The following is a 54457-nucleotide window of genomic DNA, read 5'->3' on the forward strand; positions in this document are numbered from 1 at the left end:
TGTCTCGGTCCCAACATTGCTCAATTCTCCCGCTGGTCAGAAGAAGTGAATCAGCAACTTACGCTTCGATCAAGCACGAGTTTTTCAACAAAATAGGCCAAGAACGGCCACTCGCCACGGTACCGGGCACCTCGTGTCGGGTACCGGACACTAGGGTGCAAATCCGATCCGGTGCAGGTGGATTTCATGCGCCGGATGCTTCTCGGCGTTGAGAACCCGCCCATTGTGATGGTTGAAGAGCGCCCGCCAATAGGGCTGGATGATCACGCCTTCCTCGCGCAGGATGGTCTGAAGCCGCGCCATGACCGCGCGCCGCGCGACCGTGTCCACAAGCCCCGTGGCCTGATCCAGAAGCGCGTCGAATTCCGCATCGCTGAAGCCGGTCTCGTTCCACGCAGCCCCCGTGCGATAGGCAAGGCCAAGCGCCTGAACGTCCAGCGGTCGGTGGTTCCATTGCGTGCCCGAGAACGGGTAGGCGCGCCAGTTGGCCCAGAAACTGGCCCCCGGCACGATGCGCCGCTGCACCCGCAGCCCCGCGTCGCGCAACTGCGCTGCCACCGCGTCGCCGGTGTTGCGCTGCCATTCGTCATCGACGGTGACAAGCTCGTGGCGAAAGCCCAGAAGCCCGGCCTCCGTGACAAGGCGGCGCGCCTCGGCGGGGTCATGGGGCGCGGGGCCAAGATCGGCATGGGCAGGGTGCAGGGGGCTGACATGGTCGTTTTCGGCCACCGTGCCGCGCCCGTCATGGCCCAGTTCCAGACAGATGGCATTGTCGACGGCCAGCGCCAGCGCGCGGCGCACGCCACGGCGGGCATAGGGGTTGGTGCCCACCATCCGGTCCCCCTGCATGCCGCGAAACACGATGGTGGCCGCACTCGGCGTCTCGGTCGCCTGCCAGCCGATCGCGTCCATCGCCGGGACAAAGGCACCGACGCTCTCGTAGAGGAGGTCGATCTCACCCGCCTCGGCGGCGGCAAGCCATGTCGCGGGGTTGGTGCCCAGGTCGATGAATTCCACCCGGTCGAGCCATGGCCCGCCAAGCACCGCGCTGCCCCACCAGTCATGGGTGGTATCGCGCTCGAGGATGCAGCGATGCCCGACCTCGAGGCTCACGGGCCGGAACGGCCCGGTGCCGATGCCATGCTCAAACGGGTCGCCCTCCTCATAGCTCGGGTGGGTGACGGCTGCGGGATAGTCCGAGAAATTGGCGATGAGCGCGATATCCGGTTTGGCAAGGACCAGATCGACGGTGAGCGGATCGCGCACCGTGATGGCACCGTCGCGCGCGCGGCCCGTCGCCGGGTCGATCAGCCCGGCGCAGCGCGTGGCCATGGAATTGCCCGGCGCGGTGCTGTCGCACCAGCGGGTAACATTATGGGCGACATCGGCGGCGGTGAAGGCATCGCCGTTGTTCCAGCGCACGCCCGGGCGCAGGCGAAGCCGGTAGCGGGTGGCGTTGTCGCTCACCTCCCACCCCTCCAGCAACATGCCGTGAAAGCTACCGTCGCGGCGGTATTCCACGAGATATTCGAGAAATCCGCGCGTCTGGTTGGCCATTTCGCTCCAGTCATAGGCGCGTGGATCGCGGAGCGCCTTGACGCTTTGCTGGATGCGCAGGGTGCCGCCCCGCACGGGCGTTGCGGCATATGCGGCGCGTGGCAAACCGCCAAGCGTATAGGCCGCCGCCGCCCCAAGCCCGAGCGCCGTGGCCCGGCTGAGAAATTCGCGCCGCCCGAGACGTCCGCTGCGCAGGTCGCGCAAGAGGCCGTCGGTGGCAGGATGGCGGGACGGGGCACGGCGCGGCATGGCGGTGGCTTTCGCTTGGCGGTGGGGCCATTAGACATGGGCCGCACTGCGGGCGCAACCCGTGAGCGGGGTCAGAGAGCCGGTTTCGTGCGCAGACGGGCGCGCGCGGCGCTGCGCAGTTGCGACGGCGTGTGCCCGGTATGATGCAGGATGAAGCGCGAGAAATAGGCGGCGCTGCCGAAGCCGAGACTGGCGGCGATGTCGGCCATCGGGCGCGCGGTGGTCTCGATGAGGTCGCGCGCGGCATGGAGGCTGCGTTGGGTCAGCAGGTCGGCCGCGCTCAGCCCCGAGAGCCTGCGACAGGTGCGCGTCAGATGGGTGGGTGTGACGCCAAGGTTGCGGGCGTGATCGGCCACGCTCAGCCCCTCGCCAAGATGGCGCTCGATCAGGGCCGCATAGGCGCGCACCAGCCGTTCGGCGGCAGGGGGGCGCGGCTCTTGGGGATGGGCGATGAGGGCACGGCGCAGCCAGACGCTCATCTGTGCGGCAAGCGCGTCGAGCACCTCGCTCGCGAACGGGCGCGCGTCGTTCTGTTCGCGGCTCATCGCCTCGAAGAGCAGGGTCAATTCGTTCTGGCCCGTCACATCGCGGATGCGCAGATGGTGCGGGCTGTCGGGCATGGGCGCGGCGCTGTGCCGGGGAATCTCGCAGACGAGACCGAAGCCGGTCTTGCCCGTCTCGAGCGAGAACATCGTGCCCGCAGGCAGCACCAGCGCGTTATGCACGCCAAGCCCGCGCCGCACCCCTTCCACGATCGCCAGACCCTGCCCGCGCGTGATCCAGACCAGCGCCGGATCGGGGCAGGCATGTTGCAGCGCAAGCCGCCAGTCGCTTCCCTGCGCCCATTGCACCAGGGTCATCACGCGGGCATGTGTCATGCGGCGACCCCATGAGTGAAAGGTTTATTCAGTGAAAGTAATGACCGAAATATTCCACGCTGTCAGCCCATAATAGCAGAAAATCCATATTTACCGTTGCCGTCGCGCCATGAAGGCCAGCCGCTCGAAGAGATGCACATCCTGTTCGTTCTTCAAAAGCGCGCCGTGGAGCCTTGGCAGGGCATCCGCCCCGTCGCGGCGCAGGTCCTCGGGCGCCAGATCTTCGGCCAGCAGCAGCTTGAGCCAGTCGAGCACCTCCGAGGTCGAGGGTTTCTTCTTCAACCCCGGCTGCTCGCGGATTTCGTAGAATTGCGTGAGCGCGGTGGTCAGAAGCGCCTCCTTGATGCCGGGATGGTGGACGGCGACGATGCGCTTCATCGTCTCGGGATCGGGGAAGCGGATGTAATGGAAAAAGCACCGCCGCAGAAACGCGTCGGGCAGTTCCTTTTCGTTGTTCGAGGTGATGATGATGACCGGGCGGTGGCGCGCGCGGATCGTCTCGCCGGTCTCGTAGACGTGGAATTCCATCCGGTCGAGTTCCTGCAACAGGTCGTTGGGAAACTCGATATCGGCCTTGTCGATCTCGTCGATGAGCAGCACGACGCGCGCCTCGGACGCGAACGCCTCCCAGAGCTTTCCGCGGCGGATGTAATTGGCCACGTCATGCACCCGCTCGTCGCCCAACTGACTGTCGCGCAGGCGCGAGACGGCATCGTATTCATAAAGGCCCTGCGCCGCGCGCGTGGTTGATTTCACATGCCACTCGATCAGCCGCATGCCGAGCGCCTGCGCCACCTGTCGCGCCAGTTCGGTCTTGCCGGTGCCCGGCTCGCCCTTGACCAGAAGGGGCCGCTCCAGCGTCACGGCGGCATTGACCGCAACGGTCAGGTCACGGGTCGCCACATAGGCTTCGGTTCCCTCGAATTTCATCGCTGTATCAATCCTTTCGCGCATCAGGGCGGAGCGTCTTGCGGGGAAACTAATGGGTTCGCGGCGTCACATCAATGGCGCGTGATTGGCTAGTGACAATCCCCGACCCTGCGTGTAATTGAGCGCTCGAAGACAGAAATTGTCTGGGGAGTGACGAATGCCGGACACGGGCCTTGATGAGGGGATCGAGATGAAAGCCGAAGTGTTCTTGCCTGAGGATTATCAGCCGGCGGAGGACGAGCCGTTCATGAACCAACGGCAGCTTGAATATTTCCGCCGCAAGCTGGTGAACTGGCGGCTCGAATTGCTGGAGGGCAGCCGCGAGACGATCGAAGCGCTGCAGGACGGCACGCGCGCGATACCGGATGTGGCCGACCGCGCCAGCGAAGAGACGGACCGCGCTCTGGAATTGCGCACCCGGGACCGCCAGCGCAAGCTGGTGATCAAGATCGATGCGGCGCTGCGACGGATCGAAGAGGGGGAATTCGGCTATTGCGAGAAAACGGGCGAGCCGATCAGCCTCAAGCGGCTCGATGCGCGCCCCATCGCCACGATGACGCTGGAAGCGCAGGAGCGTCACGAGCGGCGCGAAAAGGTGCACCGCGACGAGTGAGGCGCGCCGCCTCGGTTTGTGGCAGGGATCACGCGCGCCGGGGCCATGTCTCCGGCGCGTGTCGTTTCGGGAAAGGGGTCGATGCGGCTCGACGACACGAAAATCGCCGTGATCGGCGCAGGGATCGGCGGGCTTGCGGTGGCGCGCGCGCTGGCGTTGCGCGGTGCGGATGTGACGGTGATGGAGCAGGCCGCCGAAATCGCCGAGGTCGGTGCCGGGCTTCAGATCAGCCCGAACGGGTTTGCCGTGCTGGCCGCGCTTGGGTTGGGGGATGCCCTGCGCTCGATGCGCGGCGCGGCGGTGCAGCTCTGCGACTATCGCGGCGGCGAGGTGCTGCGGCTCGATCTCGGGCGGCTGGCGCGGGCCGACTATCATTTTGTGCACCGCGCCGACCTGATCGACCTCCTGGCCGAGGGCGCGCGGTCGGCGGGCGTGCGGTTCCGGTTGTTGCAGAAGGTGACGGGCGTGGCACCGGGGGCGCGCCCGCGTGTCGAGACGGCAAGCGGCGCCGCTTTCGAGGCGGATCTGGTGATCGGGGCCGACGGGCTGCATTCGGTGGCGCGCACCGCGCTCAATGGCATCACCGCGCCGTTCTTCACCCGGCAGGTGGCGTGGCGCGCGCTCATCCCCAACCACACGGGGCGCGGGCCGGAGGTGCGCGTGCATATGGGGCCGCTGCGGCATGTGGTCAGTTATCCGTTGCGCGAGGGCAGTCTTCTCAACCTTGTCGCGGTGCAGGAGCGCGCGGCCTGGACCTCGGAAAGCTGGAGCCAGACCGACGACCCGCAGGCGTTGCGCGCGGCCTTCGCCGATTTCGGCGGCGAGGTGCGCGAGATGCTGGCGGCGGTCGGGACGGTGCATCTGTGGGGTCTCTTCCGGCATCCGGTGGCGCGGGTCTGGCACCGGGGCGGGGTGGCGATCCTGGGTGATGCGGCCCATCCCACCTTGCCCTTCATGGCGCAGGGGGCCTGCATGGCGCTGGAGGATGCCTGGGTTCTGGCCGATGCGCTGACCCGGGCGGAGACAGTCGGGGACGGGCTGGCGCGCTATCAGGCACGGCGCGAGGGCCGCGCCCGCCGCGTGGTCGAGGCGGCAAGCCGCAATGCGTGGAAATATCACCTCAGTTTTCCGCCGCTCCGCTGGGCCGCGCATACCGCGCTGCGCGCAGGCGGTGCGCTGGCACCCGAACGCATGGTCCGGCAATTCGACTGGATTTACGCCCATGACGTAACGCGCGGGGCGGCCTGAGCGCTCAGGCGTCGCGCCACGCGCCAGGGGCAAGACCGTCAAGGGCCCACTCGCCAATCCGCCAGCGCACAAGGCGCAAGGTGGGGTGGCCCACATGCGCCGTCATGCGCCGCACCTGACGGTTGCGCCCTTCGGTGATCACCAGTTCCAGCCAGCAATCCGGCACGGATTTGCGATAGCGCACCGGGGGCGTGCGCTCCCAGAGGGCGGGTGGGTCGATGCGGCGGACGCGGGCCGGGCGCGTGGGGCCGTCGTTGAGCGTGACACCCGCGCGCAGGGCGGCAAGGGCCGCGTCATCCGGCACCCCCTCGACCTGCACAAGATAGGTTTTCGCAGTCTTGAACCGGGGTGAGGCGATGCGCGCCTGCAAGCGCCCGTCATCGGTCAGCAGCAATAGCCCCTCACTGTCACGATCAAGCCGTCCGGCGGGATAGACGCGCGCCAGGTCGATGAAATCCGAGAGCGTGGCGCGCGGGCTGTCCTCGGTGCCACGGTCGGTAAACTGCGAGAGCACGCCGTAAGGCTTGTTGAAGAGGATGAGGCGGGTCATGCCCGCCTCATGCCCGAGCGCGCGCGCAGCGGCAAGGCTCAGTTATGGCCGGGACGCAAGCCCTCGCGGATCGTGTAGGTCCAGGGCAGGCCCGCGTTGCGCCAGCCGTTCACATCGCGCGCGCCGCTCTCGCCCTTGTCGCCTTCGAACCCGTCGACGACGTTGTAAAGCGCCACGCTCACCCCTGTCTCGGCCAGCTTGGCGATGGCGGCGGCGCTGCGCCCGCCCGAGCGGCAGGTGATGAGCACGGTGTCAATTCCCTTGGCCGCGTCGCTGGCGAGCCAGGCGTTGAACTCGTCGGTGAAAGCGGGATTGTCCACCATCTTGTAACTGCCCTTGCTGAATGCAGGCTCGGCGTCGAGCAACTGCGCCGGGATATGCGCGGCGGTGGGGGTGGCGTAGCCGATCAGCGTGATTTCCGCCGGGGTGCGCACATCCACAAGGGCAACATTGGGATGGTCGGCAAGCACGCGCGCGGCGTCGGCGGCGGTGATGTAAAGCCCGGTGGCGGTTTGCTTGGATGCGGGCAGGGCATCGGCGGCCACCGGTTCGCTGAATGAGAGCGGTGCTGCGGCAAGGGCCACGGGGCCAAGCGCGAGGGCGAGGGCGAGTATCGCGGTTGCGGCGCGGCGGGGCAGGGGGGGCATGGCAGGTCTCCTGATATATTCTTACTTAAGAATATATCTTCGTGGAACAGGTGCCTTGACATGGATCAATTGCGCAACGGCGCGGTCGCAGCGAAATTCTTCGTTCGAAGAATTTCCGGCAAGAATTTCGGATGAAATTCTTGCGCACGTTCAGCCATTGCCGCCACCGTCGAAACGTGCCGCATCCGCCGCCGCGCGGCGGATGGCGTTGGATTTGTGGACCGTCTCCATGTATTCGGCCTCGGGGTCGCTGTCATAGACCACCCCGCCGCCCGCCTGAATGTAAAGCTTTTCGTCCTTCACCACCGCCGTGCGCAGCGCGATGCACACATCCATGTCGCCGCCCGCGCTGAAATAGCCGACGCCGCCGCCATAGACGCCGCGTTTTTCCGGCTCCAGCTCGTCGATGATCTGCATGGCGCGCACCTTGGGCGCGCCCGAGACGGTGCCCGCAGGCAGGCCGGCCAGAAGGGCCGAGAGCGCGTCATGCTCGTCTGACAACTCTCCCACCACGTTCGAGACGATATGCATGACATGGCTGTAGCGTTCGATGACGAATTGCTCGGTCGGGCGCACGGTGCCGGTGCGCGCCACGCGGCCCACGTCGTTGCGCCCCAGATCGAGCAGCATGAGATGTTCGGCCAGTTCCTTGCCATCGGCCAGCAGATCGGCCTCGAGCGCGCGATCCTCCTCGGGGGTGGCCCCGCGCGGACGGGTGCCCGCGATGGGGCGGATGGTCACCTCCTGCCCGAAGACGCGCACGAGAATCTCGGGGCTGGCCCCGATCACCTGGAAGCCGCCGAAGTTGAAATAGAACATGAAAGGTGACGGGTTCGTGCGCCGTAAGGAGCGATAGAGTGAAAATGGCGGGCGTTGAAAATCCTGCGTCCAGCGTTGCGACGGCACAACCTGAAAGATGTCGCCCGCCCGGATATAGTCGCGCGCCTTCTCCACCGCCGCCTTGTAGCCCTCGCGGGTGAAGTTCGACACCGGGGCCGCGTCCTCATGGGCCGCGCCAAGGCTGCGGCTGGCCTGCGGCAGGGCGCGCTCGAGGTCGCGCACCGCGTCCATCACCCGCTCGGCAGCCTGCGCATAGGCCGCGCGCGCCGATTGCCCCGCTCCGGCCCAGGCGGGGGCGACGACGATCACCTCGCCCTTGACGCCATCAAGCACCGCGACGACCGAGGGGCGCATCAGCACCGCATCGGGCAGGCCGAGCGTGTCGGGCGGCACGTCGGGCAGGTGTTCCACCAGCCGGATCATGTCATAGCCCAGATAGCCGAAGAGCCCGGCACTGGCGGCGGGCAGGTCCTCGGGCAGGGCGATCCGGCTCTCACTGATGAGCGCGCGCAGATTGGCGAGCGGGTCGCCGTCCTGCGGCTGATAGGCGTCCGGGTCAAAGCGCGCGGCGCGGTTGATGCGGCTGCTCTGGCCCTGGCACTGCCAGATCACGTCAGGCTTCATGCCGATGATCGAGTAGCGCCCGCGCACCTCGCCGCCCGTCACCGATTCGAGCAGGAACGCATCGCGCGCAGCCCCCGTCAGCTTGAGCATGAGCGACACGGGCGTGTCGAGATCGGCGGCAAGGCGCGTATAGACCACCTGGTTTTCCCCCGCCTCGAAGGCGCGGGCGAAGCTGTCGTAATCGGGGGTCAGATCCAAGGCGGGCAGTCCTCAGTTGAAGTTGGCGTGCACGGCGTTGAGCGCCGCCTGATCGAGTGTAACGCCCGCGCGGGCGCGGATATCGTCGGCCAGTAGCTGAAACAGGTCCTGGCCAAGATCGGCGGTGACCTGTTCGCCCAGTGCTTCGGCGATGCGGGCGATGTCGGGATCGTCCGCGTCGGCCGGGCGAATACTGTCGAGCCGCAGCACGAACAGCCGCGCCGTGCCCTCGATCACGCGCACCTCGCCGGCCGTCATGTCGAACACCGTGTCGATGAATTCGGGCGGCGCGTCGGCGCGATAGTCGCGGCGGGTGATGTCCGTGACCTCGGTGGCGGCGAGGCCGAGATCGGCAAAGCTCTCGCCGCGTCCGAGCGCCTCGGCCAGCGGTTCGGCCTGCGCGCGCAGCGCGGCCACGGTGGCCTCGGCGCGCCAGCCCGCGCGCACCGCGTCGCGCACCTCGTCAAGCGGCAGGATGCGGGGCTCGATGATCCCGTCGAGACGCAGCGCGAAGATGCCGCCATCCTCGAGTTGCTCGACCTTGGGATAGCTGCTTTCGCGCACCTCCCCGGCGGCGCGGCGGAACGAGGGATAGCCTGCGATCCCCTCTGAATTTCCGGCGTGCCAGTCGATCTGCCCCAGTTCCAGCTCGGTTTCGCGCGCCACATCCTCGAGCGTGGCCCCGCCGGCCAGAAGGTCGTCGGCGGATTGCCCGAGCGTGTCGATCACGCGCCGCGCGCGGTCGAGTGCGAGCGCGTCGCGCAATTCGGCGCGGGCCTCCTCGAAGGGTGTCTCCTGCGCAGAGAGCACGGCGTTGACGCGAAAAAGCGCCGGGCCGAGACTGGTTTCGACCGGTCCCACCACCTCGCCCACGGGGGCGGCAAAGACCGTGTCGGCGCCCGCGCCGAGATCGGCGGCGGTGACATCGCCCATGTCGATATCGGCCATGTCGAGGCCACGTTCGGAGACCAGCATTTCCAAGCGGATGCCTTGCGCCAGACGCTCCATCGCGCGGGTGGCGGCAGCCTCGTCGGCGAAGACGAGCCGCTCCACAAGGCGGCGTTCGGGCAGGTTGTATTCGCTCGCGCGCTCAGCGTAGGCGGCCAGCAGCGTGGCCTCGTCCACCTCGACCGTATCGAGCAGCATCTCCGGCGTCACCTGGACATAGGTCAGGCGGCGCGCCTCGGGCGTGGTGAAGTCGGGCAGGTGGCTCTGGTGGTAGGCGCGCAGATCCTCCTCGGACGGCTCGGGCAGGCCGGCTTCCAGATCGCTGCGGTCGAGCGTGGCGAAGGCAAGGCTGCGGCCCTCGCCCAGCCAGTCGATCATCGCGCCGGTATAGGTGGCCGGAGGGCGCAGACCCGCAAGCGCCGCCGCCTGCACCAGCGTGGCCGCAGTCTCGGCGCGGATGCTTTGTTCGAACTGGGTCTCGTTCAGCCCCGACTGTTGCAGCGCAAAGCGATAGGCCTGACGGTCGAAGCTGCCGTCGGCGGCGCGAAAGCCGGGAATGGCGAGGATTTCGCGGCGCAGCGTCTCGTCACCCACGGAGAGCCCGAGCGCGCCCGCCTCGTGTTCCAGCGCCGCGCGCGCGACAAGCTGGGCCAGCACCCGCTGATCAAGCCCCGCCTCGCGGGCCTGCGCGAAGCTGATCGGCGCACCGCGTTGTGCGGCGAGCGCGTTCATTTCATCGCGCAGCGCGCGGGCATAGGTGTTCACGTCGATCTCTGCGGTGCCGACCTGGCCCACGCTGCGCACGGCCCCGCCGAGATTGGTTACGCCGAAGCCGCCAAGCCCGATGATGAGAAGCCCCATCAGAACCCACATTGCGCCCCTGGAAATGCCCTTGCCTGCCATGGCTGACCTCGATCCCGTCCGTTGCATCCGCGTTTCTGTCTATGCGGTGCGGGGGGGCGGGGCAAGGGCGGGCGGGCTCAGCCGCGCGGCATTTCAAGCCGTTGCGCGCGGCCCCGGTCATTGAGGATCACCACGCCCTCGCCGATGGCCGCGACGGTGGCGGTGCCGATGCGCGCGCCGGTCTCGACGGTGCGGATTTCACCGCTCTCGCTCCGCAGGAGCGCGCGCGCGGTCTCTGGCCCATGCAGCGTGCCGATAAGGGCCGGACCGCGCCGGGGGAAGTCCGCGCTCGCGGTTGCGGCGGCGAGGGTCGCGGCCGGGGTCTCTGTCTGATCGCTCATGATATGCCTGACTGACGTTGCGGTGACGGGCGATCTAGTCAGAGTGGCAGGCAGGGGGAAGGGGGTATGCTGCGTTGCGGCGAAACCCCGCCGTTGGCGTGGCGCGCGTGCGCGCGATCCTGCCTATTCGGCGGCGGCCTTGAGGACAAACCCCTTTTCGATCATGTCCGAGGGGGCAACGGGATAGTCGCCCGAGAAACAGGCATCGCAGTATTGCGGGCAGGCGGCGTTGCGCCCGGTGGCCTGACCCACGGCGCGGTAAAGCCCGTCGAGCGTGATGAACCGCAGGCTGTCCACCTGCAAATGCGCGCGCATTTCGTCTTCGGACATGGTGGCGGCCAGAAGTTTCTCGCGCTGCGGCGTGTCCACACCGTAAAAACAGGGCCACGCCGTCGGCGGCGAGGCGATGCGGAAATGCACCTCGGCCGCGCCCGCGTCGAGCACCATTTCCTTGATCTTGCGGCTGGTGGTGCCGCGCACCACGCTGTCATCCACAAGGACCACGCGTTTGCCCTTGATCAGCGCGCGGTTGACGTTGAGCTTGAGGCGCACACCCATGTTGCGGATCTGCTCGGTCGGCTCGATGAAGGTGCGACCCATATACTGATTGCGGATGATCCCCATGGCAAAGGGAATGCCCGATTCCTGGCTGTAGCCGATGGCGGCCGGGGTGCCGCTGTCGGGCACGGGGCAGACGAGATCGGCCTCGACGGGGGCTTCGCGCGCCAGTTCCACGCCGATCTGGTGGCGCGTCTCATAGACCGAGCGCCCGCCGATGAGCGAATCGGGGCGTGAGAAATAGACATGCTCGAAGATGCAGAACTTGGACGGTTGGCGGCGAAACGGGAAATGGCTCTCGACGCCGGACTTGGCGGAAATCACCACCATTTCGCCCGGCTCGATCTCTCGCACGAGCTGCGCGCCGATGATGTCAAGCGCGCAGGTCTCGGAGCTGAGCACCCAGCCGTCGCCCAATTGCCCCAGCACCAACGGGCGCACGCCCAGAGGATCGCGCACGCCGATGAGCTTGGAGCGGGTCATGGCCACCACGGAAAACGCCCCCTCGACCCGGCGCAGCGCATCCTCCATCCGCTCAACGATGTTGCGTTGCAGCGAGCGGGCCATGAGGTGAATGATGCATTCGCTGTCAGAGCCGGACTGGAAGATCGAACCGCGCTCGATCAACTCCTTTCGCAGCGCATCGGCATTGGTGATGTTGCCGTTATGGGCAATGGCCGCGCCGCCCATGGAGAACTCGCCGAAGAAGGGCTGCACATCGCGGATCGCTGCCCCCTTCGATCCGGCGGTGGAATAGCGCACATGGCCGATGGCCAGCGGCCCCGGCAGGCTTTCCATCAGCGAAGCGCGGGTGAAATTGTCGCGCACATAGCCGAATCGGCGCACCGAGTTGAACCCCTGTTCGGGATCGTGGCTGACAATGCCGCCGGCCTCTTGCCCGCGATGTTGCAGGGCGTGCAGGCCGAGGGCCACGAAATTGGCGGCATCCGACAGGCCGATGACGCCGAATATGCCGCACTCCTCGCGCAGCTTGTCATCGTCGAACGGGTGGGCGGGGGGCATCTGGGGGGACAAGGGCAGTCTCCGAATCCGGGCAGGTCGCTTGGACCCCCTCATAAGCCCTCGCGCCGCCGGTGTCACGAAACTATCACGAAGGCGCGGCCCCGCCTTACGTTGGGTCAGCCGTCAGAGACTGGTTGCGTCGCAGGCCCCGACAAGCTGCTCGTATTGGCGGGTGATCCAGCCGAGCGCCTGTTCGGGATCGCGTCCCTCGATCGCCCCGGTCAGTTGCGAAAAGACCCGCGCCGAGCGGCTGTCGTCGATGATGGCGATGGATTGCGCGCTCACCACCGTGTCGTAGACAAAATAGGCGATGGCGATGAGCAGCACGCCGCGCGCCACCCCGAAGATGAAGCCAAGCCCCTGATCCAGCCCGCCCAGCACCGAGCGTTGCACCAGCGACGAAAACAGTGGCGTGATCAGCGAGGCAATGATGAGCGTCACGGCAAAGACGGCGGCAAAGGCACCGATCATGCTCAGCTCGCAGCTGTCGGCGATGAACTCGCCCACCACGGGCACTTCCTTGACCAGCGGTTCCACCTGCGGCGCGAAGATGAAGGCGGCAAAGCCCGCCACGACCCAGCCCGCGATGGCCAGCGCCTCTCGCACCAGTCCGCGCGAATAGGCCAGAAGCGCGGACAGCACGATGAAGAGCGCCACGACCCCGTCGATGATGGTAAACCCGTCCATGCCTTGTCCTGTCCCTTGGGCGCGCTCAACCTGCGCCGAATACCTCACCCACGAACGACACCAGATCGCCCATCCGGGTCAGGCTGAGGCCGCTGTCACCGCCGGTCTTTCCCCCCGACGGCACGATTGCGCTGGTGAAACCAAGTTTTTGCGCCTCTTTCAACCTGTTTTCGGTCTGGCCCACGGGGCGCAGCGCGCCCGAGAGGCTGATTTCGCCGAAAACCACCGTTTCGGGCGGCAAGGCCACATCCTCGCGCGCGCTCAGGAGGGCGGCGGCCACCGCCAGATCGGCGGCAGGTTCGGTGATGCGCAGCCCCCCCGCCACGTTGAGATAGACATCGAGCCCTGCAAAGGGGATGCCGCAGCGCGCCTCGAGCACGGCGAGAATCATCGCCAGCCGCGCCCCGTCCCAGCCGACCACGGCACGGCGCGGTTGCGCGTGCGGCGTGGGGGCGACCAGCGCCTGTAGCTCCACCAGCAGGGGCCGCGTGCCCTCGACGCCCGCGAAAACCACGGAACCGGGGGCGGGCGCGCCGCGCCCCGCGAGAAAGAGGGCCGAGGGGTTGGCGACCTCGGCCAGACCGCTGCCGGTCATCTCGAACACGCCGATCTCGTCGGCGGGGCCAAAGCGGTTCTTGACCGAGCGCAGGATGCGGAACTGATGCCCGCGCTCGCCCTCGAAATAGAGCACGCAATCGACCATGTGCTCGACCACGCGCGGGCCCGCGATCTGGCCGTCCTTGGTGACATGGCCCACCAGCACGACGCTGGCGCCGCTGCGCTTGGCGAAGCTGGTCAGCTCATGCGCGGCGGCGCGCACCTGGGACACGCTGCCGGGTGCGGCCTCGATCGCGTCCGACCACATCGTCTGGATCGAATCGATGATCACCAGATCGGGCTTTTCCGCCTCCAGCGTGGTCAGGATGTCGCGCAGCGCGGTGGCGGCGGCAAGTTTGACCGGGGCGGCGCGCAGGTCCAGCCGTTCAGCGCGCATCCGCACCTGCGCGCGCGCCTCCTCGCCGGTCACATAGATGGTCTTGAGGCCCGCCCGGGCAAAGAGCGCGGCGGCCTGCAACAGCAGCGTGGATTTGCCGATGCCGGGATCGCCGCCGACAAGGATGGCACTCGCGGGCACAAGCCCGCCGCCCAGAACCCGGTCAAGCTCGGCCATGCCCGACAGGGTGCGCGGCGGTGGCGGTTCGTCGGAGGCCAGATCGCTGAGCGCGATGGTGCTGCCGCGCCGCGCGCCAAGGCCGCGCCCCTTGGGGCCCTCGGACAGGGGGGCCTCCTCGATGATGGAATTCCATTCGCCGCAGGCCTCGCAGCGCCCCGACCAGCGGTTATGCGTGGCACCGCAGGCGGTGCAGGTGAAAGAGGACGGCTTGGCCATGGCCTGACATGCCCGAGCGCGCGGGGGGCGTCAAACGCGAAACGCGGGTGGGGGGCGCTCGCGCGGCGGCGTGCGGGGCACGCCTTGATTCCGCGCGGGGGACAGGAGGCGACCGTCCCCTTCAGGCCACAAGCCCTCGCACAGCGCCACGCCCTATTCGGCAGCCTTCTTGCCGAGGTCTATCACCGTGCCGTCACTGCGCAGCGTCTCTTCCATGCCCAACTCGGGCAGCACCGCGCGCAACTCGTCACGCAGGCGGGTAAGCTGGCTGGCGGCGACGCTTTCCTCAAGGTCCACCTCATGCGCCCAATGGCGCAATTCCCGGCTGATCGCCTTGGCCTGATCGAGCCGGGCATTGAACGTCTCCACCTCTTCCTGCCGCTGGCGCAGAAAGGCGCGGGCGCGCGCCACCTTGTCGTCCGAATAGACATCGGCCAGTTCCTGACTGATATGCGACATCTGCGCCGCCACTTCGAGCAGGTCCGGCTCGAGACTGCCAAGCTCGGGGTGGTCGCGCAGATAGGCCAGCCGCTCGCGCACCGCATCAAACTCCGAGGACATGCGGAACAGCCCCGCGCGGTCCGCGGCATGGGCCATGGCATAGGCGCGCGCCACGTCCTGCATCCCGAGATTGAAGCGCCGGTGCGAGGTCTCGAGCGCCATGATGCGCGCATTGGCGGGCAGGTAGAAGCACAAGAGCACCGCCAGAACAGTGAGGCCGGTCTGGGCGATCTGACCGGCATTGTCATAGGTCATGTCGCCAAACCGGGCCTCCAGCGCCAGCCATGGGACCAGCCCGAAAGCGGCGGCGATCGTGGCCCCCGAAAGGGCAAGCGCGGCGATGAGGAATGTAAGCGTGGCGAGGCGCTGAAAAAGCACCGCAAGCAGCATCCCGATGGATTTCATCTGCGAGACCATGAATTCCCCCCAAGAAAATCCCAGTTTCAATATAGGCGAGTTTACGCCGATTGCGCCGCTCGCAAAGCGTTAATTCCTTCAAACGGCTGTCAAGTCTTGGAGACCGGCCTGTGAGCCACAGTCAACTGTTGCCGAAGTGTGGACAGTTCAGCGGGATGGAGGCGCTTTGTTCGTCAAGTGACCAATGGAGATGGAGGCCAGCACGCAGGCGCTGAAGAGATAGAGCCCCCAGGCCACCTCGACCCGCGCCAGACCCACGCCCTTGACCACGATGATGTAGAGCGCGATCAGAAAGATATCGGCCATCGCCAGCTTGCCCAGGAGGTGCAGCGCGGGCAGGGCGCGGGCGGCCAGCAGATCGAACTGCACCAATGCCAGGCCGATGGTCTTGAGATAGGGCGCGAAGAGGGCAAAGACCGTGACCAGCAGGGCAAGGTAGACGTCGCTTTGCCATAATTCCTGCAAGCCGGAGATGATGCTGATTTCCGACAGGCCGAAGAGGGGCAGGGCGATGCCCGCACGCAGGAGGGGGGCGAACCATGCCACGGGGAAGAGGATCAGGAGCGCGAGGTTGGCGTATCTGGTCACGATTCTCGCCTTCGCTCCGCGGGTGCACGCAAAAATTTGCGAATTTTTGCCAAGAATTTTTGAAAATTCCTGGTGCGGGATGTCACCGCACCGCCTCGATCGGCCCTTCCGCGCGGCCGTGGATGAACTGGTCGAGATAGGGATCGCCCGACTGGTCCATATCCGCCACCGGCCCGGTCCATTGGATCACCCCGTCATGCAGCATCGCCACATTGTCGGCGATGGCGCGCACCGAGGTCATGTCATGGGTGATGGTCATCGCCGTGGCCCCCATCTCGACCACGATTTCGCGGATCAACTCGTTGATCACGCCCGCCATGATCGGATCGAGGCCGGTTGTCGGCTCGTCGAAAAAGATGATCTCGGGTTCCGCCGCGATGGCGCGGGCGAGGCCCACGCGCTTTTGCATGCCCCCCGACAGTTCGGCGGGGAATTTATCGGCCACATCGGGTTTGAGGCCGACGCGGCGCAGCTTCTCGATGGCGATCTCGCGCGCCTCCTTCACCGGACGCTTGAGCGAGCCGCGCAGCAGGCGAAAGGCCACGTTCTGCCAGACCGGCAGCGAATCAAAGAGCGCGCCGCCCTGAAAGAGCATCCCGAAGCGGGCGAGAAAGGCGTCGCGGTCGCCCTTGGTCACGTCCTGCCCGTCCAGCGTGATCGTGCCGCTGTCAGGCCGGATCAGGCCCAGCACGCATTTCAGCGCCACGGATTTGCCCGTCCCCGAACCGCCGATGATCACCATCGAGGTTCCCGACGCGATCGTCAGGTCGACGCCGCGCAGCACGCGGTTCGCGCCGAAAGCCTTGTGAACATCGCTAAGCTCGATCATGCGGAAAAGAACACCTCGGTCAGGATATAGTTGGCAGCAAGGATCAGCACCGAGGCCGCGACCACCGCCGTTTTCGTGGCGCGCCCCACGCCCTGCGCGCCGCGGCCGGAATTCATTCCATGATAGCACCCCATCAGCGCCACGATGAAGCCGAAGACCGAGCCCTTGATCAGGCCCGAAACCACGTCCCAGGTTTCGAGAAAATCGAGCGTGGTCTTGAGATAGGCCCCCGCCCCGAAATCGAGCCGCCCCACGCCCACCAGAAACCCGCCCATGATGCCGATCACATCGCCCACACCCACCAGCAGCGGCACGGCAAGGGTCGCGGCCAGAACGCGCGGCAGGGTGAGGTATTTCATCGGATTGGTGGAGAGCGTGGTCAGCGCGTCGATCTGCTCGGTCACTTTCATGGTGCCGATCTCGGCGGCAATCGACGAGGCCACGCGCGCGGCCACCATGAGGCCGCCCAGCACGGGGCCAAGCTCGCGCGTCAGCCCGATGGCCACGATCGAGGGCACCACGGTTTCGGCGTTGAAGCGCGCGCCGCCCGCGTAGATCTGAAGCGCCAGCGCGCCCCCCGTAAAGAGCGCCGTGAGACCCACGACAGGCAGAGAGAGCCAGCCGATCTGCACCAGCGCATGACCGAATTCGCGCCAGTAGAAGGGCGGGCGCGACAGATGGCTGACCGTCTCGGCGGCGAAGAGCGTGAACCGGCCGACACCCGCCAGCGCGGCCAGCGTCGCGCGCCCGATGGCCGCGAGGAAACCAAGGATGTAGCTCATGCGCCGATATGGCGTCGCGTGTAGCGCGCCCCCAGTGAGGTCAGGATTTCATAGCCGATTGTGCCCGCGTTGTCGGCGAGCCGGTCGATGCCCTGATGGGGGCCAAGCAATTGCAGGGTTTTGGGATCGTGGCCCAGATCGGTGATATCGACGCCGATCAGGTCCATCGAAATACGCCCTGCGATCGCGCAGGGCGTATCCTCGGCCCAGAGGCTGGTTTTCGGTCCCATGGCGCGCAGGATGCCGTCGGCATAGCCCGCCGCGACCGTGGCGATGCGGGTGGCGCGCGCGGCGACGAAATCGCAGCCATAGCCCACGGTTTCGCCCTCCTCCAGATCGCGGCACTGGATCACCGGAATGTCGAGCGTGACCACGGGCCGCGCATCCCCGAAAGGCGCGCCGCCATAGACCCCGATGCCGGGGCGGGCGAGGTCGAAATGATAGTCGGCATGCAGCAGGATCGCGCCGGTATTGGCAAGGCTGCGCGGGATGTCGAGCCCGTCGGTCATCTCGCGGAAGAGTGCCAGCTGGCGCGGGTTCATGGCATGGTCCGGCTCATCCGCGCAGGCCAGATGCGACATGATCAGCGCCGGGGATTGTGCCAGCGCGATCTCGCGCACGGCCTGCCATTCGGCGGGCTCCATCCCCAGCCGGTTCATGCCGGTGTCAAGCTGGATGCCGAAGGCGTGGCCAGGCAGGGCCTCGGCATGGCGGATCAACTGCTCGACCGAGTTGAGCATCGGCACGAGGTGGCAATCGCCGATCATGTCCGCATCGCCCGGCATATGGCCGGAAAACACGTATATCGTGGCGCTCTCTCCGAGGACTTCGCGCAGGGCCGCGCCTTCCTCGGCCACGGCGACGAAGAAGTGGCGCGCACCGGCGCGGGCAAGCGCACGCGCGGCCCTTGCCATGCCAAGACCATAGGCATCGGCCTTGACCACGCCCGCAGTCTCGCCGGTATTCACGGCATCGAGCGCGCGCCAATTGGCCACGAGCGCGTCGAGGTCGATTGTGAGGGTCGCGGTGCTCATGGGCCCGGTTTTGACAGGATGGGGCGGGGCGTCAAGGGGAAAGCGGCCCGACGCAACGCCGTCCCCCGAGCGGGAGGGCGTCGAGGATCCGATGCGGTCGAAGGGCGGGTCTCAGAGCGCGTTCTTGACGCCGCGTGCGGCACCGGAAATGTCACGCCCGACGCCCTCGACCGTGTTGCAGGCGGCAAGTCCGGCGGTTCCGGCGATAAGGGCTAGAATGATCAGTTTTCGCATGGGTGCTGCCTGTGCCTCGTTTTCTGCGCGCGTTGCGACCGCCTCAGTCGGGTGTCTTTTGCCACCACACCTCGGGGAGGAAATGGATGCCGTCCCCATAGATCGGCAGACGGTCCTGAGGATAGGTCAGATCGGCCCGGTGGGCAATACGACCGACCGCGTATTGATGGACGGGAATGACATAGCGCCCCGCCGTCAGCACCCGGTCGAGTGCGCGGGTGGCGGCGGTGAAGTCGTCCAGCGTTTCGGCGGTGAGCATGGCGCGGATCATCGCCTCGGCGGCGGGCGAGCGCATCCCCATCAGGTTGCGGCTGCCGGGTGTGTCGGCATGCTCGGCTCCCCAATAGAAGAATTGCTCGTTGCCGGGGCTGAGCGAGAGCGCGCGGCGCATCATCGTGAGGTCGAAATCGAACTGCGCCTCGCGCTCGGCATATTGCGCGCGGTCCACCGCCTCGAGCGTTAACCGGATGCCCAGCCGGTCAAGGGCGGCGGCATAGATATCCATCATCGCCCCGGTCTGCGACACGAGTCCGTCCTGTTGCAGAAGCACCATAAGTTCAAGTGGTTGTCCGTCATTGTTGACAAGGCGGCCATCCTCGATCCGCCATCCCGCCTCTTCCAGAAGGGCCCGCGCGCGGCGCAGGGCCGCGCGGTTGCGCGCGGTGCCGTCGCCCACGGGCAGGGCGTAGCCCTCCAGCGTGCCGGACAGAAGCGTGTCCTTGAAGGGCAGAAGCAACTCGCGCACGCGCCCCGTCGCGGGGCCGGGACGCATGGCCAGATCCGAGCCCGAGAAATAGGACGTGATGCGCGGCTGCCGCCCGCCGGTCAGCGTGTCGTTGATATATTCGAAATTGAACGCGGTGATCAGCGCCTCGCGCACCCGCCAGTCATCCAGCGGCGGGCGGCGTGTGTTCATCACGAACCCGGTCATCCCCGAGGGCTTGGCGTGCGGAATTTCGCTCAAAACGATGTCGCCCCGCGCGACGGCCGGAAAATCGTATTGCGTGGCCCAGGCCTCGGCGTTGAATTCGCGCACATAGCTGAGCAGGCCCGCCTTGAACGCCTCCTTGAGCACGGTGTCGTCACCGTAAAACTCGATCCGGATCTCGTCAAAATTGGCCGTGCCGCGCCGCAGCGGCAGATCGCGGCCCCAGTAGTCGGGGTTGCGGGTGAGCCGGACAAAGCGGCCCGCCTCGTATCCCACCACGACATAGGGGCCGGTGCCAAGCGGCACATCGTCAAGCCCGCCCTCGGCGATGTCGCGCCCCTCCCACTGCGCCTTTTGCAGGATCGGGCGCAGACCGGCGAGCAGGGCCAGTTCGCGGTCCGACTCGGTGAAACTCAGCCGGACCGAGCGCGGCCCCGTCGCCTCGATCCGCGCCACCTTGTCCCAGAAGGCGCGATAGCGCGGATGCCCGCGCGTGCCCAAGGTTTGATAGGACCAGATCACATCCTCGACCGTGACCGGGCTGCCGTCAGAGAATCGGGCCTCGGGCCGGAGCGTGAATTCGACCCATGTTCGTGCCGCGTCGGTCTCGACCGATTCGGCCAAAAGACCGTATAGGCTGAACGGTTCATCGAAAGATCGCCCCATCAGTGTCTCATGCGTGAGGCTGACCAATTGCCAGGGCGGGGTGCCGCGCAGGATGAACGGGTTGAGCGAATCGAAGCTGCCGACATTGCCGGTGACGATGCGACCGCCCTTGGGGGCGTGCGCGTTGGCATAGGGGAGCGACACAAAATCAGGTGGCAGGGCGGGGGCCCCATACATAGCTATGCCATGGGCCGGGTCAGCCTGCACCAGAGGAGCGCCAAGCGCGAGGGCAAGAGCGGCCATCAGGACGCGGCCCGCGCGGAAAAAATCCGGTGTCATTTGCGCAACAATTCCTGCTCTGCCTTGTTTCATTGGCCCCGACCCTAAAACGCGAGTCTCGCGTTTTCAAACTTTTAGCTTGGATAGCGGCGCGGGATTGCTTATAACAAGGGCACTGCTCGATAGGTTTCTTGCCTGTATGAAACCTGCCTCAATGACTATACCCCGGCCTTGTGCCGGGGTTTTTTTTGGCCCTCTCGGTGACGTGATCGCTGATGCCCCGTGCATTTCGCTGATGCGGCATATATGCTGCAAGCGCAATAATCATTGGGAGACTGGGCATGAGTGTCAAAGGCAAGACGGCCGTCATCACCGGATCGAATTCGGGCATCGGCCTCGGCATCGCCGAGGAACTGGCCCGCGCGGGCGTGAACGTGGTGCTGAACTCGTTCACCGATTCGGAGGACGATCACGCGCTCGCCAAGCGCATCTCGGAGGAGACCGGCACGACGGCACGCTATATCAAGGCGGACATGTCCAAACCCGATGAGTGCCGCGCGCTGATCGAAAAGGCGGGCGGCTGCGATATCCTGATCAACAATGCGGGCATTCAGCATGTCGCGCCGATCGACGAGTTTCCGACCGAAAAGTGGGATGCGATCATCGCCATCAACCTCAATTCGGCGTTTCACACCACCGCCGCGGCACTTCCCGTCATGCGCGAGCGCGGCTGGGGGCGGATCATCAACATCTCCTCGGCCCATGGCCTGACCGCGAGCCCCTTCAAATCCGCCTATGTGGCGGCCAAGCATGGCATTGTCGGCTTTACCAAGGTCACCGCGCTTGAAACGGCGCGCGAACCGATCACGGCGAACGCGATCTGCCCCGGCTATGTGCTCACCCCGCTGGTCGAGGCGCAGATCCCCGACACGATGGAGAAATACGGCATGGACCGCGAGGAGGTGATCGAGAAGGTCATGCTGGAGCGGCAACCCTCCAAGGAATTCGCCACCACCGAACAGATGGGCGGCACAGCACTTTTCCTTTGCTCCGACGCGGCGGCGCAGATCACCGGCACGACGATCAGCGTCGATGGCGGCTGGACCGCGCTCTGAGGCCATTGGCGGGGGCGGTTGGCTGGGCTATGAAGGGGCATGTTTGCTGATTTTCTGACCCGGCTTCTGGCCCCCGCCCCTGACCCCCTTCCCGATGCCGACGCCCGGCTGGCGCTGTCGGCGCTCATGGTGCGCCTTGCGCGCAGCGACGGGCATTACGATGCCGACGAGCGCGCGCGCATCACCGCAATCATCGCCGAACGCTACGGGCTTGACGCCGCGCAGGCCGAGGCTTTGCGCGCCGATGCCGAGGCGCTTGAGGCTGAGGCGCCCGACACCGTGCGCTTCACCCGCGCGATCAAGGACGCCGTGCCCTACGAGGCGCGTGCGGCGGTGATCGAGGCGCTGTGGCAGGTGGCGCTTGCCGATGGGACTCGCGAGGCGCATGAGGATTCGCTCATGCGGCTGGTGGCCAGTCTTCTGGGCCTCACCGATCAGGAGAGTGCGCGCGCGCGTCAGAAGGCGATGCGCGGGTGATCGCCAGCCTGCCCATGTATGACCGCCCCGAGACGGCCGCCGCCAATGATCGGCTTTGGCAGGGCGTGCGCGACCGGCTGGGGCAGGGGCCTTCGCAACTGACGCGCGGGGGTGATCTCTGGGCAGAGTGGCAAAACCCGGAGCTGATCCTGTCGCAAACCTGCGGGTTGCCCTATCGCGCGCGGCTGCATGACCGTGTGCGGCTTGTGGCAACGCCGGTCCATGACCTCCCCGATTGCCCGGAGGGCCGGTATTACAGCGTCTTCGTGGGGCGTTCGGATGATCCGCGCCCGCGCCCGCAGGATTTCGCGGGCGCTGTGCTGGCCTATAACGAGCCGCTGTCGCAATCGGGCTGGGCCGCGCCGCAGGCCCATGCGGCCGCTCAGGGCTTTGCCTTCGGCCCGACAGTGCGCACCGGCGCGCATCGCCTCTCCGCGCAGGCGGTGGCCGAAGGGCGCGCCGATATCGCCGCGATTGATGCGTTGACATGGGCGCTCATCGCGCGCCATGACGGCTTTGCCCGCGCCCTGCGCGTGATCGGGCGCACCGATCCCACCCCCGCGCTGCCCTTCATCACCGCCATGACCCGCGACCCTGCCCCGATCCGCGCTGCTCTTTCGGAGGCGCTGGCCGCGCTCTCGGAGGCGGATCGCGCCACGCTCGGGCTGCGCGGCGTGACCTATCTGCCGCCCGAGACCTATCGCGCGCTGCCCATCCCCGCGCTCCCTGCCGCCGATTTGGCCTGACGGGGCGTCAGTTCGGACGCCCACGCCGCCATTTCGCCGCTTTGCAAGTTGCAATGCGCAGAATTTTCCGTCCTAGTGTCACGAAAGCATAAAGATTTCGTCCATCAGGGAGGACGCGCGTGTCTGAAACGCCGGTCATCGAGATCCGCAACCTGCACAAGGCCTATGGGGCGCTGGAGGTGATCAAGGGCGTGGACATCACCGCGCCGAGGGGCCATGTCGTCTCGCTCATCGGCTCGTCCGGTTCGGGAAAATCCACCATCCTGCGCTGTGCCAACCTGCTCGAGGACAGCCAGCAGGGCGATATCCTCTTCAACGGCGAGCCGGTGCGCTGGCGCGGCACCGGCCTGAATAGACAACCCGCGGATGCCAAACAGGTTTTGCGCATCCGCACCAATCTCAGCATGGTGTTCCAGCAATTCAATCTCTGGGCGCATATGACCATCCTGCAAAACGTGATGGAGGCCCCCGTGACGGTGCTGGGGCGTGACCGCGCCGAGGCGGAAAAGGCCGCGCGCGGCTATCTCGACAAGGTGGGCATCGGCGACAAATGCGATGTCTACCCGGCGCAACTCTCGGGCGGGCAGCAGCAGCGCGCCGCCATCGCCCGCGCGCTCTGCATGGAGCCCGAGGCGCTCTTGTTCGATGAGCCGACATCGGCGCTCGATCCGGAGCTTGAACAGGAGGTGATCCGCGTCATCAAGGACCTGGCAGGCGAGGGCCGCACCATGATGATCGTCACCCATGACATGAAGATGGCCGCCGATGTGAGCGATCACGTCGTCTTCCTGCATCAGGGCCTGATCGAGGAGGAGGGCGCGCCCGCCGACCTCTTCGGTGCGCCCAAATCCGAACGGCTGCGGGGCTTTCTCAGCTCCACCATGGCCGTCTGAAATCATCAACCAAGAGGGAGTAAACCATGAGGAAACTACTGATCACCACCGCTGCGATGGCCATGATGGCCGGGGCGGCGCTGGCGCAGGATGTGGTGCGTCTGGGCACCGAGGGCGCCTATGCGCCGTGGAATTTCATCAATGACAAGGGCGAGATCGACGGCTTCGAGCGCGAGCTTGGCGACGAGCTGTGCAAGCGCGCGGAACTCAACTGCGAATGGGTGACGAACGACTGGGACAGCATCATCCCGAACCTCGTTTCGGGCAACTATGACGCGATCATCGCGGGCATGTCGATCACCGAGGAGCGCGCGCAGGTGATCGCCTTCACCCAGAACTACACCCCGCCCGATCCCTCGGCCTATCTCGGCATGTCCGACGGTGTCGACCTTTCGGGCGGCGTGATCGCGGCGCAGACCGGCACCATTCAGGCGGGCTATGTCGCCGAATCGGGTGCCACGCTGGTCGAGTTCGCCACGCCCGAGGAAACCGTCGCCGCCGTGCGCAATGGCGAGGCGGATGCGGTTCTGGCCGACAAGTCCTATCTCGCGCCGATCGCCGAGGCCGATGCCGACCTGCGATTCGTGGGTGAGGACGTGCCGCTTGGCGGTGGTGTCGGCATGGGGCTGCGGCAGTCCGACAACGATCTGCGCGCCAAGTTCGACGCCGCGATCCAGTCGATGAAGGATGACGGCACGCTCAACGCGCTGATCGCCAAATGGGAAGTGGCCTCGACCTTCGAGTGAGCCATTGAGGCCTCCGCGCGGTATGCGCGGGGGCCCCGCAGCCCGAGGGAGGCCGCCATTTTTTCCTTTTGCGCCGATCCATCGAGTCTTGAGGGGCTGAAATGGCTGTCGTGTTACCTGACCACGGCCAAACACGCCAACCTCTACACCGCCGTGTTCACGGTCCTTTTGCTGCTGGCGATCACCGCGCCCGCCGCGCTGGCCTTCGGCTTTGGCGGGGCGATGGCCGCGCGCTCGCGCATCTGGCCGGTGGCATGGATCGGCAAGGGCTATATCGCCATCGTGCGCGGCGTGCCGGATATCGCGTTCTTCCTCTTTTTCGTCATTGCGCTCGATCAGTTGTTCGAGGTGGTCCGCCACAAGATCAAATGCCCCGACTGGGAGGCCGAGATCTGGCAGGGCAGTGATTTCGTGGTCTGTCAGGCGGCCAAGCTGCCCTTGGGCAATTCACCGCAATGGGTGCATGAGACGTATGGCTTTTTCCTTGCGGTGCTGACCTTTGCCATCGTTTTCGGCGCGTTTGCCGCAAATGTCCTTTATGGCGCGATGCGCGCCGTGCCGCGCGCACAGCTTGAGACCGCCGAGGCTTACGGCATGTCGCGCCGCCAGAGTTTCTGGCGCATCCTCGTGCCGCAGATGTGGGTCTATGCGCTGCCGGGGCTGAGCAACCTCTGGATGGTGCTCACCAAGGCCACGCCGCTTTTGTTCCTGCTGGGGGTGGAGGATATCGTTTACTGGGCGCGGGAACTCGGCGGCACCGCCAATCCGCGCTTCACCGATTATCCGCATGGCGACTGGCGGATGTGGTATTTCCTGGCGCTGCTGGTTTTCTATCTCGGCCTCACGCGCATCTCCGAGGTGGTGCTGGAGCGGGTGATGCAGCGCCTCAGCCACGGGCAGGCCACAACGGGCGGTGAAGCGCAGCGGAGGGCGGCGGCATGAGCTGCCTTCAGACCATTCAGGATTACGGGTTGCGCTCTCTCGGCTATGGCGAGCGGCTGTTGCCGCGCGACGGCTATACGCTCTGCGAGCATTTCACGCTGATCGGCTCGGGCATGATCTGGAACATCTATTTCGGCGCGGTGGCGCTTTTTGCCGGGTTCTTTCTGGCCACGGCGGTGGCGCTTGGCAAGGGCGCGCGCAATCCGCTGATCCGCAAGCCGTCGGAATGGTTCATCTTCATCTTTCGCGGCTCGCCGCTCTTCATCCAGTTCTTTTTCGCCTATTTCCTGTTTCTCTCGCTTAAATCCGTCTCGCCGGTGTTCGACGCCTTCACCTCGGCCTGGCTGGGGGCGCTGATCGTGCTTTTCCTCAACACTGCCGCCTATTCGGGCGAGATTTTCTATGGCGCGCTGCGCTCGATCCCCAAGGGCGATGTCGAGGCGGCCGATGCCTATGGCTTCTCGGGCTGGCGGCGGTTTCGCAAGATCGTCTGGCCCACCATGCTTCGGCTGGCCTGGCCTGCCTACACCAACGAGGCGATCTTTCTCTTTCACTCCACCACGCTGGTGTTCTTCTCGGGCTTTCCGGCCTGGGCACAGCGCGGCGACGCGCTCTATTACGCGCAGTTCTTCGCCGACAAGACCTTCAACCCCTTCGTGCCTTATCCGATCCTTGCCTTCTATTTCATCCTGCTGACGCTGGTGGTGATCAGCGGCTTCGGGCTCGTCAATCGCCGCCTGAACCGGCATCTGCCGCAAGAGGCGCGGCGCGGGCTGAAGCTGCGGCTCAACCTGATCCGCTGAATGGCGGTCGCGGTGCTTCTTCCGGCAGCGGGGGCATCGCGGCGGATGCGCGGGCGCGACAAGCTTCTGGAGGTGGTGCGCGGCCGCGCGCTGTTGCGCGAGCGGGCCGAGGTGGCCTTGACGATCAGCGCCGATGTGCTGGTGACGCTGCCGCCGGGCGGAGGGCCGCGCGCGGCGGTGCTCGGTGGTCTGCCGGTTGCGCGGCGCGAGGTGGCGCAGGCCGCCGAGGGCATGGCGGCCTCCTTGCGGGCAGGCGCGGACTGGGCGCGGGGGCAAGGCGTGAAGGGGCTGATGGTGCTTTTACCCGACATGCCGGATTTGCGGCAAGAGGACTTGAAGAGCGTTCTTCAAGCCTATGATGAAAATACAATTCTTCGTGCCACATCCGAGGACGGCAGGCCCGGTCACCCGGTGATTTTCCCCGCGGCACTTCTGCCCGGGATGGCGGCGCTCTCGGGCGATGAAGGCGCGCGCGCGCTTCTCTCGTGTCACGCGGTGACCCTGTGCCCCTTGCCCGGAGAGCGGGCCCTGACCGATCTCGACACGCCCGAGGAATGGGCGGCCTGGCGGGCACGAAATCCTTGACAAACCCTTGCGGCGGCGCACGTTTGCAGCCTGAGCTTTGGCGCGTAAGCTATTGACATTGCGAACTATTTGACGTATGTCTTTTGACATGCTGGACGAGGTGGGCAAGCGGCCCCGGGGGTATCCCCGGAGGCCGTTTTTTCGTGTCGGCACGGGCGGAGACCCTTGGGCAAGAGAGGCAACGGCATGAGGCAGCGACACGCATGGTTCTGATCACCCCGGAGGAGCGGCCTTCGGGCCTGACCACCTCGATCAACGCGCTCGAGCAGCAACTCGCGGACATGCGCGAGGAGCTGGAAGAGCTTTACCTGAAAATCCGGGCCGGGGACCTCGGAGAACTGAAGAACGCAACACGGGCCACCGCCGAGATCCGGCAATGGCTCAAGATCGCCATTGAAGCGGAGGCGCAACTTGACAAACGCAGACAACAGGAGCGTGGCATTGCCCACGGATTTGCCATCGATTTCGACGCGGCCCGACATGAGATCGGCTGCCGCCTGGATCGTCTCAGAAGGGCCCGATGCACAGGAGGACTTCCTCGCTGCCCTCACCGAGGGTGAGCTTTTCGCGTTGCCCTGGATTTTCGAGTTCTGGGCCATGCCGCACCAATTGCCGCCCGAGGGCGATTGGCGCGCCTGGGTGATCCTGGGCGGGCGCGGCGCGGGCAAGACGCGGGCGGGGGCCGAATGGGTGCGCGCGCAGGTCGAGGGTGCGCGCCCGCTCGATCCGGGGCACTGTGCGCGCATGGCGCTGGTGGGCGAAACGGTCGATCAGGTGCGCGAGGTGACGATCTTTGGCGAGAGCGGGATCATGGCCTGTTCTCCCCCCGATCGCCGCCCCGAATGGCAGGCCACGCGCAAGCGGCTTCTGTGGCCGAACGGGGCCATCGCGCAGGTGTTTTCCGCGCATGAGCCCGAGTCGTTGCGCGGGCCGCAATTCGACGGGGCCTGGGTGGACGAACTGGCCAAGTGGAAACGCGCGCAAGAGACCTGGGACATGCTGCAATTCGGTCTGCGCCTTGGCGAGGATCCGCGCGTCTGCGTGACCACCACGCCACGCAACGTGGGTGTGCTCAAGGACCTCATGGCGCGCGACAGCACCGTGGTCACCAGCGCGCCGACCGAGGCCAATGCCGCCAATCTGGCGCAGGGCTTCCTCGAGGAGGTGCGCGCGCGCTATGCGGGCACGCGGCTTGGCCGACAGGAGCTTGACGGCGTGCTGGTGGACGAGGCCGAGGATGCGCTCTGGACGCCCCGCATGATCGAGGCGGGGCGCGTGGCCGAGGCCCCGGCGCTTGACCGCATCGTGGTGGCCATCGACCCGCCGGTGACCGGGCACGGCAAGTCGGATGCCTGCGGGATCGTGGTGGCTGGGGCCATCACGCGCGGCCCGGTGCAGGACTGGCGCGCCTATGTGCTGGAGGATGCCAGCGTCGAGGGGGCAAGCCCCGCGCAATGGGCCGAGGCCGCGATCCGCGCCATGGACCGCTGGGGGGCCGAGCGGCTGGTGGCCGAGGTCAACCAGGGCGGCGACCTGGTGGAACAGGTGATCCGCCAGCTTGACCCGCTGGTGCCCCTGCGCAAGGTCCATGCCAGCCGCGGCAAGGTGCTGCGCGCCGAGCCGGTCGCAGCGCTCTATGAACAGGGGCGGGTGCATCACCTCAAGGGGCTGGAACGGCTGGAGGACCAGATGTGCGCCATGACCGCGCGCGGCTATGAGGGGCGCGGCAGTCCGGACCGCGCCGATGCGCTGGTCTGGGCGCTGACCGATCTCATCGTCGAGGCCAGTGCCAGGTGGCGCGCGCCCCGGATGCGCGCGATGTGAGCCGGGGCAGGGCGCGTCAGGCGTCGATCTCGACCCAGACGGGAACGTGATCGGAGGGCTTGTCGCGCCCGCGCAGGGCCTTGTCGATACCGCAATCGGTCATCAGGTCGGCCGCCTGCGGGCTGAGCAGGAAATGGTCGATGCGGATGCCGTTGTTGCGCTCCCACGCGCCGGCCTGATAATCCCAGAAGCTGTAATGCCCCGGCCCCTGAACCCGCGCGCGGAACGCCTCGGTGAAGCCCATGTGCACGATCCGGCGAAAGGCGGCGCGGCTCTCGGGCAGGGCAAGGGCGTCCTCGGCCCACGCCTCGGGGCGGGCGGCGTCCTCGTCCTGCGGGATGATGTTGTAGTCGCCCCCCATCAGCACCGGTTCTTCGCTGGCCAGCAACTCGGCGGCGCGGGCGCGCAGGCGCTCCATCCATCGCAGCTTGTAGTCGTATTTCGGCCCCGGCGCGGGGTTGCCATTGGGCAGGTAGAGCCCGCAGAGCCGCAGCGCGCGGGCCTCGCCCATCACGGTCGCCTCGATCCAGCGGGCCTGCTCGTCGCTCTCGTCGCCGGGCAGGCCGCGCGTCACATCCTCCAGCGGGTGTTTCGACAGGATCGCCACCCCGTTGAAGCCCTTTTGCCCGTGGGTTTCCACGTTATAGCCGCGCTCCTCGAACAACTCGCGCGGAAAGCCCTCATCGACGGTCTTGATCTCCTGCAAGAGCACCACATCGGGCGCGACCTCGTCGAGCCAGTCACAAAGGGCGGCATGGCGCGCCTTGATGCCGTTGATGTTGAAACACGCGATGCGCATGGGACCCCTCCGTGCCGTCGCCCCCTCTATCGCGCGGGCGCGGGCAGGGCGCAAGGCTCACATCGAGAAGGAGGTGCCGCAGCCGCAGGAGGAGGACGCGTTGGGGTTGTCGATGACGAAACGCGCGCCGATCAGTTCTTCGCTGAAGTCGATCACCGCCCCGGCCAGAAACGGCAGCGAGACCGCATCGACCACGACCCTTTGCCCTTCGCCCTCGAGGATGAGATCATCCTCGGCGGGGGCATCGAGGCGGATGTCATACTGAAACCCCGAGCAGCCCCCCCCCTCGACCGCGACGCGCAGCGCCTGACCCTGTTCGCCTGCGCCGATCTCGGCGAGGCGGGCAAAGGCGCGGGGTGTGACCTTGGGGGGCAGGTTCATGACGATCCTCGGGCTGAGTTGGGCGGTTTCATCTCATTGCTCAGTCTGACATATATGAATCACGCGCGCCGCGACAAGGACCCTTGCCCATGAGTGCCCCCTTTGCGACCGACCCCGACGCCACGCGCGGCCGCCTCATCCCCGAGGAAGAAAGCGCCTTTCGCTCGCCCTTTCAACGGGACCGCGACCGGATCATCCATTCCAGCGCCTTCCGGCGGCTCAAGCACAAGACGCAAGTATTCGTGGCGCATGAGGGCGATTACTACCGCACGCGGCTGACGCATTCCATCGAGGTGGCGCAGGTCGCGCGCACGATCTCGGGCGCGCTCGGCCTCAACGCAGAGCTGACCGAGGCGGTGGCGCTGGCGCATGATCTGGGCCACACGCCTTTTGGTCATGCCGGTGAGGACACGCTGGCCGCGCTGATGGCCCCCTATGGCGGGTTCGATCACAACGCGCAGGCGCTGCGGATCGTCACATCGCTGGAGCGGCATTACGCCGAGTTCGACGGGCTGAACCTGACATGGGAGACGCTGGAGGGCCTCGCCAAGCATAACGGTCCGGTCGCGGGGCCATTGCCCTATGCGCTGGCCGATTACAACGCCCGCCACGACCTGGAGCTTTCCACCCATGCCGGGGCCGAGGCGCAGGTGGCGGCCATCGCCGACGATATCGCCTATAACAACCACGATCTGCATGACGGGCTGCGAGCGGGCCTTTTCACGGATGAGGAAATCGCGGCGCTACCCATCGTTGGCGATTGTTTTGCGGAAGTGGACCGGCGCTATCCCGGTCTCGATCCCAAGCGCCGCCGGCACGAGGCGCTGCGCCGCGTCTTTGGCGCGATGGTGGGCGACGTGATTGCCACAAGCCGCGCACGGCTGACCGAGGCCGCCCCCGCCGATGTGGCGGCGCTGCGCGCGCTGGGCGCGCCGGTGATCCGCTTTTCGCCCGCGCTCTGGCAGGATTTGCAGGCGATCCGGGCGTTTCTTTTCGCGCGCATGTATCGCGCGCCCGCCGTCAACGCCATGCGCGCCATGGTGGATGAGGTGGTGCGCGCGCTTTTCCCGATCTATCTCGACGCGCCCGAGCATTTGCCCGACGAATGGCGCGCCGATGTGGCGCGCGCGGCGGACCGCACGGCGCTGGCGCGGCTGGTGAGCGATTACATCGCCGGGATGACCGACCGGTTCGCGCTCCAGAGCCATGCGCGGCTGACGGGCAAGACAAGGTTTTCACGGAAAGGTGTGTAGGTATGGCGATTGAAACCGGGGCAGGCGCGCTGGCGCCGGTGATGGTCTTCGCGCTGGTGGGCGCTCTCGGGGTGGGCGCGCAATGGCTGGCCTGGCGGCTCCGGATGCCCGCCATCGTGCTGATGCTGGCGGCGGGGCTGATCGTGGGGCCGGGGCTTGGCCTTTTCGATCCGGCCCGCGATATCGGCCCGCTCATGGCACCGATGGTTTCCATCGCGGTGGCGGTGATCCTCTTCGAGGGCGGCCTCACCCTCAATTTCCAGAGCCTGCGTGGTGCCGCCGAAGGGGTCTGGCGGCTGGTCATCATAGGCGCGCCGCTCGGCTGGCTCGGTTCGACGCTGGCGCTGCATTACGCGGCGGGGCTTGGCTGGGCCGAGGCGGCGGTGTTCGGCGGCATCATGATCGTGACTGGCCCCACGGTGATCGCGCCGCTCTTGCGGCAGGCGCGGCTGGCGCGCAGGCCCGCGCAACTGCTGCAATGGGAGGCGATCGTCAACGACCCGGTGGGCGCGCTGGCCGCAGTCCTGGCCTTCGAGGTGGTGCTTGTCATGGCCGCCTCCGAGACGGCAGGCGGCGCGGCTGTCTCGATGGCGCAGGGCATCGCGGTGGCGCTGGCGCTGGGGCTTGGCGCGGGCTGGGGGCTGGTGCGGGCGTTCCGCGCGGGCCATGTGCCCGAATTCATGAAGGTGCCGGTGCTCTTTGCCGTGCTTCTGGGGGTGTTCGCGCTGTCGGATACGGCGCTGCACGAAAGCGGGCTGCTCACGGTGACGGTGATGGGCCTCTACATGGCCAATACCGACCTGCCAAGCTATGCCGAACTGCGCCGTTTCAAGGAACATGCCACCGTGCTTCTGGTCTCGGGCGTGTTCATCCTGCTGGCCGCGTCGATGAACATGGATGCGCTGGCGCTGCTTGATTGGCGCGCGGTCCTCTTCGTGGCGGTGACCATCCTGCTGGTGCGCCCATTGACGGTGCTGCTGTCGCTCTTGGGAACGAAACTGCCGATGAACGAGCGGTTGCTGGTCGCGCTCACCGGGCCGCGCGGCGTGGTTCTGGTGGCGGTGGCGGGGCTGTTCGGCGAACGGCTGGTTGCCCTCGGCTTCGAGGACGCGGCGCGGCTCACGCCGCTGGCCTTCGCGCTGGTGGCGGCGACGGTGGTGTTGCACGGATTTTCGCTGGCACCGCTCGGGCGCGCGCTCGGGCTGGCGCAGAAGGGGCCGCCGGGGGTGATCCTTGTGGGCGGCTCGCCCTTCTCGACCGCGCTGGGGCAGGCGCTCGACAAGCTCGACGTGCCGGTGCTGGTCAGCGACCCCAACCGCGTCCGGCTGCGCACGGCGCGCGAGGCGGGGTTGCACACGTTTTTCGGCGATATCCTGTCGGAGGCCGCCGAGCATGGCGTCGAGGTGGTCAGCTTTGGTCAGGTCGTGGCGATGACCGACAACGACGCCTACAACACCCTTGTGGCCACCGACCTCGCGCCAGAATTCGGCCGCGAGAACGTGTTTCAGCTGCGCCGCACCCGCGAGGATGGCGCGCGCCACGCCCTGCCGGCCACGCTTGGCGGGCGGCGGATCGGCGGCGAATTCGACCATGCCGAAATCGCGCGCCGCATGGCACAGGGCTGGGGCGTGCGCGCGACCCGGCTGACCGAGGATTACCCGCTGGAGGCATGGCAAGCCGACAATCCCGAGGCTGTGCCGTTGGCCGAGATGCGCCCCTCTGGCGGGCTGAGCTTCATCGCCCGCGACGAGACGCCCAAGGGCGGTGAGGCGGTGCATCTCATCGCGCTCGCCCCGCCGCGCAAGCAGACGTGACACCCGCGCCGCATTGATCGGGCGCGGGACCGGTGCTAGTGCGGGGGGTGGGATGCGTATCGAGTTGGGGAATGTGCGTGTGCATCAGGGGAGTGCGGGGCCGACGGTCCTGATTGCCGGGGCAGGCTGTGCCACCGGGCTTGATCTGGCCGCGATGCTGGCCGCGAAGGGCGCGTCGGTGATCGTGCTCGAGAGGTCTGACGCGCGGGCCCTGGCGCTGGGCCGGTTGGATCCGGCCCGGATCGAGACGCTGACCCTCGATGTGTTCAACCCCATGCCCTGCCGCAGGCTCGGCGCGATCTGGACCGACACGCCGATCGACCTGCTGCTGCATCTCCATCTTCTGCGCGAGCCTGCCCGCCCCGGTGCGGCGGTGGCGGCCATCCCGGCGCTGACCCGCGCGCTTTGGCCGGGGCTGGCGCGGGGGGCGGGCGAGGTTCTGATCCTTGCCTGTGCCCCCGAGGCCGATGCCGCGCCCGAAGCCCATGCCTATGATGCCGCGCTGCGCGCGCTTGTGCCGCTCATGCAGGCGGAGGCGGGCGCGGGTGCGCGGGTCAACCTTCTGAGGGCGCGCCGCGCGGATGCGCGCGCGGCCTTTCGGGACGTGGTGGCGGGCTGGCCGGGGGCCGTGGCCCCGCTGGGATCGGTGCTCGATCTGGGGCGGGGTGGCGCGGGCGATTGACGCGCGGGCGCGGGATGATAAACCGGCCCGGATTGCAGGATGAAAGGTGCGCCATGAACCTCTTTGACGATATCCGCTCGCTCGTGCTTGACACCCTTGCCGGGATGCAGGCCGCGGGCGCGCTGCCCGAGGGGCTCGACATGGCCAATGTCGCGGTCGAGCCGCCGCGCGATCCCGCCCATGGCGACATGGCCACCAATGCCGCGATGGTGCTCGCCAAGCCTGCCGGCATGAAACCCCGTGACATCGCCGAAACGCTGGCGTCGCGCCTTGCCGCCGATCCGCGCATCGACCGCGCCGAGGTGGCCGGTCCCGGCTTTCTCAACCTGCGGCTGGCACCCGCGCTCTGGCAGGATGTGGTGCGCGCCGCCCTCGCGCAGGGTGCCGATTTCGGGCGCTCGGGCTTGGGGCAGGGCCGCCGCGTCAATGTCGAATACGTCTCGGCCAACCCCACCGGGCCCTTGCATGTGGGTCACACCCGCGGCGCGGTCTTCGGCGACGCATTGGCAAGCCTGCTGGCCTTCGCGGGCTATGAGGTCACGCGCGAATATTACATCAACGACGGCGGCGCGCAGGTCGATGTGCTCGCCCGGTCGGTTTACCTGCGGTATCTCGAGGCGCATGGGCAAAAGGTGGCCTTCGCCGATGGCACCTATCCCGGTGATTATCTGATTGAGGTGGGCGAGGCGCTCAAGACGCAGGTGGGCGATGCCTACGTGGACGAGCCCGAGGCGGTCTGGCTGGAGCCGATCCGGGATTTCGCCACGGACCGGATGATGGCGCTGATCCGCGAGGACCTCAAGGCGCTTGGCGTCGAGATGGACGTGTTCTATTCGGAAAAATCGCTCTATGGCACCGGGCTGATCGAGGCGGCGATCGAGGATTTGCGGGGCAAGGGCCTGATCTATCGCGGCGTGCTGGAGCCGCCCAAGGGCAAGATGCCCGAGGATTGGGAACCGCGCGAACAGACGCTCTTCAAATCCACCGAGCACGGCGACGACGTGGACCGCCCGATCATGAAATCCGATGGCGGCTGGACCTATTTCGCGCCCGACATCGCCTATCATTATGACAAGATTTCAAGGGGCTATGATCTTCTGATCGACGTGTTCGGGGCCGATCACGGCGGCTATGTCAAGCGCATGAAGGCCGCCGTTTCGGCGCTCTCGAATGGCCGCGTGCCAGTGGATATCAAGCTGTGCCAACTGGTCAAGCTCTACAAGAACGGCGAGCCGTTCAAGATGTCCAAGCGCGCGGGCACCTTCGTGACGCTGCGCGATGTGGTCGATCAGGTGGGCGCGGATGTGACCCGCTTTGTCATGCTGACGCGCAAGAACGATGCGCCATTGGATTTCGATTTTGCCAAGGTGCTGGAACAGTCCAAGGAAAACCCCGTTTTCTACGTGCAATATGCCAATGCGCGGGTGAATTCGGTGCTGCGCAAGGCGCGCGAGGCGGGGATCGCTGTGGATGACGCGGCGCTCGGGGCGGCGGATCTGACGGGGCTTGCCCACGAGGCGGAACTCGCGCTGGCGAAGAAGATCGCGGAATGGCCGCGTCTGGTCGAGATCGCCGCGCGCGCCAATGAACCGCATCGCGTTGCGTTCTTCCTCTATGATCTGGCCTCCGAGTTGCATGGCCTGTGGAACCGGGGCCATGACGACCCGGCGCTGCGCTTCCTGCAAGAGGGCGATCCGGCCACATCTGCCGCGAAAATCGCCCTTGTGCGCGCGGCGACGGTTGTGATTTGCGCAGGGCTTGGTATCCTTGGCGTCACTCCGTTGGATGAGATGCGCTGAACGCCGCCGTCTTTCGGAGCAGAGCAGGCACATAATCCCCGGCGGCAACGTATCGCCGGAGAGCGAGAGGCAGAGCATGGCAGATTATCACGTATCCGGGGGCACCCCCGTGGATGGGCCGCGTCGCGCGTCGATGGCGGGCCTGACGAATATGGCAGGCGCGGTCATCTCTCTGGCGCTGATCGGCGGTATCGGCACCTGGGGCTATGGCATGGTGATGCGCGATGTCTCGGGCGTCCCCGTGGTACGGGCGCTCGAGGGACCGATGCGCGAGGCCCCCGAAGAGCCGGGCGGCAGTCCTGCTGCCCATCAGGGTCTGGCCGTCAACGAGGTTGCGGGCAACGGCGCGGTAGCGTCTCCGCCGGATCAGGTGATCATCGCCCCGCAACCTATTGATCTGACGTCAGAAGATGTGTTGGCTCCCGCCCCGCCGCCCGCGCGGAGCACCCCGGTCGCGCGCCCGCGGCCCGCCGATGTGCATCTCGCCGTGGTGCGGGAGGAGACGGTCGAGGCCGCGCCCGCCCCGGAGGTTGCGCCGGTTCGGGCGGCCGCCGTCAGCGGTGGCCTGGGTCAGTCGCTGCGCCCCCGCACCCGCCCCGCGACCGCCGATCCCGTGGCCTTCGCGCTCGCCGCCGCCACCAGCGCTTCGGCAGAGGAGGTCGAGCCCGAGAGCCTGCCGCTCGGCACCCGGCTGGCCCAGCTTGGTGCCTTCGAGTCTGCCGAAGTGGCGCGCGCCGAATGGGACCGGCTGAGCGCGCGGCTTGGCGATCTGCTGGAGGGTAAATCGCGCGTGGTGCAGCGTGCCGAAAGCGGCGGACGGACCTTCTACCGTCTGCGCGCCGTCGGTTTCGAGGATCTTGCCGATGCGCGCCGCTTCTGCTCTGCGCTACAGGCCGAAAAGGCCGAATGCATCCCCGTGGTCACGCGGTGAGCCGTTTTGGGGCCACCATTCTCGATGCCCAAGGTTATCGGCTAACCACCGAGGAAAAAGCGTTTTTTCGGGATGTGCGCCCGTTCGGGTTCATCCTCTTCGCGCGCAATATCGAGACGCCCGATCAGGTCCGCGCGCTGGTGGATGACTTGCGCGCGGCGGCCGGTCACGAGGCCCTGATCACCATTGACCAGGAAGGCGGGCGCGTGCAGCGCCTGCGCGCCCCGCACTGGCGCGACTGGCCCGCGCCGCTCGATCACGTAGCGATGGCGGGTGCGCGCGCCCCCGAGGCGATGTATCTGCGCTACCGCCTCATCGCCGCCGAATTGCACGCCCTCGGCATCGACAGCAATTGTGCGCCGCTGGTCGATGTGGCCGGGCCTGCCACGCATCCCTTCCTGCGCAACCGCTGCTATGGCGAGACCCCGGCGCAGGTGGCCGAGATCGGCCGCGTCGTTGCCGATGGGCTATTGGCGGGCGGCGTCCTGCCGGTGGTCAAGCATATTCCCGGTCACGGGCGCGCCACCGCCGATAGCCATCATGATCTGCCACGCGTCGATTGCGCGAAGAGTGATCTTCAAGATATTGATTTTGAAACATTCAAGGCGCTGAATGACCTGCCCATGGCGATGACTGCCCATGTTGTCTATGCCGCGCTTGACGACCTTCCAGCGACGCTTTCGCCTGCGGTCATTGCCGATATCCGCGATGAAATCGGCTTTGACGGGCTGCTCATGACCGATGACATCTCGATGAAGGCGCTCTCGGGGGATCTTGCCATGCTCTCGCGTCAGGCGCTCACAGCGGGCTGTGACGTGGTGCTGCATTGTAACGGCACTCTGGCCGAGCGGCAGGCCGTGGCAGAGGCGGCGGGCGTGATGAGTGACACCGCACAGACCCGCGCCGAGGCTGCGCTCAGCCACCGCCGTCCCCCCGATCCGGTTGACATTTCCGCCCTCACGGCGCAGCTTGATGCGCTGACGGGCGGGCGGATGCATGGCTGAGGACGAGTTCGACGACGGGGCAAGACCGGTGGCGCTGGCGGACCGGCTGGCCGCCGAAGCGCTTATTGTCGATGTTGACGGGTTCGAGGGGCCGCTGGATCTTCTGCTGACCCTTTCGCGCACGCAAAAGGTTGATCTCAGGCGCATTTCCGTTCTGCACCTCGCGCAGCAATATCTTGCCTTCGTCGAGCGCGCCAAGGCGCTGCGGCTGGAGCTTGCCGCCGATTATCTCGTGATGGCGGCGTGGCTTGCCTTTCTCAAATCGCGCCTTCTGCTGCCCCCGGACCCCACCGAGGAGGGACCCTCGGGCGAGGAACTGGCCGCCCATCTGGCGTTTCAGCTCGAGCGCCTTCAGGCGATGCGCGATTGTGCCGCGCGGCTCATGGGGCGCGACCGGCTGGGGCGGGATTTCTTCGCGCGTGGCCTGCCCGAGGACATCACCCGCCGCCGCGAGACGCGCTATACCGCTACGCTGCTCGATCTCATGCAGGCCTATGCGCGCATCCGCACCCGCGACGAATTCCGCCCCTTCGTCATGGATCGCGACGCGATTTTCACAATGGAACAGGCGCTTGAGCGGTTGCGCGGGCTGATCGGCTTTGCCGGGACATGGACCGATATCGTGACCTATCTGCCCGAGGGGTTCACCGCCGATCCGGCACGGCGCCGCTCGGCCACGGCCTCGACCTTTGCGGCGGCGCTGGAACTGGTCAAGGAAGGGCGCGCGGAACTTCGCCAGTCCGAGACTTTCGCGCCGGTCGAACTTCGGCTGAGGGATCAATAACGTGCCTCAGGATATTGAGGAAAAAGAAGAAAGCCTGTTCGACGCTCCGCCCATGGCGGAGCAGGAACGCATGATCGAGGCGATGCTTTTTGCCTCGGCGACGCCGCTCGACACGCGGGAGATGGCCGCGCGGATGCCGCACGGGAGCGACCCCGCCGAGGCGCTGGTGCATCTGCGCAAACGCTACGAGGGGCGTGGCGTCAACCTTGTCAGGGTGGGAGATGGCTGGGCCATGCGCACCGCGCCGGACCTTGGCTATCTCATGCGCCGGGAGGTGGTCGAGACGCGCAAGCTGAGCCGCGCCGCGATCGAGACACTGGCCATCATCGCCTATCATCAGCCGGTGACGCGCGCCGAGATCGAGGAGATCAGAGGCGTTTCGGTCAGCCGGGGAACCGTCGATCAACTTCTTGAAATGGAATGGATCAGGTTCGGCCGTCGCAAGATGACGCCGGGGCGACCGGTCACCTTCGTCGTGACCGAGAGTTTCCTTGACCATTTCGGTCTGGAAAGCGCGCGCGACCTTCCGGGCCTGAAAGAATTGCGCGATGCGGGATTGCTCGACAATCGCCCGCCGCCGGGGACGCTGCCAATGGCGGGCGAGGACGATGACGACGAAAGCGCGCCGGGGCAGAACGAACTTTTCGAGGATTGAGCGGGGATATCCGCTGATTTTCACGGTTTTTTAGCGATTTCTTCGTAGCCTGCCCTCAAATCGGCATGTTTCGCGTCTATATGGAAACGGAGGCAGCGAGAGGAGCGGCGCAATGAACGCCAACCAGATGATCAACATGGTGATCCGCATTGTCATGCAGCGCGTGCTGCGGCAGGGGATCAACAAGGGTATTGATGCGATGTCGGGCAGCGGGACGCGCTCTGGCCCCGACGGGCGCAAGACCGCGCAGCGCACGCAGCAGGCCTTGAAGGTGGGGCGAAGGCTCGGTCGGTTCTGAACGCAGAGTCGCGCCTGAGGGCAAGGCCTCTGGCAGTGGTGTGATCGGCGGCGGGATTTGCGTGGCCTTTCCGCGCGTCACGCCTTGAAGTGTTTCGACAGCTTCAGGCCCTGCCCTTGATAGTTCGACGCGATACCAGCGCCATAAAGCTGATCGGGGACCTCATCCATGCGCTCGTAGACCAGCCGCCCGACGATCTGGCCATGTTCGAGCACGAAGGGTGCCTCATGGCAGCGCACTTCCAGAACACCGCGCGAGCCGCTGCCGCCCGCCGCCGCGTGTCCGAAGCCCGGATCGAAGAAGCCCGCGTAGTGCACCCGGAACTCGCCCGCCATGGCCACGAAGGGGGCCATTTCGGCGGCGCAGGCGGGCGGAATATGCACCGCCTCGCGGCTCACCAGGATATAGAATGCGCCGGGATCGAGGATGATATGGCCGGTCGCCGTGTGGACCTCCTCCCAGAAATCGGCCGGATCGTAATGGCCGATGCGGTCAAGGTCGATCACCCCGGTATGCGGCTTGGCCCGATACCCCGCCAGCGTGCCCTTGGCGGGGCGCAGATCGACCGAAAAGCCAAGCCCGCCATCGATCACCGCCGGGCCATCGACCAGCGGCGTCTCGGCATGCAGCGCGCGCAGCGTGTCATCCGAGAGCACGGCCTGGCCAGTGCGAAACCGGATCTGGTTGAGGCGCATCCCCGGCCGCACCAGAACCGAGAAGGATCGCGGGCAGATCTCGGCATAAAGCGGGCCATGATAGCCGGGGGTCACCCGGTCGAACTCGGTGCCGCCATCGGTAATCGTGCGCGTCAGCAGATCGAGACGCCCGGTCGAGGATTTGGCATTGGCCACCGCCTGCACACCCTCGGGCAGGGCCAGCCGTTCCATCAGTGGCACAAGATAGACACAGCCCTTTTCCAGCACCGCGCCGGGGCTGAGGTCGATCCGGTGCATCCCGAATTCCGTCAGCCTGTCGGCCACCGTGCGCCCCGCGCCGGTCAGGAACGAGGCCCGCACGCGGTAGGCCACCGCGCCAAGCCGCAGATCGAGGCTCGCAGGCTGGATCTGTTCGGGCAGGATCGCCGGTTCGCCCGCGATGGCGCCTCTCTCGATGAGGCCGCGCAATTGCTGGCTGGACAGAACGCCGGTCATCACATTGCCCCCCATGCAGGCCCCGCGGACCGCGTCTGGCGGGATCGTCGGCGATTTTGGTCGGGCTAGCAGGACTTGAACCTGCGACCTTCCGTCCCCCAGACGGACGCGCTACCAGGCTGCGCTATAGCCCGACGATGGGCCGTTCATACCGGTTTTGCGGGCAGGGGCAAGGGGAAAGGTGGAAATTTCGCGGGCCTTACGGCCCGGTGCCGATACGTGCCCGCAGGTCCCGCGCCAGGCCCGCAAGACGACGCGCAGCCGTGGCCGAAAGCGGGCGGGGCAGGGCCGTGAGACGCGAGAGCGGGCCGGGTTCGGCGGCCAGCGTATCGGACGGGTCATCGGGCAGATCGGGCAGGGGCAGCAGGGCCTCCGCCGCCGCCTCGGGCGCGTCCGGCTCCGCTGCGGACTCGAACGGGGCGGCTTCGGCGCGCGTGTCGGCGTCAGACGGCCCCGTCTCGGAAGGGGCGGCAGGCTCGGGGGACGGGTCCGCAGCCTTGGCCTGTCCCGGCCCTGGTTCCACTTGCGGCCCCACGACGCCACCCGGCGCGCGCGAAAACTCGAGAACCTGCGCGGTGCCGTCATGCGCCGTCGTCTCGTCTCCCCAATCGGGGGCGATCGCGCTTACGTGCTGCACGCCCTCTTCGCGCAGCAGTTTCTGAACACCCTTGATGGTCATGCCCTCGTCATGCAGCAGATGCTTGATCCCGGCGAGCAGGCGCAAGTCGGCAGGACGGTAGTAGCGCCGCCCGCCCGCGCGCTTGACCGGCTTCACCTGCGTGAACTTGCTTTCCCAGAACCGCAGCACATGGGCCGGCACGTCAAGCAGGTCAGCGACCTCGCTTATGGTGCGGAAGGCGTCGGCGGATTTGGCCATGCGCGCCCGTGTCCTCAGCTTTTGTTGCCGATGGCGACCCGGTCTTTCATCAGATGCGAGGGCCGGAACGTGAGCACGCGGCGCGGCTGGATCGGCACCTCTTCGCCTGTCTTGGGATTGCGTCCCAGGCGCGCGGTCTTGTCGCGCACCGAGAAGGTGCCGAAGGACGAAATCTTCACCTGTTCGCCGCGCGCAAGCGCGTCCGACATGTGGCCCAGAACGCTTTCGACCATCTGTGCCGCATCGTTGCGCGACAGCCCCACTTCGCGGAAAACCGCCTCGCTGAGGTCCATGCGCGTGAGTGTCTTGTTGGACATACCATCCCCGCTTTTTTCCGGGCAGTTTGCGGTGAAGTATTTTACAAGTCAATGTCAATGACTTGCGCGGCCCTTCTTCAACGCGGATTTTCGCGCGTCCGGGCGCGTTACCAGCGCAGAACCACCGCGCCCCAGGCCAATCCGCCGCCGATTGCCTCCGACAGCACCAGATCGCCGCGCTTGATGCGCCCCTCGTTGACCGCCACCGAGAGCGCGAGGGGAATCGATGCCGCCGAGGTGTTGCCGTGATCCTGCACCGTCACCACCACCCGCTCCATCGGCAGGTCGAGTTTCCTTGCCGTCCCCTGGATGATACGGATATTGGCCTGATGCGGCACGACCCAATCCACATCCGCCCCCGAAAGGCCGATCTTGCCAAGCGCCGTCTCGGCCGTTGCCGCCAGCTTTTCGACGGCCTGCCGAAAGAGGGCGTTGCCCTGCATCCTGAGCTTGCCCGCGCTGCCCGTGCTCGACACGCCGCCATCGACATAGAGCATGTCGCGGTAGCGCCCGTCCGAATTGAGATCGACCGACAGGATGCCTCGATCGGTAGTCTCGCCCGCGCCCTCCTGCGCCTCGAGCACCACCGCGCCCGCGCCATCACCGAAAAGCACGCAGGTCGAGCGGTCCGACCAGTCCATGATGCGCGAAAAGGTTTCCGCGCCGATCACCAGAAGCCGCTCGGCCTGGCCCGCCACGATCATCGCATTGGCGGTAGCGAGCGCATAGATGAACCCCGCGCAAACGGCCTGCACGTCGAAGGCAAAGCCGCGCGTCATGCCCAGATCGCTTTGCACCATGGTGGCGACCGACGGAAAGGTGAGGTCGGGCGTGGAGGTGGCAACGATGATCCCGTCAATGTCCGCAGCCGCGATGCCGGCATGGGCAAGCGCCGCGCGGGCGGCATGGCCGGCCATCTGCGACGTGGTTTCCCCCTCGGCGGCAAAGCGGCGGCGCTCGATCCCCGACCGCGTTCGGATCCATTCATCGGAGGTGTCGAGGGATTGCTCGAATTCGGCATTCGGCACGATGCGGGCGGGCAGGTAGTGCCCGACACCAAGCGGGACGGCGCGGCGGATCATGGAGTTGTGCCCTCCTCGGGGCCGGTTTCGTCGGGTCCGGTTTCGTCGTGCCCGCCACCCTGATCCTCGACCGGCGCGGCGGCGGCGACGCGGGCGGCAAGGCGCTCGGTAAAGCGCGAGTGCGCCAGTTCGAAGGCAAGCTTGATCGCCGAGGAGACGCCGGTCGCGTCCGCCGATCCGTGCGATTTCACCACCGTTCCATTCAGCCCCAGAAACACGCCGCCATTGGCGCGGCGGGGATCGACACGTTTTTTCATCCGTTGCAGGGAGGTATAGGCCAGAAGGGCCGCCAGCCGCGAAAGCGGCGAATAGTTGAACGCCTCGCGCAGCAGGTCGGCGATGAGCTTGGCAATGCCCTCGCCGGTCTTGAGCGCCACGTTGCCGGTAAACCCGTCGGTCACGATCACGTCGCAGACCGTGCCGGGCAGGTCGCGCCCCTCGACAAAGCCCACGAATTCAAAATCGGCGGCCTTGGCATTGGCGGCGATCAGGTCATAAGCCTCGCGCAACTCTGCGCGGCCCTTGTGTTCCTCGGTGCCGACATTGAGCAGGCCGATGCGCGGACATTTCAGCCCGAATCCGTTGCGCGCGTAGGAGGCCCCCATGAGCGCGTATTGCATCAGGTCCTTGGCATCGGCGCGGATATCGGCGCCGCCATCGAGCATGATGTTGTGCTCTTGCGGGTTCTGCGACGGCCACATCACGGCGATGGCCGGGCGATATATCCCCGGCAGTTTGCGCAGGCGCATGACCGACATCAGCATCAGCGCGCCTGTATTGCCGCAGGACACGCAGACAGATGCCTCTCCCGCGCGGACCGATTCGAGGGCCGACCACATCGAGGTGTCCCGCCCGTGCCGCACGATCTGGCTGGGCTTGTCATCCATGGTGACGGTCCGGGGCGCGTCGCGGATCTCGACCCGGTTCAGCAATTCCTGCTTGCGCGCGACCAGCTTTTCAAGCGTGTCACGCGGCCCGTGGAGGATAAAGCCGATATCGGCATTTTTGGATGCGGACCGGGCGATCCCCTCGACAACGGCGGAAGGCCCCTGGTCGCCGCCCATGGCGTCAACCGAGATGATGATGCGCTCCGCGCCGCTCCCGCCTTGATCGCTCTGAGCGCCCATTCAGCCGCTGCCCCCCGTTCTCGTTCAGGCGGCGTCGTCTTCCAGGTCGATTTCTTCCACCATGGCCACAACTTCGCGCTCGGCATAGTGGCCGCAGGACGCGCAGACGTGGTGCGGGCGCTTCAACTCGCCGCAATTGGCGCATTCGTTGGGGTTGCTCGCCACGAGCGAATCGTGCGCACGGCGCATGTTGCGACGCGATTTCGAGACTTTGTTCTGCTGGACGGCCATGGTGCCACCTCAATTCCTAAGGGGCCAATCGGGCCCTGTTTCACGGGTGTTCGCGGCTCATAATCCTGACTGAGCCGCCGGTTCAACCCCAAATTCCGATGAGAGCGCGAAAATACAGAGATTTGATGCCGGGGCAAGCGATTCTTGGGGTGGTTCAGCCCTTGTCGCCGCTGTCGAGCTTGTCGCGCAGCGCCGCCAGCCCGGCAAAGGGGCGGGCCTCTTCATCCGCCATCGGGATCACGCCTTCGGGGGCGGCGCGCACGGCACCCAGTTCGGCCCCGTCGCTTCGCGGAAACTGCGGCAGCGACAGCGCCAGCGCCTCGGCCAGAAGCGCATGAAGGTCGAGCACCTCGGGCAGCGGCTCGAGCGTGTCATCCTCGGGCATCTCCACCTCTTCGCCGGGGGCGGGTGCGCGCTCGTCCGGGGTGTAGCGCCGCGTCACAGGCTCGTCGATGCGGGTCGTGACCGGATCGAGGGTCACGACACAGGGCTGCACCACCGTCGCACCGAGCGTGGCGGTCAAAAGCCAGTCCCGCCCGCCGCTGGCGGCAACCTCGCCCGACAGGCGCAGCTTGCGCAGGTCAAGAAGGCCGAGCGCCTCGGCCAGCCTGCGCCGGGCGGGTGCGTCGGGCACGATCTCGAAGGCGGTCGGCTGGCGGCCGAGTCGGGCGAAGGTCAAAAGGCCGGTCGGCGGCGTATCCTGGGGCATGGCGGGCGCGTCTTCCATTCTTGAAACTGACAGGCGCATTGATGTAAGCGGGATAAAAGCCGCGCGCGGCCATGACAAGAGGGCAGAGATGACAGCGTTCCAAACCCGACTGATGCGCAGCCTTGCGTTCTGCGCGCTGCTCGGGGTCGCGTCCTGTGCGGCGACCTACCGCAATCACGGCTACATCCCGCCCGAGGAAGACCTTCAGAACCTGATTATCGGTGTGGACGGCCGTGCAACCGTCGATGACCTGATCGGCGCGCCCGCGCTTTCGGGGATTTCGGGCGACGGCGATTATTATTATGTGCGCTCGCGCTCGCGCACCAAAGGCATGTTCCGCTCGAAGGAGGTGGAGCGGCAGGTGCTGGCGATCTCGTTCAACGAGGACGACACCATCGCCAATATCGAGACTTTCGGTCTGGAAGATGGCCGGATCGTTCCGCTGACGCGGCGCGTGACCGACAACTCGGTGGTCAAGACCGGCTTCCTGCGGCAGTTGCTCAACAATATCGGGGCGCTCAACCCGGCTGACGCGTTTGGCGGTTAGGGTCATGGCGCTGTCATGGCTTTCGTGCTAGGGCAGAGCAGGGTCGTGACACGGGGGGCTTTGGATGGAGGAGATTCGCCAAGGTCGGTATCTGGCGCGTCTGGCCCGTGATCCCGACGATATCGCCCGCGCGCAGGCGCTGCGCGCGCAGGCGTTTCTGGGCCGGGTGGGCACCGATGTGGATGCGCATGACGCCGTCTGCCTGCATGTCCTGATCGAGGAGACGGCAAGCGGCGATCTGGTCTGCTGTTTTCGGGTGCTCCTGCTCGATGGCGGTGCCGATATCGCGCGCAGCTATTCGGCGCAGTTCTATGAATTGTCCGCACTTGGGGGATTCGAGGGGCGCATGGCCGAGATGGGCCGCTTTTGCCTTGCGCCCGATCGGCACGATCCCGACATCCTGCGCGTGGCGTGGGCGGCGATGACGCGGCTGGTGGATGCGCACGGGGTGCAGATGCTGTTCGGCTGCTCGTCCTTCAAGGGGGTCGAGGCCGATCCCTATCTCGACGCCTTCGCCATGCTGGGCAAGCGTCACCTTGCGCCGCGCCGCTGGTGGCCGCGCGTCAAGGCGCCCGCCGTCTATCGCTTTGCGCAGCGGCTCAAGCGGCACAAGCCTGACCTGAAACTGGCCATGCGGCACATGCCGCCCCTGCTGCGCACCTACCTCATGATGGGCGGATGGGTCAGCGATCATGCGGTGATCGACAGGCAGATGGGCACGCTGCATGTCTTTACCGGGGTCGAGATCAACGCCATTCCGGCGGCCCGCCAGCGTCTTCTGCGCGCGCTCGCAGGCTGAGGCTTGACGCCGCCCGGGGGCCGGGATAGCCCCCGACCATGGCCCGCGCACCGCTTCTCCAACTGTCCGGAATTTCGCTCACCTTCGGGGGGGAACCGGTCTTTGACGACCTGTCGCTCATCGTGCAGCCGGGTGACCGGGTGGCGCTTGTCGGGCGCAACGGATCGGGCAAGTCAACGCTGATGAAGGTCATGGCCGGTCTGGTCGAGCCGGACCGGGGCGAGCGTATCGTCGCACCCGGCGTGAGCGTGGGCTATATGGAGCAGGAGCCCGCGATGACGGGTTTTGCCACGCTTGGCGATTATGCCGCGTCCAATCTCGATCCGGGCGAGATGTATCGCGTCGAGATGGCGGGCGAGGGGCTGAAATTCGATCCGGCGCGCCCGGTGGCGACCGCCTCGGGCGGCGAGCGGCGGCGCGCTGCGCTGGCGAAACTGATGGCCGAGGCACCGGAACTGATGTTGCTCGACGAGCCGACGAACCATCTCGATATCGAGGCGATCGGCTGGCTGGAGGAGGCGCTGCGCAGCACGCGCCGCGCCTATGTGGTGATCAGCCACGACCGCGCCTTCCTGCGTGAACTTACCCGCGCAACCCTCTGGATAGACAGAGGAATGACGCGGCGGCAGGAAGAGGGATTCGGCGGATTTGAGGCCTGGCGTGACCGCATCTGGGACGAGGAGGACATGCAGCGCCACAAGCTCAACCGCAAGATCAAGGCCGAGGCCCGGTGGGCCGTCGAGGGGATCAGCGCGCGGCGCAAGCGCAATCAGGGCCGGGTGCGCGCGCTTCAGGAGCTGCGCGCCGAGCGCAGCGCGCAGATCAAGCGGCAGGGCACGGCGGCCATGGCGCTCGAGTCCGGCCCAAGTTCGGGGCGAAAGGTTTTCGAGGCGAAAGAGATTACAAAGGCTTACGGGGACAAGCTCATCCTGCGCCCGTTCAGTCTTCGGGTCATGCGCGGCGAGCGGGTGGCCTTTGTCGGCCCCAATGGCGTGGGCAAGACGACGCTTCTCAAGATGCTGATGGGCGAAGAGAAGCCCGACAGCGGCACCGTGACCCATGGCACCAACCTGATGCCCGCCGTGTTCGACCAGGCGCGCGCGCGGCTCGATCCGGAAATGACCCTGTGGGAGAGCCTGACGGGTGACACGGATATGCGCGTCTCCGGGCAGGCCGATCAGGTGCTCGTGCGCGGCCAACCGCGCCATGTGGTGGGCTATCTCAAGGATTTCCTGTTCGATGAGCGGCAGGCCAGAGCGCCGGTCAAGTCCTTGTCGGGGGGCGAAAAAGCGCGGCTCCTGCTGGCCCGGATCATGGCGCGTGAAAGCAATGTCCTCGTGCTCGACGAACCCACGAACGATCTCGACATCGAGACGCTCGACCTGCTTCAGGAACTGCTCGACGATTACGATGGCACCGTGCTTCTGGTCAGCCATGACCGCGATTTCCTCGACCGCGTGGCGACCACGACCATCGCGATGGAGGGGGACGGCCGCGCGGTGACCTATGCCGGGGGATGGTCGGATTATCGCGCGCAACGGCTTGAAGATGCGCCGGACTGGACCAGGACCCCGGCCAGATCCGGTGACAGGAAGCCGGAGTCGAAGCGGCAGAAATCCGCCTCGGAGCGCCTCAGCTTCACCGAGAAGCACAGGCTCGAGGAACTGCCTGCCCAGATCGCACGGCTCGAGGCCGAGATCGCGAAGCTCGAGGGGCTGTTGGCCGATCCGGAGCTTTTCACCCGCGAGCCGGTCAAGTTCCGCCGCGCGACCGAGGCGCTCACCCAGCGTCAGGCTGCCTTGGCCGAAGCCGAGGAGGAGTGGCTCATTCTTGCCGACAAGGCAGAAGGCTGAGCTTCACTGCATCCTGAGCGCGCCATCGAGGCGGATCACCTCGCCATTGAGATAGCCGCAGTCCACGATGAAGGCCGCAAGCCGCGCATATTCCGCCGGATCGCCGAGCCGCTTGGGAAAGGTCACCTCGGCGGCAAGGTTGTCCTGCACCTCTTGCGGCAGGCCGCGCATCATCGGCGTGGAGAATATCCCCGGCGCAATGGCCATCACGCGGATGCCCTCGCGCGCCAGATCCCGCGCCATCGGCAGCGTGAGCCCCACGATCCCGCCCTTGGAGGCGGCATAGGCGGCCTGACCCTTCTGCCCGTCGAAGGCCGCGATCGAGGCGGTGTTGACGATCACGCCACGCGCGCCGTCCGCGTCGGGTGCGTTCCTGGCCATTTCTGCGGCGGCAAGGCGCGCGACGTTGAACGTGCCGACAAGGTTGATGTCGAGCGTGCGCCGGAAGGCATCGAGCGGGTGCGGCCCGTCGCGCCCGAGCACCTTGGCCCCGGTGGCGACGCCCGCACAGTTGATCACCGCCGTGATCCGGCCCATGGCGGATTTGGCCGCGGCAATGGCGGCGGCGACCGAGGCTTCATCGGTCACATCCGTCTCGGCAAAACTCGCCCCGATTTCGGCGGCCACCTCCGCGCCGCGCGCGCCGTCGCGGTCGAGAATCGTCACCTCCGCGCCCTGGGCTCGAAAGTGCCGCGCCGTCGCCTCGCCAAGCCCCGAAGCCCCGCCGGTGATGATCGCGGCTGTGTCGGTGATGCGCATGGGGGACCTCCATTAAATGAACGTATGTTCAATACCGCGCCCGCACCGCCCTGTCAAAACCCAAATGGCGGGCTGGACAGGGGATGCGGCCGGTCTATCCTGCCAGTGATGGTTTTGCGCGCCTCATTCGTCACTCTGCTGCTCTGCCTGCCTGCGCCCATCGTCGCGCAGGAGGCCGAGTGGCTTGACATGGCGCGGCGCGGCTGGAGCTATGAGTTGCGCGAGACCATGGTGGGCCGTGACCTGTCGATCCCGGTGCAGATCAGCGGGCGCGCGCTGGCCCGGTCCGATATCTGTGTTGTGGGGGAGGCCCCACGCCCCGAGACCCGCGCCATCCTCGACGCCTTCACGGCGCTTCTGGGGCATGTCCATGCGCACACCCCGCGCCTGATCGCAGCGGACGGGGCGCAGGACTGCCCCGAGACCGCGCAGGTCCTGTTGCGGCTGCGCTCGGGCACGGGGCCCGAGACGGGAATAACCCGCGATATCGCCTGGATGGAGGCGCGCTTTGCCCTCGGCCTGCCGCCGCGCCATGACTGGACGGCAACCGCCCCGGCCATGGTGCAGACGTTTTTCGGGCGGCGGGGCGCGGTCACGCATATCCTCGTGGAACAGGCGGCGGGTGCGGGCAACGCCACCGATGCGCGCTATTTCCGCTCGATCCTGATCGAGGAGATGTTTCAGGCCTTCACCTTCGGCATGGATATCCTGCATCTCGACGCGCGCACGCCCTATCTGTCGAAGCTGGAAGAGCGCCCCCTGCGCATGGTGCGCCGCCCCCTGCCGGGCACGCCGGAATATCGCCGCGCGCTTCTGGCCAGCAACCCGCCCGCGCTCTGCCCGTTTGATATCCTGATGCTGCACGCCGTGGCCGAGGCCCCGGTGACCGAGACCAACGGCCCGGATTTCGTTGCCTTCATCAAGGCGGAGTTCGCGGACCTGCGCGCGCGCGCAGAGGCCACCATGCAGGACGCGCGCTTTGCCCCGCTGCTCGATCCCGCCTGCCGCCCCGTCGCGGATTAAGACCAAGGGCGGTCTTTGCCGCTGCCCGTCTTTGGCGCTAGCGTGATCGGCGACGCCCCGCAGCGGGCCGCAGAATCGGAGAGGGCGCGCATGGCATCAGCGGCACAGGAGCGGATGACCGCGCTCAAGGGCGCGCTCGGCGGCGCGCTGGCGGGACAGGAGCGGCTGATCGAGCGGCTGATGATTGCGCTCGTGGCGGGTGGTCACCTGCTCATCGAGGGACCGCCCGGCGTTGCCAAGACCCGCGCGGTCAAGGCGCTGGCGGCAGGCGTCTCGGGACGTTTCGCGCGCATCCAGTGCACGCCCGATCTGGTGCCGTCGGATCTGACCGGCACGCCGGTCTATCACCCCCATGACGGCACGACCGAGTTTCTGCCCGGCCCGGTCTTCAGCAATCTCGTGCTGGTCGACGAGATCAACCGGGCACCCCCCAAGGTGCAATCGGCGCTTCTGGAGGCGATGGCCGAGGGGCAGGTGACGGCAGGCGGCGAGACGCACCGCCTGCCAGCACCCTTCCTTGTGGTGGCCACGCAGAACCCGATCGAGCATGACGGCACCTTTCCGCTGCCCGAGGCGCAGCTTGACCGTTTCCTGCTCTATACCGTGCTGCATCTGCCCGATGCCGAAACCGAGCGGCGCATCCTCGATCTGGTCGAGGCCGAGAGCATGGCGGGGCCGGCCGCAGCGAGGCCCCCCGCGCTCGACCCCGCCACATTGGCGATGGCGCAGCAGGAGGCGGCCTCGGTGCATCTGGCACCCGAACTGCGCGATTACATCGTCCGGCTGGTGATGGCCACGCGCGAGGGGCCGCTTGCCGCCGGGATCGAACATGCCGTCTCGCCGCGCGGCTCGCTGGCGCTGGCGGCGGCGGCGCGGGCGCGCGCCTGGCTTCGGGGCCGCGATCACGCGCTCCCCGAGGATGTGGCGGAGCTTGCCCCCGACGCGCTGGCGCACCGGATGGTGCTGCGCTGGTCGGCGGTGGCCGAGGGGCGCGCGCCGCGCGCGGTGGTGGCCGATCTGCTGGCAAAGGTAGAGCCGCTGTGAGCGCGCCGCTCGACGCCCCCGGCGTGGCGCTTGCCGCCGAGACGCTGATCGCGCTGCGCCACGAGGCGCTGGCGGCGCGCCGTGCGTCGGTGACGGCGGCGCTACCGGGGGGGGTGGCCGTGCGCGCGCGCGGGCAGGGGCTCGAGATGGCGGGCACGCGCGCCTATGTGCCCGGCGACGATATCCGCCGCATCGACCGGGGCACGAGCGCGCGCACCGGGCGGCTTCATCTGCGCGAGTTCAGCGCCGAGCGCGACCGCGTGACCCTTCTGGTGGCCGATTTCCGCCCCTCGATGTTCTGGGGGGTGGGGCGCGCCTTTCTGTCGGTCGCCGCCGCCGAGGCGCTGACGCTGATCGGCTGGCAGACGGTCGAGGAGGGCGGGCGCGTGGGGCTTTTGGCGCTGAGCGCCGCCGGGGCCGAGGTGGTGCGCCCGAGGGGCCGCGCGCGCGGCATGCTGGAGGTGATCGGCACTATGGTGCGCGCGCACGCGGCCGCGCTGGCGGCGGGGCGGGACGGGGCCGGGGACCCGGCGCTGGACGCGATGCTGGAACAGGCGGCGCGGCTCGCCCCGACCGGGGCCGAGATCGTGCTCGCCTCGGGGTTCGAGGCCCCCGGCGAGGGGCTGGCCGACCGGCTGGGCGCGCTCGGGCGCAGGCGCGCGTTGCGGCTTCTTCTGGTGACCGAGGCGCTGGCCGGGCGCTTGCCGCCCGGACGCTATCCGATCCGGCCCATGGGCGGCGCGCCCGTGACGCTGCGGTTGGGGGCGGGGGAGTGCGAACCGCTGCCCGACCGGACCGACATCGCCGGGCAAAGCGCGCTGGTGCTCGACGCGGGCGCGCGCCCCGCGCTCACCGCGCGGCGGCTGGCGGCAGAGGCGCGGCAGCCATGAGCGGGGCGATTGACGAGGCGGCGATGCTGGCCGCCCTCCACGACATCCGCCTGCCCGAGGCCGCAGCGGGCGGCGCGCCTGCCGATCTGGCGGCGGCGACAGCACTTGGCGCGGCACTGGCGCTCGGGGTGGCGGGGCTGATGCGGCTGCTGGCGCGGCGGCGGCAGGGGCCGCGCGCGCCGACGCTCGCTGATCGGCTAGAGGCGCTCAAGGGGCAGGATGCGGCGGCGCGGCGTGTGGCGCTTCTGCATCTGCTGCGCGATCACTGGCCGGAAAAATATACCGCCCTAAAACCGACGCTCTACCGACGCGATGCCGCCCTCGATCTTGACGCGCTCGAAGCGGCGCTGCGCCGCCATGGGTGAGCTGGCCGCGCCCTGGGCGCTGGCCCTGCTGCCGCTGCCCTGGCTCTTGCGCCGCCTGCTGCCTCCGCGCGCGAATGGCGCGGGCTGGCTGATGGTGCCGGGGCGCATCGGGGCCGATCTGGCGCGCGCGTCGCGGGGCATGGGGCGGGCGCGTGGCGGCGCGGTTTTGCCGTGGATTATCTGGGGCCTCGTGGTGCTGGCGCTGGCCGGCCCGCGCGATCTGAACCCGTTGCGCGCGCTCAGGCTGAGCGGGCGCGATCTGGCGGTGGTGCTCGATCTGTCGGGCTCCATGGTGCGCACGGATTTTCATCTCGACGGCGCGGACATCAGTCGGCTGGAGGCCGTGCGCAAGACCGGTGCCGAGTTCCTGCGCCGTCGCGGCGGGGACCGCGTGGCGCTTGTTCTCTTCGGCTCCGAGGCCTATGTCGCCGCGCCCTTCACCCATGATGTCGAGGCCGTCGCGCGGCGCATCGAGCAGGCAGAGATCGGCATTTCCGGGCGCGCGACGAACATCTCCGACGGCCTTGGCCTTGCGCTCAAGCGGCTGGGCGGGTCGGAGGCCGCATCGCGCGTGGTGATCCTGCTGTCGGATGGCGAGAACAACGCGGGGCAAACCGATCCGCGCGGCGTGGCGTCTCTTGCGGAGCGGATGGGGGTGCGGGTGCATACCATCGCGCTTGGCCCCAAGGATATCGAGAGCGCCGAGGCGGGCGAGCGCGGCGTGGTCGATGCCGCCACGCTGCGCGCCATCGCCGAGGTTTCGGGCGGCAGCTATTTCCGGGTGCGCGACATGGCCGATCTGGAGGCCGTGGGCGCGGCGCTCGACCGGCTGGAGGCGACCGAGAGCGCGGGTCTTGCGGCCGAGGTTCACCGCGACTGGTGGCGCTGGCCTGCGGGGGCTGCGCTTTTTCTGACGCTGGCGATGCTGTGGCGGGGGCCGGGATGAGCGCGCTTGCGGTGACGTTTCTGCATCCCGGCTGGCTCTGGGCGCTGCCCGCGCTCGGGCTTCTGGCGCTCTGGCTCTGGCGGCGGCGGGGGGCGGCGGGCGACTGGGGGCGCGTGGCCGATCCCGGCCTGTTGGCGGCGATGGCCGTGATGGGGCGCGTGGCACAAGGCACCGGGCGCGCGCGCCTCGTCGCCGCGCTGGCGTTGGCGGCGCTTCTGGTGCTCGCGCTGGCGGGTCCGGCGGTGGAGCGGCGCGATGCGGTCTCCTATCGCAATCTCGACGGGGTGCTTTTCGTGGTGGACCTCTCGGCGGGCTTTGCCGACGGTCCCGGCTGGCCCGACATGCTGGCGGCGGTGCAACTGGCGGTGACGGGGCTTGGTGCGCGGCCCGCAGGCCTGATCGTCTATGCGGGCGATGCCTACACGGCGCTCGACATGAGCGCCGATCACCGCGAACTGGCGCAGACGCTTCTTGTGCTCGACGCCGAAACGGTGCCCGATGCGGGCGCGGCCCCGGCGCGCGCGCTGGCGCTGGCGCAGGAGCGGTTGCGGCTGGCCGAGGTGCTGGCGGGCGACGTGGTGCTTGTGACCGGCGGCGCGGGGGTTGACGCGCGGGCATTGGCGGAGGCGGCACAAATCGCCGGGGCGGGGGCGCGGGTCTCGGTCGTCACGGACGTGCCTGAGGGCGCGGTTCTGGCGGCAGGCGGCGGCCGCGTGTTCGCGCCGCAGGCGGCCGGGGCGCTGGCGGAGTGGCTGTCCGAGAGCGCGCGGCCACGGCTGGAGCGGCAGGGCTACCGGCTGCTCTTCTGGCACGATCTGGGGCGGTATCTGCTGGCGCTGGCGCTCTTGCCGCTGCTGGTCCTCATGCGGCGGGCGGGGACATGAGGGCGCTGGCGGTCATCACGCTGCTGGCGGGCGGCTTGGCGCTGGCGCTTGGCGGGGCGGCACCCTTTGGCCGGGTGGCGCTGGCGCTCGGGCTGCCGCGCGTGGCGGCGGCGCTCTTTGATGAGCCGGGCTGGCGGGGCGTGGCGTGGTATCGCGCGGGCGAGATGGACCGCGCGGCGGCGGAGTTTGCGGCGGCGGGCATGATGCTCAACCTCGGCAATGCGGAATTGCGGCGGGGCAACCCTGCGGCGGCGCTGGAGGCCTATGACCGGGGGCGCGCGGCGGGCGATGCGCAGGCGGCGGCGAATTTCGATCTGCTGGCGGCGTTTTACGCGGGAACGGCCCTCGATCCCGCCACGATCGTGGCCTTCCCCAAGCGCGACAAGGGGCCGGAGATGGCCGCGCCCATCGGGCGCGGCGACGGGCGCGCCTCGGGCACCGGCGACGGCAGCACCAATAGCGGACCGACCCCGGGCATCGCGCGGCTGCGCAGCACCGGCCCCTACGAGGTGCGCCGGGTCTTTGCCGACAGCCATGTTGCCGCCGATGACCGCTGGTTGCGGCAGTTGCGCGATGTGCCGGGCGATTACCTCAAGGCCCGGATCGCGCAGGAGCACAAACGCCGCAAGGCGGAGGCGGGGCGATGAGGGTGCTGATCGCTCTGCTGTGTCTCTGTGCGACCGGGGCATGGGCGCAGACCCGCGAGGTGCGCCCCGGCGATTTGGACCTGACCGTGACGGTGGAGCAGAGCGCGCATGTGCCCCATGCGGGCGAGATGATCCTTTTGACCATCGAGGGCCGATATCGCCGCCACATCACGCTGGAAAAGCTGGAACAGCCCGCGCTTGACGGTTTCGGCTGGACGCAGCTTGGCCCCGATAGCTGGCATGAGGAGCGCGAGCGCGGTCAGCCGGTCAAGGTGTTCCGGCGGCGCATGGCG

At 67.3% G+C, this 54457-nt stretch carries 60 protein-coding genes and 1 tRNA gene (1 of these 61 cut by a window edge); 32 read left to right on the forward strand and 29 right to left on the reverse strand.

Annotation, left to right across the window (positions count from 1 at the left end):
• Positions 1–150 precede the first annotated feature (150 nt).
• The 3 genes from ACSSV8_RS07410 to ACSSV8_RS07420 form a co-directional block, all read right to left on the reverse strand.
• A complete protein-coding gene (locus ACSSV8_RS07410; protein WP_454282010.1) occupies positions 151–1806 on the reverse strand; it encodes an ABC transporter substrate-binding protein in 1656 nt (551 codons plus the stop codon).
• 71 nt (positions 1807–1877) lie between these two features.
• Positions 1878–2684: a helix-turn-helix transcriptional regulator gene (locus ACSSV8_RS07415; RefSeq protein WP_354538358.1), complete on the reverse strand. Its 807-nt coding sequence runs from the start codon at positions 2682–2684 to the stop codon at positions 1878–1880.
• 90 nt (positions 2685–2774) lie between these two features.
• Complete coding sequence (locus tag ACSSV8_RS07420; protein ID WP_354538357.1) at positions 2775–3614, reverse strand: AAA family ATPase; 840 nt, start codon at positions 3612–3614, stop codon at positions 2775–2777.
• Between the two features lie 157 nt (positions 3615–3771).
• On the opposite strand from ACSSV8_RS07420, the gene dksA reads away from it, so the two are divergent.
• Together dksA and ACSSV8_RS07430 are read left to right on the forward strand one after the other, a co-directional pair.
• Positions 3772–4227 carry an RNA polymerase-binding protein DksA gene (gene dksA, locus ACSSV8_RS07425; protein WP_454282011.1) on the forward strand — a complete coding sequence of 152 codons (456 nt, stop codon included), beginning with the start codon at positions 3772–3774 and terminating at the stop codon, positions 4225–4227.
• A gap of 81 nt (positions 4228–4308) precedes the next feature.
• Positions 4309–5475: an FAD-dependent monooxygenase gene (locus ACSSV8_RS07430; protein ID WP_454282012.1), complete on the forward strand. Its 1167-nt coding sequence runs from the start codon at positions 4309–4311 to the stop codon at positions 5473–5475.
• Positions 5476–5479: 4 nt separating this feature from the next.
• On the opposite strand, the gene ACSSV8_RS07435 is transcribed toward ACSSV8_RS07430, so the two are convergent.
• The 15 genes from ACSSV8_RS07435 to ACSSV8_RS07505 all read right to left on the reverse strand — a co-directional run bounded on the left by ACSSV8_RS07435 (position 5480) and on the right by ACSSV8_RS07505 (position 20442).
• Entirely contained in the window at positions 5480–6025 is a 546-nt protein-coding gene (locus tag ACSSV8_RS07435; RefSeq protein WP_454282013.1) for a pseudouridine synthase, read from the reverse strand.
• Positions 6026–6063: 38 nt separating this feature from the next.
• Positions 6064–6672, reverse strand: a complete 609-nt coding sequence (locus ACSSV8_RS07440; RefSeq protein WP_354538353.1) for a rhodanese-like domain-containing protein — start codon at positions 6670–6672, stop codon at positions 6064–6066.
• Positions 6673–6822: 150 nt separating this feature from the next.
• Positions 6823–8334 (reverse strand): anthranilate synthase component I, encoded by a 1512-nt coding sequence (gene trpE / locus ACSSV8_RS07445; protein WP_454282014.1) that lies wholly within the window; start codon positions 8332–8334, stop codon positions 6823–6825.
• Positions 8335–8346: 12 nt separating this feature from the next.
• Positions 8347–10212, reverse strand: a complete 1866-nt coding sequence (locus ACSSV8_RS07450) for a peptidyl-prolyl cis-trans isomerase (protein ID WP_454282015.1) — start codon at positions 10210–10212, stop codon at positions 8347–8349.
• A gap of 50 nt (positions 10213–10262) precedes the next feature.
• Positions 10263–10526, reverse strand: a complete 264-nt coding sequence (locus ACSSV8_RS07455) for a hypothetical protein (RefSeq protein ID WP_354538350.1) — start codon at positions 10524–10526, stop codon at positions 10263–10265.
• Between the two features lie 123 nt (positions 10527–10649).
• Positions 10650–12107 (reverse strand): amidophosphoribosyltransferase, encoded by a 1458-nt coding sequence (purF, locus tag ACSSV8_RS07460; protein ID WP_354538349.1) that lies wholly within the window; start codon positions 12105–12107, stop codon positions 10650–10652.
• Positions 12108–12230: 123 nt separating this feature from the next.
• Positions 12231–12794, reverse strand: coding sequence for a CvpA family protein (locus ACSSV8_RS07465; protein WP_354538348.1), 564 nt, complete (start codon positions 12792–12794; stop codon positions 12231–12233).
• Positions 12795–12819: 25 nt separating this feature from the next.
• The gene (radA, locus tag ACSSV8_RS07470; RefSeq protein ID WP_454282016.1) at positions 12820–14184 is read right to left on the reverse strand and encodes a DNA repair protein RadA; all 1365 of its coding nucleotides are present in this window, start codon (positions 14182–14184) and stop codon (positions 12820–12822) included.
• Positions 14185–14337: 153 nt separating this feature from the next.
• Entirely contained in the window at positions 14338–15102 is a 765-nt protein-coding gene (locus ACSSV8_RS07475; RefSeq protein ID WP_454282017.1) for a DNA repair protein, read from the reverse strand.
• A 147-nt stretch (positions 15103–15249) separates the two neighbouring features.
• Positions 15250–15690: a paraquat-inducible protein A gene (locus ACSSV8_RS07480; RefSeq protein ID WP_454282018.1), complete on the reverse strand. Its 441-nt coding sequence runs from the start codon at positions 15688–15690 to the stop codon at positions 15250–15252.
• Positions 15691–15772: 82 nt separating this feature from the next.
• A complete protein-coding gene (locus ACSSV8_RS07485; protein WP_354538344.1) occupies positions 15773–16519 on the reverse strand; it encodes an ABC transporter ATP-binding protein in 747 nt (248 codons plus the stop codon).
• Positions 16516–17301: an MlaE family ABC transporter permease gene (locus ACSSV8_RS07490; protein ID WP_354538343.1), complete on the reverse strand. Its 786-nt coding sequence runs from the start codon at positions 17299–17301 to the stop codon at positions 16516–16518. The genes ACSSV8_RS07485 and ACSSV8_RS07490 overlap by 4 nt, the downstream gene beginning before the upstream one ends.
• A complete protein-coding gene (gene alr, locus ACSSV8_RS07495) occupies positions 17298–18335 on the reverse strand; it encodes an alanine racemase (RefSeq protein ID WP_354538342.1) in 1038 nt (345 codons plus the stop codon). The genes ACSSV8_RS07490 and alr overlap by 4 nt, the downstream gene beginning before the upstream one ends.
• A 111-nt stretch (positions 18336–18446) precedes the next feature.
• Entirely contained in the window at positions 18447–18569 is a 123-nt protein-coding gene (locus ACSSV8_RS07500) for an entericidin, EcnA/B family (RefSeq protein ID WP_210877162.1), read from the reverse strand.
• Between the two features lie 43 nt (positions 18570–18612).
• Complete coding sequence (locus tag ACSSV8_RS07505) at positions 18613–20442, reverse strand: extracellular solute-binding protein (RefSeq protein ID WP_454282019.1); 1830 nt, start codon at positions 20440–20442, stop codon at positions 18613–18615.
• A 281-nt stretch (positions 20443–20723) separates the two neighbouring features.
• On the opposite strand from ACSSV8_RS07505, the gene ACSSV8_RS07510 reads away from it, so the two are divergent.
• The 10 genes from ACSSV8_RS07510 (at position 20724) to ACSSV8_RS07555 (ending at position 28513) form a co-directional block, all read left to right on the forward strand.
• On the forward strand, positions 20724–21497 hold the full coding sequence (locus ACSSV8_RS07510) for a 3-hydroxybutyrate dehydrogenase (protein WP_354538340.1): 774 nt from the start codon (positions 20724–20726) through the stop codon (positions 21495–21497).
• A 39-nt stretch (positions 21498–21536) separates the two neighbouring features.
• A complete protein-coding gene (locus ACSSV8_RS07515) occupies positions 21537–21974 on the forward strand; it encodes a tellurite resistance TerB family protein (protein WP_454282020.1) in 438 nt (145 codons plus the stop codon).
• Positions 21971–22720, forward strand: coding sequence for a phosphate/phosphite/phosphonate ABC transporter substrate-binding protein (locus tag ACSSV8_RS07520; protein WP_454282021.1), 750 nt, complete (start codon positions 21971–21973; stop codon positions 22718–22720). The genes ACSSV8_RS07515 and ACSSV8_RS07520 overlap by 4 nt, the downstream gene beginning before the upstream one ends.
• 119 nt (positions 22721–22839) lie before the next feature.
• Positions 22840–23613: an ABC transporter ATP-binding protein gene (locus ACSSV8_RS07525; RefSeq protein WP_454282022.1), complete on the forward strand. Its 774-nt coding sequence runs from the start codon at positions 22840–22842 to the stop codon at positions 23611–23613.
• Positions 23614–23639: 26 nt separating this feature from the next.
• A complete protein-coding gene (locus ACSSV8_RS07530; protein WP_354538336.1) occupies positions 23640–24359 on the forward strand; it encodes a transporter substrate-binding domain-containing protein in 720 nt (239 codons plus the stop codon).
• Positions 24360–24416: 57 nt separating this feature from the next.
• The gene (locus ACSSV8_RS07535; protein ID WP_354538474.1) at positions 24417–25301 is read left to right on the forward strand and encodes an ABC transporter permease; all 885 of its coding nucleotides are present in this window, start codon (positions 24417–24419) and stop codon (positions 25299–25301) included.
• A complete protein-coding gene (locus ACSSV8_RS07540) occupies positions 25298–26104 on the forward strand; it encodes an ABC transporter permease (protein ID WP_354538335.1) in 807 nt (268 codons plus the stop codon). The genes ACSSV8_RS07535 and ACSSV8_RS07540 overlap by 4 nt, the downstream gene beginning before the upstream one ends.
• Positions 26105–26689 (forward strand): nucleotidyltransferase family protein, encoded by a 585-nt coding sequence (locus tag ACSSV8_RS07545; protein ID WP_454282023.1) that lies wholly within the window; start codon positions 26105–26107, stop codon positions 26687–26689. It abuts the gene before it with no gap.
• A gap of 203 nt (positions 26690–26892) precedes the next feature.
• Complete coding sequence (locus tag ACSSV8_RS07550) at positions 26893–27249, forward strand: hypothetical protein (protein ID WP_354538333.1); 357 nt, start codon at positions 26893–26895, stop codon at positions 27247–27249.
• Positions 27170–28513 carry a DNA-packaging protein gene (locus tag ACSSV8_RS07555; RefSeq protein WP_454282024.1) on the forward strand — a complete coding sequence of 448 codons (1344 nt, stop codon included), beginning with the start codon at positions 27170–27172 and terminating at the stop codon, positions 28511–28513. The genes ACSSV8_RS07550 and ACSSV8_RS07555 overlap by 80 nt, the downstream gene beginning before the upstream one ends.
• A 16-nt stretch (positions 28514–28529) precedes the next feature.
• Here the strand turns inward: ACSSV8_RS07555 and xth are convergent, their stop codons facing one another.
• Positions 28530–29312: an exodeoxyribonuclease III gene (xth, locus tag ACSSV8_RS07560; RefSeq protein WP_454282025.1), complete on the reverse strand. Its 783-nt coding sequence runs from the start codon at positions 29310–29312 to the stop codon at positions 28530–28532.
• Between the two features lie 57 nt (positions 29313–29369).
• Positions 29370–29693 (reverse strand): HesB/IscA family protein, encoded by a 324-nt coding sequence (locus ACSSV8_RS07565; protein ID WP_354538330.1) that lies wholly within the window; start codon positions 29691–29693, stop codon positions 29370–29372.
• A gap of 89 nt (positions 29694–29782) precedes the next feature.
• Between ACSSV8_RS07565 and ACSSV8_RS07570 the strand changes: the two genes are divergently transcribed.
• The 9 genes from ACSSV8_RS07570 (at position 29783) to ACSSV8_RS07610 (ending at position 38913) form a co-directional block, all read left to right on the forward strand.
• On the forward strand, positions 29783–30946 hold the full coding sequence (locus ACSSV8_RS07570; RefSeq protein ID WP_354538329.1) for a deoxyguanosinetriphosphate triphosphohydrolase: 1164 nt from the start codon (positions 29783–29785) through the stop codon (positions 30944–30946).
• Positions 30947–30948: 2 nt separating this feature from the next.
• A complete protein-coding gene (locus ACSSV8_RS07575) occupies positions 30949–32760 on the forward strand; it encodes a cation:proton antiporter (RefSeq protein WP_454282026.1) in 1812 nt (603 codons plus the stop codon).
• A gap of 52 nt (positions 32761–32812) precedes the next feature.
• On the forward strand, positions 32813–33442 hold the full coding sequence (locus tag ACSSV8_RS07580) for a Rossmann-fold NAD(P)-binding domain-containing protein (protein WP_354538327.1): 630 nt from the start codon (positions 32813–32815) through the stop codon (positions 33440–33442).
• A 53-nt stretch (positions 33443–33495) separates the two neighbouring features.
• Positions 33496–35241, forward strand: coding sequence for an arginine--tRNA ligase (gene argS, locus ACSSV8_RS07585; RefSeq protein WP_454282027.1), 1746 nt, complete (start codon positions 33496–33498; stop codon positions 35239–35241).
• Between the two features lie 76 nt (positions 35242–35317).
• Positions 35318–36172, forward strand: coding sequence for an SPOR domain-containing protein (locus ACSSV8_RS07590; RefSeq protein ID WP_454282028.1), 855 nt, complete (start codon positions 35318–35320; stop codon positions 36170–36172).
• A complete protein-coding gene (gene nagZ / locus ACSSV8_RS07595) occupies positions 36148–37176 on the forward strand; it encodes a beta-N-acetylhexosaminidase (protein ID WP_454282029.1) in 1029 nt (342 codons plus the stop codon). The genes ACSSV8_RS07590 and nagZ overlap by 25 nt, the downstream gene beginning before the upstream one ends.
• Entirely contained in the window at positions 37169–37960 is a 792-nt protein-coding gene (locus ACSSV8_RS07600; protein WP_354538323.1) for a segregation and condensation protein A, read from the forward strand. The genes nagZ and ACSSV8_RS07600 overlap by 8 nt, the downstream gene beginning before the upstream one ends.
• Positions 37961–38012: 52 nt before the next feature.
• Positions 38013–38615 (forward strand): SMC-Scp complex subunit ScpB, encoded by a 603-nt coding sequence (scpB, locus tag ACSSV8_RS07605; RefSeq protein ID WP_454282145.1) that lies wholly within the window; start codon positions 38013–38015, stop codon positions 38613–38615.
• Positions 38616–38727: 112 nt separating this feature from the next.
• Complete coding sequence (locus ACSSV8_RS07610) at positions 38728–38913, forward strand: hypothetical protein (protein WP_354538321.1); 186 nt, start codon at positions 38728–38730, stop codon at positions 38911–38913.
• A gap of 77 nt (positions 38914–38990) precedes the next feature.
• Here ACSSV8_RS07610 and ACSSV8_RS07615 read toward each other — a convergent pair whose 3' ends face one another.
• The 8 genes from ACSSV8_RS07615 to ACSSV8_RS07650 all read right to left on the reverse strand — a co-directional run bounded on the left by ACSSV8_RS07615 (position 38991) and on the right by ACSSV8_RS07650 (position 44407).
• Positions 38991–40064: a 2'-deoxycytidine 5'-triphosphate deaminase gene (locus ACSSV8_RS07615; RefSeq protein ID WP_354538320.1), complete on the reverse strand. Its 1074-nt coding sequence runs from the start codon at positions 40062–40064 to the stop codon at positions 38991–38993.
• A gap of 57 nt (positions 40065–40121) precedes the next feature.
• A tRNA-Pro gene (locus ACSSV8_RS07620) sits at positions 40122–40198 on the reverse strand.
• A 65-nt stretch (positions 40199–40263) separates the two neighbouring features.
• On the reverse strand, positions 40264–40941 hold the full coding sequence (locus ACSSV8_RS07625) for a MerR family transcriptional regulator (RefSeq protein ID WP_454282030.1): 678 nt from the start codon (positions 40939–40941) through the stop codon (positions 40264–40266).
• Positions 40942–40955: 14 nt separating this feature from the next.
• Positions 40956–41258, reverse strand: coding sequence for an integration host factor subunit alpha (ihfA, locus tag ACSSV8_RS07630; RefSeq protein WP_354538318.1), 303 nt, complete (start codon positions 41256–41258; stop codon positions 40956–40958).
• 107 nt (positions 41259–41365) lie between these two features.
• Entirely contained in the window at positions 41366–42340 is a 975-nt protein-coding gene (locus tag ACSSV8_RS07635) for a beta-ketoacyl-ACP synthase III (RefSeq protein WP_454282031.1), read from the reverse strand.
• Complete coding sequence (gene plsX, locus ACSSV8_RS07640; protein WP_454282032.1) at positions 42337–43467, reverse strand: phosphate acyltransferase PlsX; 1131 nt, start codon at positions 43465–43467, stop codon at positions 42337–42339. The genes ACSSV8_RS07635 and plsX overlap by 4 nt, the downstream gene beginning before the upstream one ends.
• A gap of 24 nt (positions 43468–43491) precedes the next feature.
• Complete coding sequence (gene rpmF / locus ACSSV8_RS07645) at positions 43492–43698, reverse strand: 50S ribosomal protein L32 (protein WP_354538315.1); 207 nt, start codon at positions 43696–43698, stop codon at positions 43492–43494.
• A 154-nt stretch (positions 43699–43852) separates the two neighbouring features.
• Positions 43853–44407, reverse strand: a complete 555-nt coding sequence (locus ACSSV8_RS07650; RefSeq protein WP_454282033.1) for a YceD family protein — start codon at positions 44405–44407, stop codon at positions 43853–43855.
• 88 nt (positions 44408–44495) lie between these two features.
• Here ACSSV8_RS07650 and ACSSV8_RS07655 point away from each other — a divergent pair, with 88 nt between their 5' ends.
• From ACSSV8_RS07655 to ACSSV8_RS07665, 3 genes are all read left to right on the forward strand, one after another.
• Positions 44496–44954 (forward strand): outer membrane protein assembly factor BamE, encoded by a 459-nt coding sequence (locus tag ACSSV8_RS07655; RefSeq protein WP_454282034.1) that lies wholly within the window; start codon positions 44496–44498, stop codon positions 44952–44954.
• A gap of 64 nt (positions 44955–45018) precedes the next feature.
• Positions 45019–45753 carry a GNAT family N-acetyltransferase gene (locus tag ACSSV8_RS07660; RefSeq protein ID WP_454282035.1) on the forward strand — a complete coding sequence of 245 codons (735 nt, stop codon included), beginning with the start codon at positions 45019–45021 and terminating at the stop codon, positions 45751–45753.
• 38 nt (positions 45754–45791) lie between these two features.
• Entirely contained in the window at positions 45792–47606 is a 1815-nt protein-coding gene (locus ACSSV8_RS07665) for an ABC-F family ATP-binding cassette domain-containing protein (protein WP_454282036.1), read from the forward strand.
• 3 nt (positions 47607–47609) lie between these two features.
• Here the strand turns inward: ACSSV8_RS07665 and ACSSV8_RS07670 are convergent, their stop codons facing one another.
• Positions 47610–48365, reverse strand: a complete 756-nt coding sequence (locus ACSSV8_RS07670) for an SDR family NAD(P)-dependent oxidoreductase (RefSeq protein ID WP_454282037.1) — start codon at positions 48363–48365, stop codon at positions 47610–47612.
• A 105-nt stretch (positions 48366–48470) separates the two neighbouring features.
• Between ACSSV8_RS07670 and ACSSV8_RS07675 the strand changes: the two genes are divergently transcribed.
• The 8 genes from ACSSV8_RS07675 to ACSSV8_RS07710 all read left to right on the forward strand — a co-directional run.
• On the forward strand, positions 48471–49388 hold the full coding sequence (locus ACSSV8_RS07675) for a hypothetical protein (protein ID WP_454282038.1): 918 nt from the start codon (positions 48471–48473) through the stop codon (positions 49386–49388).
• A 90-nt stretch (positions 49389–49478) separates the two neighbouring features.
• Positions 49479–50432: an AAA family ATPase gene (locus tag ACSSV8_RS07680; protein WP_454282039.1), complete on the forward strand. Its 954-nt coding sequence runs from the start codon at positions 49479–49481 to the stop codon at positions 50430–50432.
• Entirely contained in the window at positions 50429–51322 is an 894-nt protein-coding gene (locus ACSSV8_RS07685; protein WP_454282040.1) for a DUF58 domain-containing protein, read from the forward strand. The genes ACSSV8_RS07680 and ACSSV8_RS07685 overlap by 4 nt, the downstream gene beginning before the upstream one ends.
• Complete coding sequence (locus ACSSV8_RS07690; RefSeq protein WP_454282041.1) at positions 51319–51687, forward strand: hypothetical protein; 369 nt, start codon at positions 51319–51321, stop codon at positions 51685–51687. The genes ACSSV8_RS07685 and ACSSV8_RS07690 overlap by 4 nt, the downstream gene beginning before the upstream one ends.
• On the forward strand, positions 51680–52633 hold the full coding sequence (locus ACSSV8_RS07695) for a VWA domain-containing protein (RefSeq protein ID WP_454282042.1): 954 nt from the start codon (positions 51680–51682) through the stop codon (positions 52631–52633). Before ACSSV8_RS07690 ends, ACSSV8_RS07695 begins: the two co-directional genes overlap by 8 nt.
• Positions 52630–53517 carry a VWA domain-containing protein gene (locus ACSSV8_RS07700; RefSeq protein ID WP_354538305.1) on the forward strand — a complete coding sequence of 296 codons (888 nt, stop codon included), beginning with the start codon at positions 52630–52632 and terminating at the stop codon, positions 53515–53517. The genes ACSSV8_RS07695 and ACSSV8_RS07700 overlap by 4 nt, the downstream gene beginning before the upstream one ends.
• A complete protein-coding gene (locus ACSSV8_RS07705) occupies positions 53514–54164 on the forward strand; it encodes a hypothetical protein (protein WP_454282043.1) in 651 nt (216 codons plus the stop codon). Before ACSSV8_RS07700 ends, ACSSV8_RS07705 begins: the two co-directional genes overlap by 4 nt.
• Positions 54161–54457: the 5' portion of a hypothetical protein gene (locus ACSSV8_RS07710; protein WP_454282044.1), read on the forward strand. 888 nt of this gene lie beyond the right edge of the window; the window shows 297 of its 1185 coding nt (coding positions 1–297); the start codon lies at positions 54161–54163; its stop codon lies beyond the right edge, outside the window. Before ACSSV8_RS07705 ends, ACSSV8_RS07710 begins: the two co-directional genes overlap by 4 nt.

The sequence above is a fragment of the Roseovarius sp. MBR-79 genome (assembly GCF_053628555.1).

Bases quoted from the DNA above. Each gene is read 5' to 3' on its own strand.
- ACSSV8_RS07410 (WP_454282010.1), bottom strand. From the start codon at position 1,806: ATGCCGCGCCGTGCCCCGTCCCGCCATCCTGCCACCGACGGCCTCTTG.
- ACSSV8_RS07415 (WP_354538358.1), bottom strand. From the start codon at position 2,684: ATGACACATGCCCGCGTGATGACCCTGGTGCAATGGGCGCAGGGAAGC.
- ACSSV8_RS07420 (WP_354538357.1), bottom strand. From the start codon at position 3,614: ATGAAATTCGAGGGAACCGAAGCCTATGTGGCGACCCGTGACCTGACC.
- dksA (WP_454282011.1), top strand. From the start codon at position 3,772: ATGCCGGACACGGGCCTTGATGAGGGGATCGAGATGAAAGCCGAAGTG.
- ACSSV8_RS07430 (WP_454282012.1), top strand. From the start codon at position 4,309: ATGCGGCTCGACGACACGAAAATCGCCGTGATCGGCGCAGGGATCGGC.
- ACSSV8_RS07435 (WP_454282013.1), bottom strand. From the start codon at position 6,025: ATGACCCGCCTCATCCTCTTCAACAAGCCTTACGGCGTGCTCTCGCAG.
- ACSSV8_RS07440 (WP_354538353.1), bottom strand. From the start codon at position 6,672: ATGCCCCCCCTGCCCCGCCGCGCCGCAACCGCGATACTCGCCCTCGCC.
- ACSSV8_RS07450 (WP_454282015.1), bottom strand. From the start codon at position 10,212: ATGCAACGGACGGGATCGAGGTCAGCCATGGCAGGCAAGGGCATTTCC.
- ACSSV8_RS07455 (WP_354538350.1), bottom strand. From the start codon at position 10,526: ATGAGCGATCAGACAGAGACCCCGGCCGCGACCCTCGCCGCCGCAACC.
- purF (WP_354538349.1), bottom strand. From the start codon at position 12,107: ATGCCCCCCGCCCACCCGTTCGACGATGACAAGCTGCGCGAGGAGTGC.
- ACSSV8_RS07465 (WP_354538348.1), bottom strand. From the start codon at position 12,794: ATGGACGGGTTTACCATCATCGACGGGGTCGTGGCGCTCTTCATCGTG.
- radA (WP_454282016.1), bottom strand. From the start codon at position 14,184: ATGGCCAAGCCGTCCTCTTTCACCTGCACCGCCTGCGGTGCCACGCAT.
- ACSSV8_RS07475 (WP_454282017.1), bottom strand. From the start codon at position 15,102: ATGGTCTCGCAGATGAAATCCATCGGGATGCTGCTTGCGGTGCTTTTT.
- ACSSV8_RS07485 (WP_354538344.1), bottom strand. From the start codon at position 16,519: ATGATCGAGCTTAGCGATGTTCACAAGGCTTTCGGCGCGAACCGCGTG.
- ACSSV8_RS07490 (WP_354538343.1), bottom strand. From the start codon at position 17,301: ATGAGCTACATCCTTGGTTTCCTCGCGGCCATCGGGCGCGCGACGCTG.
- alr (WP_354538342.1), bottom strand. From the start codon at position 18,335: ATGAGCACCGCGACCCTCACAATCGACCTCGACGCGCTCGTGGCCAAT.
- ACSSV8_RS07500 (WP_210877162.1), bottom strand. From the start codon at position 18,569: ATGCGAAAACTGATCATTCTAGCCCTTATCGCCGGAACCGCCGGACTT.
- ACSSV8_RS07505 (WP_454282019.1), bottom strand. From the start codon at position 20,442: ATGACACCGGATTTTTTCCGCGCGGGCCGCGTCCTGATGGCCGCTCTT.
- ACSSV8_RS07510 (WP_354538340.1), top strand. From the start codon at position 20,724: ATGAGTGTCAAAGGCAAGACGGCCGTCATCACCGGATCGAATTCGGGC.
- ACSSV8_RS07515 (WP_454282020.1), top strand. From the start codon at position 21,537: ATGTTTGCTGATTTTCTGACCCGGCTTCTGGCCCCCGCCCCTGACCCC.
- ACSSV8_RS07530 (WP_354538336.1), top strand. From the start codon at position 23,640: ATGAGGAAACTACTGATCACCACCGCTGCGATGGCCATGATGGCCGGG.
- ACSSV8_RS07540 (WP_354538335.1), top strand. From the start codon at position 25,298: ATGAGCTGCCTTCAGACCATTCAGGATTACGGGTTGCGCTCTCTCGGC.
- ACSSV8_RS07545 (WP_454282023.1), top strand. From the start codon at position 26,105: ATGGCGGTCGCGGTGCTTCTTCCGGCAGCGGGGGCATCGCGGCGGATG.
- ACSSV8_RS07550 (WP_354538333.1), top strand. From the start codon at position 26,893: ATGGTTCTGATCACCCCGGAGGAGCGGCCTTCGGGCCTGACCACCTCG.
- ACSSV8_RS07555 (WP_454282024.1), top strand. From the start codon at position 27,170: ATGAGATCGGCTGCCGCCTGGATCGTCTCAGAAGGGCCCGATGCACAG.
- xth (WP_454282025.1), bottom strand. From the start codon at position 29,312: ATGCGCATCGCGTGTTTCAACATCAACGGCATCAAGGCGCGCCATGCC.
- ACSSV8_RS07565 (WP_354538330.1), bottom strand. From the start codon at position 29,693: ATGAACCTGCCCCCCAAGGTCACACCCCGCGCCTTTGCCCGCCTCGCC.
- ACSSV8_RS07570 (WP_354538329.1), top strand. From the start codon at position 29,783: ATGAGTGCCCCCTTTGCGACCGACCCCGACGCCACGCGCGGCCGCCTC.
- ACSSV8_RS07575 (WP_454282026.1), top strand. From the start codon at position 30,949: ATGGCGATTGAAACCGGGGCAGGCGCGCTGGCGCCGGTGATGGTCTTC.
- ACSSV8_RS07580 (WP_354538327.1), top strand. From the start codon at position 32,813: ATGCGTATCGAGTTGGGGAATGTGCGTGTGCATCAGGGGAGTGCGGGG.
- argS (WP_454282027.1), top strand. From the start codon at position 33,496: ATGAACCTCTTTGACGATATCCGCTCGCTCGTGCTTGACACCCTTGCC.
- ACSSV8_RS07590 (WP_454282028.1), top strand. From the start codon at position 35,318: ATGGCAGATTATCACGTATCCGGGGGCACCCCCGTGGATGGGCCGCGT.
- nagZ (WP_454282029.1), top strand. From the start codon at position 36,148: ATGCATCCCCGTGGTCACGCGGTGAGCCGTTTTGGGGCCACCATTCTC.
- ACSSV8_RS07600 (WP_354538323.1), top strand. From the start codon at position 37,169: ATGGCTGAGGACGAGTTCGACGACGGGGCAAGACCGGTGGCGCTGGCG.
- scpB (WP_454282145.1), top strand. From the start codon at position 38,013: ATGGCGGAGCAGGAACGCATGATCGAGGCGATGCTTTTTGCCTCGGCG.
- ACSSV8_RS07610 (WP_354538321.1), top strand. From the start codon at position 38,728: ATGAACGCCAACCAGATGATCAACATGGTGATCCGCATTGTCATGCAG.
- ACSSV8_RS07615 (WP_354538320.1), bottom strand. From the start codon at position 40,064: ATGACCGGCGTTCTGTCCAGCCAGCAATTGCGCGGCCTCATCGAGAGA.
- ACSSV8_RS07625 (WP_454282030.1), bottom strand. From the start codon at position 40,941: ATGGCCAAATCCGCCGACGCCTTCCGCACCATAAGCGAGGTCGCTGAC.
- ihfA (WP_354538318.1), bottom strand. From the start codon at position 41,258: ATGTCCAACAAGACACTCACGCGCATGGACCTCAGCGAGGCGGTTTTC.
- ACSSV8_RS07635 (WP_454282031.1), bottom strand. From the start codon at position 42,340: ATGATCCGCCGCGCCGTCCCGCTTGGTGTCGGGCACTACCTGCCCGCC.
- plsX (WP_454282032.1), bottom strand. From the start codon at position 43,467: ATGGGCGCTCAGAGCGATCAAGGCGGGAGCGGCGCGGAGCGCATCATC.
- rpmF (WP_354538315.1), bottom strand. From the start codon at position 43,698: ATGGCCGTCCAGCAGAACAAAGTCTCGAAATCGCGTCGCAACATGCGC.
- ACSSV8_RS07650 (WP_454282033.1), bottom strand. From the start codon at position 44,407: ATGCCCCAGGATACGCCGCCGACCGGCCTTTTGACCTTCGCCCGACTC.
- ACSSV8_RS07655 (WP_454282034.1), top strand. From the start codon at position 44,496: ATGACAGCGTTCCAAACCCGACTGATGCGCAGCCTTGCGTTCTGCGCG.
- ACSSV8_RS07660 (WP_454282035.1), top strand. From the start codon at position 45,019: ATGGAGGAGATTCGCCAAGGTCGGTATCTGGCGCGTCTGGCCCGTGAT.
- ACSSV8_RS07665 (WP_454282036.1), top strand. From the start codon at position 45,792: ATGGCCCGCGCACCGCTTCTCCAACTGTCCGGAATTTCGCTCACCTTC.
- ACSSV8_RS07670 (WP_454282037.1), bottom strand. From the start codon at position 48,365: ATGCGCATCACCGACACAGCCGCGATCATCACCGGCGGGGCTTCGGGG.
- ACSSV8_RS07680 (WP_454282039.1), top strand. From the start codon at position 49,479: ATGGCATCAGCGGCACAGGAGCGGATGACCGCGCTCAAGGGCGCGCTC.
- ACSSV8_RS07690 (WP_454282041.1), top strand. From the start codon at position 51,319: ATGAGCGGGGCGATTGACGAGGCGGCGATGCTGGCCGCCCTCCACGAC.
- ACSSV8_RS07695 (WP_454282042.1), top strand. From the start codon at position 51,680: ATGGGTGAGCTGGCCGCGCCCTGGGCGCTGGCCCTGCTGCCGCTGCCC.
- ACSSV8_RS07700 (WP_354538305.1), top strand. From the start codon at position 52,630: ATGAGCGCGCTTGCGGTGACGTTTCTGCATCCCGGCTGGCTCTGGGCG.
- ACSSV8_RS07705 (WP_454282043.1), top strand. From the start codon at position 53,514: ATGAGGGCGCTGGCGGTCATCACGCTGCTGGCGGGCGGCTTGGCGCTG.